Source organism: Alloprevotella sp. Lung230 (assembly GCF_014385435.1).
GTDB lineage: Bacteria > Bacteroidota > Bacteroidia > Bacteroidales > Bacteroidaceae > Alloprevotella.
Genome location: NZ_JACSUD010000002.1, coordinates 115344 through 173014 on the forward strand (window position 1 = coordinate 115344; position 57671 = coordinate 173014).

General features: G+C 54.6%; 42 protein-coding genes (1 of these 42 only partly in view). 28 read left to right on the plus strand and 14 right to left on the minus strand.

The features are described from left to right. The 15 genes from H8527_RS02600 to ispF all read left to right on the plus strand — a co-directional run. On the plus strand, positions 1-336 hold the 3' portion of the coding sequence (locus tag H8527_RS02600) for a hypothetical protein (protein WP_187545334.1). 66 nt of this gene lie to the left of the window's left edge; only the last 336 of its 402 coding nucleotides appear in the window; its start codon lies beyond the left edge, outside the window; the stop codon is at positions 334-336. Positions 337-371: 35 nt separating this feature from the next. Continuing rightward, entirely contained in the window at positions 372-1718 is a 1347-nt protein-coding gene (gene purB / locus H8527_RS02605) for an adenylosuccinate lyase (RefSeq protein ID WP_187545336.1), read from the plus strand. A gap of 66 nt (positions 1719-1784) precedes the next feature. Next, a complete protein-coding gene (locus tag H8527_RS02610; RefSeq protein ID WP_187545338.1) occupies positions 1785-2933 on the plus strand; it encodes a pseudouridine synthase in 1149 nt (382 codons plus the stop codon). A 30-nt stretch (positions 2934-2963) separates the two neighbouring features. After that, positions 2964-3566 (plus strand): DUF4199 domain-containing protein, encoded by a 603-nt coding sequence (locus H8527_RS02615; protein WP_187545339.1) that lies wholly within the window; start codon positions 2964-2966, stop codon positions 3564-3566. A 226-nt stretch (positions 3567-3792) separates the two neighbouring features. Continuing rightward, the gene (locus H8527_RS02620) at positions 3793-4746 is read left to right on the plus strand and encodes a glycosyltransferase family 2 protein (protein WP_187545457.1); all 954 of its coding nucleotides are present in this window, start codon (positions 3793-3795) and stop codon (positions 4744-4746) included. 17 nt (positions 4747-4763) lie between these two features. Continuing rightward, positions 4764-5273, plus strand: coding sequence for a DUF6452 family protein (locus H8527_RS02625; RefSeq protein ID WP_187545341.1), 510 nt, complete (start codon positions 4764-4766; stop codon positions 5271-5273). Then, positions 5221-5997 (plus strand): DUF6048 family protein, encoded by a 777-nt coding sequence (locus H8527_RS02630; RefSeq protein ID WP_187545342.1) that lies wholly within the window; start codon positions 5221-5223, stop codon positions 5995-5997. Before H8527_RS02625 ends, H8527_RS02630 begins: the two co-directional genes overlap by 53 nt. A gap of 15 nt (positions 5998-6012) precedes the next feature. Continuing rightward, positions 6013-7011 carry an FAD:protein FMN transferase gene (locus H8527_RS02635; RefSeq protein ID WP_187545344.1) on the plus strand — a complete coding sequence of 333 codons (999 nt, stop codon included), beginning with the start codon at positions 6013-6015 and terminating at the stop codon, positions 7009-7011. A 2-nt stretch (positions 7012-7013) separates the two neighbouring features. Continuing rightward, the gene (locus H8527_RS02640) at positions 7014-7691 is read left to right on the plus strand and encodes a Crp/Fnr family transcriptional regulator (protein ID WP_187545346.1); all 678 of its coding nucleotides are present in this window, start codon (positions 7014-7016) and stop codon (positions 7689-7691) included. 8 nt (positions 7692-7699) lie between these two features. Further along, positions 7700-8503, plus strand: coding sequence for a nucleoside triphosphate pyrophosphohydrolase (mazG, locus tag H8527_RS02645; RefSeq protein WP_187545349.1), 804 nt, complete (start codon positions 7700-7702; stop codon positions 8501-8503). Between the two features lie 9 nt (positions 8504-8512). Further along, entirely contained in the window at positions 8513-9544 is a 1032-nt protein-coding gene (locus H8527_RS02650) for a chorismate-binding protein (protein ID WP_187545351.1), read from the plus strand. Positions 9545-9555: 11 nt separating this feature from the next. After that, a complete protein-coding gene (locus H8527_RS02655) occupies positions 9556-10152 on the plus strand; it encodes a fumarylacetoacetate hydrolase family protein (RefSeq protein ID WP_187545353.1) in 597 nt (198 codons plus the stop codon). Positions 10153-10180: 28 nt separating this feature from the next. Next, positions 10181-14002, plus strand: a complete 3822-nt coding sequence (gene porU, locus H8527_RS02660; RefSeq protein WP_187545355.1) for a type IX secretion system sortase PorU — start codon at positions 10181-10183, stop codon at positions 14000-14002. A 15-nt stretch (positions 14003-14017) separates the two neighbouring features. Then, positions 14018-15169 (plus strand): type IX secretion system outer membrane channel protein PorV, encoded by a 1152-nt coding sequence (porV, locus tag H8527_RS02665; protein WP_187545357.1) that lies wholly within the window; start codon positions 14018-14020, stop codon positions 15167-15169. Between the two features lie 44 nt (positions 15170-15213). Next, positions 15214-15690, plus strand: coding sequence for a 2-C-methyl-D-erythritol 2,4-cyclodiphosphate synthase (gene ispF, locus H8527_RS02670; protein WP_187545359.1), 477 nt, complete (start codon positions 15214-15216; stop codon positions 15688-15690). A gap of 354 nt (positions 15691-16044) precedes the next feature. Here ispF and dnaB read toward each other — a convergent pair whose 3' ends face one another. Genes dnaB through H8527_RS02685 form a run of 3 tightly spaced genes read right to left on the minus strand, consistent with a single transcriptional unit; the run spans position 16045 to position 20566 of the window. Continuing rightward, positions 16045-17619: a replicative DNA helicase gene (gene dnaB, locus H8527_RS02675; protein ID WP_187545361.1), complete on the minus strand. Its 1575-nt coding sequence runs from the start codon at positions 17617-17619 to the stop codon at positions 16045-16047. A gap of 12 nt (positions 17620-17631) precedes the next feature. Beyond that, positions 17632-19098, minus strand: coding sequence for a right-handed parallel beta-helix repeat-containing protein (locus H8527_RS02680; protein ID WP_187545362.1), 1467 nt, complete (start codon positions 19096-19098; stop codon positions 17632-17634). 16 nt (positions 19099-19114) lie between these two features. Then, positions 19115-20566, minus strand: a complete 1452-nt coding sequence (locus H8527_RS02685) for an aminoacyl-histidine dipeptidase (protein WP_187545364.1) — start codon at positions 20564-20566, stop codon at positions 19115-19117. 145 nt (positions 20567-20711) lie between these two features. Between H8527_RS02685 and H8527_RS02690 the strand changes: the two genes are divergently transcribed. Together H8527_RS02690 and H8527_RS02695 are read left to right on the plus strand one after the other, a co-directional pair. Continuing rightward, positions 20712-20879: a hypothetical protein gene (locus H8527_RS02690; RefSeq protein WP_370539218.1), complete on the plus strand. Its 168-nt coding sequence runs from the start codon at positions 20712-20714 to the stop codon at positions 20877-20879. 25 nt (positions 20880-20904) lie between these two features. Then, positions 20905-21504 (plus strand): OmpH family outer membrane protein, encoded by a 600-nt coding sequence (locus tag H8527_RS02695; RefSeq protein ID WP_187545367.1) that lies wholly within the window; start codon positions 20905-20907, stop codon positions 21502-21504. A gap of 109 nt (positions 21505-21613) precedes the next feature. Here the strand turns inward: H8527_RS02695 and H8527_RS02700 are convergent, their stop codons facing one another. The 4 genes from H8527_RS02700 to H8527_RS02715 form a co-directional block, all read right to left on the minus strand. Next, positions 21614-22663, minus strand: coding sequence for a ribonucleotide-diphosphate reductase subunit beta (locus tag H8527_RS02700; RefSeq protein WP_187545369.1), 1050 nt, complete (start codon positions 22661-22663; stop codon positions 21614-21616). Positions 22664-23000: 337 nt separating this feature from the next. Then, positions 23001-25520 carry a ribonucleoside-diphosphate reductase subunit alpha gene (locus H8527_RS02705; protein ID WP_187545370.1) on the minus strand — a complete coding sequence of 840 codons (2520 nt, stop codon included), beginning with the start codon at positions 25518-25520 and terminating at the stop codon, positions 23001-23003. A 24-nt stretch (positions 25521-25544) separates the two neighbouring features. After that, positions 25545-26087 (minus strand): DJ-1 family glyoxalase III, encoded by a 543-nt coding sequence (locus tag H8527_RS02710; protein WP_187545372.1) that lies wholly within the window; start codon positions 26085-26087, stop codon positions 25545-25547. A 55-nt stretch (positions 26088-26142) separates the two neighbouring features. Then, a complete protein-coding gene (locus tag H8527_RS02715; RefSeq protein WP_187545373.1) occupies positions 26143-26865 on the minus strand; it encodes a pyridoxine 5'-phosphate synthase in 723 nt (240 codons plus the stop codon). A gap of 142 nt (positions 26866-27007) precedes the next feature. On the opposite strand from H8527_RS02715, the gene H8527_RS02720 reads away from it, so the two are divergent. From H8527_RS02720 to hemW, 7 genes are all read left to right on the plus strand, one after another. After that, on the plus strand, positions 27008-27904 hold the full coding sequence (locus H8527_RS02720; RefSeq protein ID WP_187545375.1) for an NAD kinase: 897 nt from the start codon (positions 27008-27010) through the stop codon (positions 27902-27904). 8 nt (positions 27905-27912) lie between these two features. Next, a complete protein-coding gene (locus H8527_RS02725; RefSeq protein ID WP_187545377.1) occupies positions 27913-29589 on the plus strand; it encodes an ABC transporter ATP-binding protein in 1677 nt (558 codons plus the stop codon). A gap of 597 nt (positions 29590-30186) precedes the next feature. After that, positions 30187-30978: a glucosamine-6-phosphate deaminase gene (nagB, locus tag H8527_RS02730; RefSeq protein WP_187545378.1), complete on the plus strand. Its 792-nt coding sequence runs from the start codon at positions 30187-30189 to the stop codon at positions 30976-30978. 196 nt (positions 30979-31174) lie between these two features. Next, on the plus strand, positions 31175-31876 hold the full coding sequence (locus tag H8527_RS02735) for a cell division ATP-binding protein FtsE (RefSeq protein WP_187545380.1): 702 nt from the start codon (positions 31175-31177) through the stop codon (positions 31874-31876). 38 nt (positions 31877-31914) lie between these two features. After that, a complete protein-coding gene (locus H8527_RS02740) occupies positions 31915-33240 on the plus strand; it encodes an aspartate kinase (protein WP_187545382.1) in 1326 nt (441 codons plus the stop codon). Between the two features lie 114 nt (positions 33241-33354). After that, positions 33355-34524 (plus strand): diaminopimelate decarboxylase, encoded by a 1170-nt coding sequence (lysA, locus tag H8527_RS02745; RefSeq protein WP_187545384.1) that lies wholly within the window; start codon positions 33355-33357, stop codon positions 34522-34524. Continuing rightward, a complete protein-coding gene (hemW, locus tag H8527_RS02750; RefSeq protein ID WP_187545386.1) occupies positions 34521-35648 on the plus strand; it encodes a radical SAM family heme chaperone HemW in 1128 nt (375 codons plus the stop codon). The genes lysA and hemW overlap by 4 nt, the downstream gene beginning before the upstream one ends. 342 nt (positions 35649-35990) lie before the next feature. Here hemW and lpxA read toward each other — a convergent pair whose 3' ends face one another. From lpxA to H8527_RS02785, 7 genes are all read right to left on the minus strand, one after another. After that, a complete protein-coding gene (gene lpxA / locus H8527_RS02755) occupies positions 35991-36785 on the minus strand; it encodes an acyl-ACP--UDP-N-acetylglucosamine O-acyltransferase (protein ID WP_187545388.1) in 795 nt (264 codons plus the stop codon). 22 nt (positions 36786-36807) lie between these two features. Further along, on the minus strand, positions 36808-38208 hold the full coding sequence (locus H8527_RS02760) for a TolC family protein (protein ID WP_187545390.1): 1401 nt from the start codon (positions 38206-38208) through the stop codon (positions 36808-36810). A gap of 68 nt (positions 38209-38276) precedes the next feature. After that, a complete protein-coding gene (locus H8527_RS02765; RefSeq protein ID WP_187545392.1) occupies positions 38277-41720 on the minus strand; it encodes an efflux RND transporter permease subunit in 3444 nt (1147 codons plus the stop codon). Positions 41721-41792: 72 nt separating this feature from the next. After that, positions 41793-42959 carry an efflux RND transporter periplasmic adaptor subunit gene (locus H8527_RS02770; RefSeq protein WP_187545394.1) on the minus strand — a complete coding sequence of 389 codons (1167 nt, stop codon included), beginning with the start codon at positions 42957-42959 and terminating at the stop codon, positions 41793-41795. Positions 42960-43258: 299 nt separating this feature from the next. Then, positions 43259-43654, minus strand: coding sequence for a hypothetical protein (locus tag H8527_RS02775; RefSeq protein WP_187545396.1), 396 nt, complete (start codon positions 43652-43654; stop codon positions 43259-43261). 189 nt (positions 43655-43843) lie between these two features. After that, positions 43844-45370, minus strand: coding sequence for a DUF4301 family protein (locus H8527_RS02780; RefSeq protein ID WP_187545398.1), 1527 nt, complete (start codon positions 45368-45370; stop codon positions 43844-43846). Between the two features lie 514 nt (positions 45371-45884). Continuing rightward, on the minus strand, positions 45885-52508 hold the full coding sequence (locus tag H8527_RS02785) for a hypothetical protein (protein WP_187545399.1): 6624 nt from the start codon (positions 52506-52508) through the stop codon (positions 45885-45887). A 650-nt stretch (positions 52509-53158) separates the two neighbouring features. On the opposite strand from H8527_RS02785, the gene fabD reads away from it, so the two are divergent. The 4 genes from fabD (at position 53159) to H8527_RS02805 (ending at position 57633) form a co-directional block, all read left to right on the plus strand. Beyond that, on the plus strand, positions 53159-54061 hold the full coding sequence (fabD, locus tag H8527_RS02790; protein WP_187545401.1) for an ACP S-malonyltransferase: 903 nt from the start codon (positions 53159-53161) through the stop codon (positions 54059-54061). 221 nt (positions 54062-54282) lie between these two features. Further along, entirely contained in the window at positions 54283-55989 is a 1707-nt protein-coding gene (locus H8527_RS02795; RefSeq protein WP_187545403.1) for an alpha-amylase family glycosyl hydrolase, read from the plus strand. Positions 55990-56005: 16 nt separating this feature from the next. After that, positions 56006-56848 carry a 4-(cytidine 5'-diphospho)-2-C-methyl-D-erythritol kinase gene (gene ispE, locus H8527_RS02800; RefSeq protein ID WP_187545405.1) on the plus strand — a complete coding sequence of 281 codons (843 nt, stop codon included), beginning with the start codon at positions 56006-56008 and terminating at the stop codon, positions 56846-56848. Beyond that, on the plus strand, positions 56845-57633 hold the full coding sequence (locus H8527_RS02805; RefSeq protein WP_187545407.1) for an EFR1 family ferrodoxin: 789 nt from the start codon (positions 56845-56847) through the stop codon (positions 57631-57633). Before ispE ends, H8527_RS02805 begins: the two co-directional genes overlap by 4 nt. The last annotated feature ends 38 nt before the right edge of the window (positions 57634-57671 follow it).

The window sequence follows — 57671 nt, forward strand, 5'->3', positions numbered from 1 at the left end:
TCGGCCTCTGCGCCCGAAGGACCAAAGGCAGAGGAGGTGGAGCGCATCTACAACTTGTTCTTGCAAGGGCAGTATGAGGCTTATGTGGCCGAAATGGCTTCGTGCGACAGTATGCCCGACTTCTACCGCCTCCAGATGGTGGACCTTTGCAAGCAGCACGCCTATCAGCAGAAAGAGCGCAACGGCGGTGCCGTGCAAGCCACCGTGGTCCGGATTGATCTCGCGGGCAATGGTCTTCAAGCCAACGTGTTTCTCCGCGTTTTGTACGAAGACCACAGCCACGAAGAAATTCTGATTTCGATGGTCAAGCAGAACGACCGCTGGCGCCTACAATAATCCTCAGCCCATCACTCCTATCCCCCCTCAACACTATGCAATTAGATTTCCTGACCGCCGTCTCGCCCATCGATGGCCGCTACCGCAGCAAAACCGAAGCTCTCGCCACCTACTTCTCTGAATATGCACTGATGAAGTATCGTGTCCGCGTGGAGATTGAGTATTTCATTGCCCTTTGCGAACTTCCCCTTCCCCAACTCCAAGGCTTCGATGCGACCTTGTTTCCACGGCTGCGTAGCCTCTACACCGAATTTTCGGAAGCCGACGCACAGCGCGTCAAGGACATCGAGAGTGTCACCAACCACGATGTCAAAGCCATTGAATACTTCATCAAGGAGCAGTTTGACACCATCGGCGGACTGGATGTCTACAAGGAGTTCGTGCATTTCGGGCTGACCTCGCAGGACATCAACAACACCTCCTTCCCCCTCATGCTCAAGGACAGCCTGACGGAAGTCTACATCCCGCAACTGCAAGCGGTGATCGATGCCCTCAACGCCCGTGCCGAAGAGTGGAAGGAGATCCCCATGCTGGCCAAGACCCACGGCCAGCCCGCCTCCCCCACCCGCTTGGGCAAGGAAGTGCGCGTGTTCAGCTACCGCCTCGAAGAGCAGCTGGCCCTGCTCAAAGCGGTGTCGCAAAGCGCCAAGTTCGGCGGTGCCACGGGCAACTACAATGCCCACCGTGTGGCCTACCCCGCCATCGACTGGAGGACGTTTGGTAACGACTTCGTGAGCCGAAAACTCGGTTTGCAGCGCGAAGCCTACACGACGCAAATCTCCAACTACGATAACATGGCGGCTGTGTTCGACGCCATGAAGCGCATCCACACCATCCTCATCGACCTGGACCGCGACTTCTGGCAATACGTCTCGATGGAGTACTTCAAGCAGAAGATTAAGGCCGGCGAAGTGGGTTCCAGCGCGATGCCCCACAAGGTCAACCCCATCGACTTTGAAAACTCCGAGGGCAACTTGGGCATGGCAAACGCCATCCTCGAACATCTGAGCCGCAAGCTCCCCATTAGTCGCTTGCAACGCGACCTGACGGACTCCACCGTCATCCGCAACATTGGCGTACCGATGGGACACGCCCTCATCGCCTTCGCCTCCACGCTCAAAGGGCTGGGCAAGCTCCTCCTCCGTGAAGAGACCTTGGCCGCCGACCTTGAGCAGAACTGGGCCGTGTGTGCGGAGGCCATCCAGACCATCCTCCGCCGCGAAGGCTACCCCAACCCCTACGAGGCGTTGAAAGCGCTCACCCGCACCAACGCCGCCATCACCCAGAGCAGCATCTCCGACTTCATCGACAAGCTCAACGTGAGCGAAACCCTCAAAGCCGAGCTGCACCAAATCACGCCCGCCAACTACACGGGCATCTAACCTCCCACCTGCCGTGAGGCAGATGTTTCTTATCATCTCTTTCAAACACCAATCATCCCATTCAGTATGAGCGATTTCAATCAGCACAAGCACGATGGAGCCCGCCGCGACGGTTTCACTCCATCCTACGGCCGCAAGTCAAACGGCTACAACCAACGTTCCAATTTCAGCCGCGACGGCCAAAATGGAGAACGTCCCTATGGGCGCGGCTATCAGAACAACAACCCTCGCAACGGCGGACAAGGCCGACAGGGCGAAGGCTATCAGCGCCAAGGCGGCTATGACCGTCAGGGCGGCTACCAGCAGCGCCCCCGCTATCATAATGAGGCCTCTTCTGACGGCTTCGCACCCCGCACCTACCAGCGAGACGGCAGCTACCAGCGCCAAAGCAACGGCTACGGACGGCCCCAGCAGGGCGGCTTCCGCAAGTTTGGCAACAAAAACTTCAATCCCGGTAAGCGCCGCATCGACTATAAAGAGGAGGCTTACGACCCCAACCAGCCCATCCGCCTGAACAAGTTTCTGGCCAACGCCGGTGTGTGCTCCCGCCGCGATGCCGATAAATACATCGCTGCCGGTGTCGTGACCGTCAACGGCGAAATCATCACCGAACTGGGCCACAAAGTCCTGCGCAGCGACGTGGTGCTCTTCCACGACCAGCAAATCAAGGCTGAGAAGAAAATCTACGTTCTCCTCAACAAACCGAAGGGCTATGTCACCACGAGCGAAGATCCGCAGAACCGCAAGACCGTGATGGACCTCGTGCGCAATGCCTGCATGGAGCGCATCTATCCCGTCGGCCGCCTCGACCGCAACACCACGGGGGTCCTCCTTCTGACCAACGACGGCGAAATGGCCTCGAAACTGACGCACCCCAAGTTCTTGAAGAAGAAGATTTACCACGTCTACCTCGACCGCAACGTCACGGCCGCCGACCTGCGACAGATTGCCGAGGGCGTCACCCTCGAAGACGGCGACATCCGTGCCGATGCCGTGGACTACGCCAGCGACACCGACCGCAAGCAGGTGGGCATCGAAATCCACTCCGGCAAAAATCGCATCGTGCGCCGCATCTTCGCCAGCCTGGGCTACAACGTCCTCAAACTCGACCGTGTCTACTTTGCCGGCTTGACCAAGAAGAACGTCAAGCGCGGCGACTGGCGCTACCTCACGGAAGACGAGGTGAGCATGTTGCGCATGGGCGCTTTCGAATAAGTCCGAGTCCTTACCCTCAACCTTCCGACTATGTCTCCCGAAGAAATCAAGCGAATGCGCCAAATCAACTTCAAGCAGACCAACGCCTTTGCGATGCAAAACGGCCTCATCCTGGGCGCGGTGGGCATCGCCACCCTCGCCGCCTTCATCGCCGGCCAGAGTCTCCCGCTCTTCGGCAGCCTGCACCTGCTCCTCCTGCTCTGCACCCCGCTGCTGGCCGTCTGGCTCACCGCGCGTTTCCGCCGACAGGTGGCTCCGGGCTTCCCCTTCTCCTTCAGCCGCGGTTTCGCCCACACGCTGCTCGCCTTTCTCTACGCCGGCATTTGGACCGGCGTAGGCACGTTCGTCTACTTCTACTTCCTCGACCAAGGCCACCTCTTCGACACCCTGCAAGCCCAACTTTCGCGGCCCGAACAGGTGGAAGCCATGCGTCAATCCGGGCTGGACGAGTGGATCAAGACGTCCACCGGCGGGCTGACCTTCACGCAGGTGATTGACGAACTGCGCAAAGTGAGCGCCGCCACCTATGCCGCGATGGTCATCTACAGTTACATCCTGACCGCTCCCCTCGTGGCCATCTTCGGCGGATTGTTCAACATTCGGCGCGCTTCCGTTCCCCCTCTTTCCAACTAAAAAAAGTCCGCGCCAGAGTGCTTGTCCGAAAGATGACGTCATATTCGACCAAATATGACGTCATCTCCGAGCAAATATGATATCATATTTTTGAGCACCTGCCGACACCCTCCGACAGACATGCCGGCATATTTTGGCAAATATGGCGGCATCTTCCCACAGCCCTGCCCTTCCTCCTCAACATCGTAACCCCTTTTCCTTATTCTCTATGACCACCGACCACCGCATTGACATCACCATCGTCATCCCCCTCTTCAACGAAGACGAAAGCATCCCTGAACTTTACGCTTGGATCAAACGCGTCATGGCCGACCACAACTTCAGCCATGAACTCATTTTTGTGGACGATGGGTCGACCGACCACTCGTGGACTCTCATCGAAGACCTCCGCGCCCAAGACTCCGCGGTGCACGGCATCAAGTTCCGCCGTAACTACGGGAAGAGCCCCGCCCTCTTCTGCGGTTTCCGCGCCGCACAAGGCGAAGTGGTCATCACCATGGACGCCGACCTCCAAGACAGCCCCGACGAAATCCCCGAGCTCTACCGCATGATTACGGAAGAAGGCTATGATCTGGTGAGTGGCTACAAGCAAAAACGCTACGACCCCATCTCCAAAACTCTTCCCACCAAACTCTTCAACGCCACGGCACGAAAGGTGAGCGGCATCCACAACCTCCACGACTTCAACTGCGGACTGAAAGCCTATCGCAAGGACGTGATCAAGAACATCGAAGTTTACGGCGAGATGCACCGTTACATCCCCTACCTGGCCAAGAACGCCGGCTTCGGCCGCATCGGCGAAAAAGTGGTGCAACACCAAGCCCGTAAGTTCGGAAAGTCGAAGTTCATGGGCCTCAACCGCTTCGTCAACGGCTATCTCGACCTCCTCTCGCTGTGGTTTCTCAACAGTTTCGGCTTCAAGCCCATGCACGTGTTCGGCTTCCTCGGCACGCTCATGTTCCTCTTCGGCCTGTTGGCCGTGCTCATCGTGGGCGGCTACAAACTCTACCACATCTGTACCGGCACCGCTGCCCCGCTCGTGACCGACACCCCCTACTTCTACATCTCCCTGACCATGATGGTGCTGGGCACACAACTCTTCGTGGCCGGTTTCCTGGGCGAACTCATCAGCCGCAATGCCGCCGGCCGCAACGACTACCACATCGCCAAGGAAATCTGACCCCATCTCCTTTCTCCATGATTAGACACCTTTTCCCGGGTTTGGCCTTCGCACTGGCCCTGTCGGCGTGCAGCAGCATCGATTGTCCTCTCGACAATCAGGTGGAGATGACCCTCGCCTTCTACGACGCCAACACCCTCAAATCTCTCGCCCTCCCCGACACGCTGAGCATCTATGGGCTCAACGCCGGAAGCGAGCAACTCCTCTACAACCGTGGCATCGCTGTCAAGAGGGTGAAACTCACCCTCCGCCCCCAACAGCCCACCGACACCTTCCTGCTCCGCTTCATCTCCCCCACACAGACCGCCACCGATACGCTCTGGGTCGCCCACGAAAGTCAGCCCCACTTTGAGGCCCTCGATTGCCCTGCCTCCACCTTCCACATCCTCCGTGCCCTTCGTTGGAAAGGTCACGACCTCAACCTCCTCCCCCTCACGGTGGACAGCGCTGCCATCACTCATTCCAATGTTCGATATGAAGATGTTGAAAACCTCAAAGTTTTTCTCCGCACTACTCCTCGCCAGTAGTGGTGCCGCAGCAACGACCCACGCTCTGCCCACTGCTCCGCCCGACAGCATTGCCCCACGCCCGGCAGTGCAAGGCGTGCAGTACACCGACTCCCGGCAGACAGAACAGCTTCGCCTGCTCGGCAATCGCAACCTACCCACCTGGACGGGCATCAGTGTGTCAGTCAATCTAGCAGGAGCTGTGCTCTCTCACGCCACCTCCTACGGCGAATATGAAGCCGCCCTCCGCCTTAACTTCAAGAACAAGTATTTCCCCCTGATAGAGCTTGGCCTGGGCAACGCCGACTGCGAAGGCGAGACCACCCACCTGCGCTACAAGGTCCACTCCCCCTTTGGTAGGCTCGGGTTGGACTACAACTTGAAGAAGGACAAGCGCTCTAAGAACCGCGTCTTCATCGGAGCGCGCTACGGTTTCTCTGCCTTCTCCTACGACCTCACCGGCCCCGACCTCCTCACTCCGCGGTGGAACACCACCACGCCCTTCCGCTACACCGGCATCAATAGTTCAGCCCACTGGGGAGAAGCCGTCTTCGGATTGGAAGCGCAGATTTGGAAGTTCGTCCATATGGGCTGGTCCGTGCGCTACCGCCTGCGCATCTACGAGCACCAACATGCCCTGGGCCACGCCTACTACGTGCCGGGATTTGGCAAAAACACTTCCGCCACCAACTTCGGCGGAACTTTCCACCTCATCTTCGACCTGACTCAACTGCGTAAACGTTAGTCCCCCTCCTCTTTTATGAAACGCATTCTCTCCTTCTGCTTTCTCATCGCCCTCATCACGGGAACCGTCTTCATCCTCTCCTCCTCGAAGTACTACACCAACGAGGGACGCATCTTCGGCACCAGCTATCATATCAAGTACGCCGGCACGAAGGACCTGGGTGCCGACATCGAAGCCGAGCTCCGACGCGTCAACCAAAGTATGTCGATGTTCGATGAAGGCAGCACCCTTTCCCGCTTCAACAACAACCGGCCTTTTCCCCAAGACGCGATGTTCACCGAAGTGCTCCACCTCTCGCAGCAGATTGCAGAGGAGACCCACGGCGCCTTCGACATCACCGTGGCGCCGTTGGTCAACATTTGGGGCTTCGGTTTTAAGAACAAGTCCAACGTCACTCCGCAAGTGATTGACTCCATCCTCACCTTCGTGGGCTACGAGAAGTTGCAGATCAAGGGTAGCACCTTCACCAAGCAAGACCCGCGCCTCGCCATCGACATGGGCGCTGTGGCCAAAGGTTATGGTGTCGACCGCATCGCCCGACTGCTGGAGTCGAAAGGCTGCAAGAACTACATGGTGGAAATCGGCGGCGAAGTTTTCGTCAAGGGCGAAAACCCGGAAGGCAAGCGCTGGAGCTTAGGCATCAACAAGCCCGTGGACGACTCTACCCACACCGCCAATGAAATCCAGACCGTCCTCCACATCACCAACCGCGGCATTGCCACCTCCGGCAACTACCGCAACTTCTACTATAAGGGCGGCAAGAAATATGCTCACACGATAGACCCAAAGACGGGCTACCCTGTGGAGCACTCCCTGCTCTCGGCCACCGTCATTGCTCCCACCTGTGCGCAAGCCGATGCCTACGCCACCTCTTTTATGGTCATGGGGCTCGAAGCTGCCCGGCAATTTGTCGGCCAACACAAAGACCTACAAACCTATCTCATCTATGCCGACTCACAAGGGCAGCTCCGCACCTGGATGTCAGCCGGGATGAGTAAGTATATTCAGCCATAGCCGTGGAACCTCGTTTCTTTCATCGCCTCGTCAGTATTCCGCTCTTCCAGGGGCTGAGCCAAGACGAATTCCTACGCATTGCCGAACGCGTCCACTTCGACTTCCGCACCCTTGCCGAAGGTGCCACCATCGTGGACGATGGCGAACTCTGTGACCACCTCATCTGCTCCACCAGCGGAACCATCTGCAAAGAAGAGCGTTCCGACAATGGAGCCTATTTCTTCCGCGAACTGACCACAACCCCTACCGTCATGCAGCCCGAACGTCTCTTCGGGCTGAGACAGAGGCACACGGCCTCCTTCACTGCTGTGACTGAAGCCCAGGTGCTCCGCATCCCCAAACACGAAGTGCGCGACATCCTCTTCGCTTACATGCCTTTCCACATCAACTACCTTAACCTCATCTGCTCCAACCAGCACCTTTGGGAGAGTCGTCTGTGGAAAGCCTACCCCGACAGCCTCGAAAAGCAATTTGTCCACTTCCTTTTGTTGCGCTCCACCCGCCCCGCCGGACAAAAGGAGCTCATCATTGATATGATTGCCTTGGCTGACGAACTCGTCACAACACGCCTCAGAGTGTCGCAAATGCTCAACCGCCTCAAAAGCGAAGGACTCATCGAACTCCGTCGACGCCACATCATCATCCCTTCTTTCGAAAAACTCCTTCAACACCTTCAATAACTCCCCTCATGCACAGCAAAGAAGAAAAACTCGCAGCGTTCGGGCGTATGCTTGATGTCCTCGACACCCTGCGCGAGAAGTGCCCCTGGGATCGCAAGCAAACCAACGAAAGTCTGCGCCCCAACACCATCGAAGAGACCTACGAACTCTCGGATGCCTTGATGAAAGGCGATTCGAACGAGATTATGAAAGAACTCGGCGACGTGCTCCTCCACGTCTGCTTCTACGCCAAAATTGGAGAAGAGCAGTCGGAGTTCGATATCGCCGAGGTCTGCAACAAACTTTGCGACAAACTCATCTTCCGTCATCCACACGTCTATCCTCCTGAAGGAAGCCAAGGCAGCAATGTGGAGACAGCCGCCCAAGTGAGCCAACAATGGGAGCAACTCAAACAGCAGGAGAAAGACGGCAACAAGACGGTCCTCAGCGGTGTCCCCTCGTCCCTCCCTACCCTCATCAAGGCCTATCGCATCCAGGACAAAGCGCGCAATGTGGGCTTCGACTGGGAAGAACGCAAGCAAGTGTGGGAGAAGGTCAAGGAAGAAATCGGAGAGTTTGAGACCGAACTCGAACACATGGACCACGACAAAGCCGAGGCCGAATTTGGTGATCTCCTCTTCTCACTCATCAATGCCGCGCGCCTCTACAAAATCAATCCCGACAACGCGCTCGAGCGCACCAACCAGAAGTTCATTCGCCGCTTCAACTATCTCGAAGCCAAAACCCTCAAACAAGGGCGAAAGCTCACCGACATGACCCTCGCCGAGATGGACGAAATCTGGACGGAAGCCAAGCGTCGGGAACAAGACTAATCCTTCCCTATGCCTCACATCCTCTATCGACTCCCTAACGAGGAAAACATACACGAACTTTCTTATCAGCATCCCCCGCACGCTCTCTCTTCCTTTGATCGCATCGGAGAGTGTGCGGGCTATGTGTTTGCCCCTTTTTCGCCTTCGGCAGAGCATCCCATCCTCTTTTTTCCCCTCGAAGATGAATGTTGCTTCCCCGAACCCGTTGATACACCTCCGCTCTCTCCTCTCTTTCTCGAAGTTGAGGAGTCGGCACGTACGGCCTACCACCACGAGTTTGACCGATGTCTCTCTGCCCTCCTGAGCGGTGTCGTAGAGAAGATTGTCCTCGCCCGAAGACAAACGCTACGCCTTCCTCACCCCCTCACCGACGATGAACAACGTCGCCTCTTCCTCATCGCCTGCCGGCGCTATCCCGAAAGTTATGTGGCTCTCGTCGATGCCCAGGAACAAGGTATCTGGCTTATCGCTTCCCCCGAGGTTCTGCTATCTGTCCAAGCTCACCGACTCCACACAATGGCCCTTGCCGGTACCCTTCCCCTCACTGCCGGAACGGCTCCTCCCCCAGACCGCTGGTCGGTGAAAAACCGCCGCGAGCAACAACTGGTCGTCTCCTATCTCATGGACCGACTCTCCGGCTTCGACCTCTCTCCCACCCTCTCTGCAACCTATATCCGGACGGCAGGCCACCTCGCTCATCTCTGCACCGATTTCCATGCCACAATTCCTTCCTCACTTTCGTTGGGTACGGTGGTGGCGGCACTACATCCCACTCCCGCAGTCTGCGGTCTACCTGCTCAACAAGCCGCTGCTCTCCTCCACGAGATTGAGCACCAACCACGCATCTATTATTCTGGTTTCTCAGGCCCTGTCCTCCCGAACGCCGATACCCATCTTTTCGTCACTCTGCGCTGCCTGCAATTCGCAGGCCGACAAGCCCATCTCTTCGCCGGCGGTGGCCTGCTTTCTGAAAGTCAAGAGGAAGCGGAATGGCAAGAGACACAACGCAAAATGGATACAATGTTCAACTTGTTGCAATAAATTCTATCACCATGAATATCCTCGCACTACACAATAATTATCCGGCAACCACGTTATCGAACATAGACACCTGTGTCTGCTACACCCTGCCCGAAACTGCAGTGCAGAAAAACGGCAAACCGGTGTTTCTCCCAGATTACGCCAACCCTGCGGCGCTGGAAGTCCATCTCGCCATCCGCATCTGCCGTCTCGGCCGAAGCATCAGTATGCGCTTTGCTCATCGCTATTACGATGCCATCACGGCACTCCCTCACTTCTTCTCGGTTGAACTGCTCAATGCAGCAAAAGCTCAAGGACAGCCTTGGTCAGTGGCTATGGGATTTGACAATGCGTTGCCGGTCGGGGATTTTCTTCCCTTTACGCCCGGCATAAACCCTCTGCCCAGCTTTCGTCTCACTGTCGATGGGGCAACTCGCATCGAAGGCGATGGCACGCAGATGCTCTCCAACATTGACGAGGTCATAGCTCGTCTGAGCCGATTCTACACCTTCCGTCGGGGCGATATTCTTCTCTTGGGAGCGCCGCAAGCGCCGATTTCAATAGACCCCGACCATCGTATTGAAACCTTTGTGGGCGAGGAACGTGTGACTGCTTTCAACGTGAAGTAGCGCTCCTCTCCCCTTCTTTCTTCCGCACATGAACATCCGCTTTCTCCTCTCTCTCTTCGCCTTTACCCTTACCCTTTTGGGAGTACAAGGCCAGAACAAAGAGTTCATTCATATTCAGGTGGGCGACTACGAAGTCGTCGATGGTCTCCCTCTCTATACCGAACAAATAGCGCTGGGGCATACTGCAGCTTCAGCATTCGATGTGCAGGTGGTTTACCCGGAATATGTTCCTCTCACCACAAGCGAACGCGCCCTCTTGAAGACAATGCCGGCAAAGTCCGATGACGAAGGCGACTATCGTCTCTCGCAGTATCTATCGACCAGTCGAAAGTCTCACTTCCTTACAGTGAGTTTCTGTCCTTTTGTGAAACGTTCGGGCAAATGGATGCGTTTGTCTTCTTGCAAACTACGGGTCACACCACGCTTCGCCAAGGTTGCGGCTCATCATGCCCCATCGTCGACGACGCGCTGGGCAAGCCAATCGGTATTAAATACAGGGAAATGGGTAAAAATCAGAGTATCACGCGAGGGCATCTATTCTCTGTCTGAAAATACGCTTAAGGGATTGGGCTTCAATCGTTTCGACCGCGTTAAAATCTACGGCTATGGTGGTCTGTTGCAGGACGAGACTTTCGAATTCTCCGCCACCTCCCCTTCTGTTCCGAACACGCAGACGCCCGACGACTTGGTGGAAGTGCCTACGTTACGGCACACCAACCACCTCCTCTTTTGGGCAGAAGGCACCACTCGCTGGGCTTATGAGCCGGTGTCGAGGAGGTGGACACATACACTAAACCACTATTCGCGCTTTTCCTACTATTTCATCACCGAGGGTGAACAGCCGTTGGCCGTTGCCGAACTGCCCTCTGTCCCTGCACAAAGCAGCACAACGACCGCCGTTCCCTACGGCTATGCGCTCGATGACGATGCCGTAGGCTGGTATGAAGGCGGACGACGCATGTTCGACCGCTACAACTTTGCCGACGGCAACAGCCACACCTACCGAGTTGTCCTTCCGGATTTCGCGGCCGATGTCGATGAAGGCAAAGTGCGGGGAGAGATAGCTTTCTCAGCCTCCTCGGCGCTATCCAACACCATCGTCGATATCAAGCTCAATGGCAACAAGGTTGGGGGAATGAATCTGGGCCGATACACTTCACTCATCGAGATTGCTCGCGCTGCGAATGCCAGTTTCTCACAGCGTGTTACTGCGCCCGAACTCAACTTTGACTTCACCACCACACAGGGCAATGCTGCCCGCTTGGACTACATTCGCCTCAGCTACATGCGGCGGTTGGCGGTGACAAAGCAGCCTTATAGTTTTTCGCCCCAAAGCACAGAACCAGTGACGTTGCGCTTCGACAAGGCGGACAGCAACACCCGACTTTGGCGCATCGGGCAGGCCGGCGACCCAACGGCACAAGTTTCGGCCACGATGGGGAGCGACGGCATTCAGAACTTTACGACCGATACACCGCAGCGGCGATTCGTGGCTTTCGATGCCTCTGCTGCCTATCCCGAACCCGAAGTGGTGGGAAGCATTGAGACGCAAAACCTCCATGCCGACTCCGACATTGACTACGTCATCATCGTTCCCGAAAGCAACAAACTGACTGCTCAGGCTGAGCGTCTGGCGGACGTTCATCGGCAACGCGAGGGGATGAAAGTAAAGGTGGTGCGTGCCGACCAACTCTACAACGAGTTTTCCTCGGGCACACCCGATGCCAACGCCTATCGCCGCTACCTAAAAATGCTCTACGACCGCGCGGCCACTGCGGAGAAAGCCCCGAAGTTTCTCTTACTCATGGGCAAAAGCCCTTGGGACAATCGTCTCATCACCGAGCACTGGGCGAAGTTCAAAGCCGAAGACTTCCTTTTGGCCTACGAGGTAGACCACTCCCAGCAAAGTATCGGTACGGTAAACAGTTATGTTACGGACGACTTCTTCACTCTCTTGGACGACAACGAAGGGCGCAACATCCGCCTCGAAAAGCCCGATGTCGCTGTGGGACGCATGGTCGTCACCAACGAAGCCGAAGCCCAACGTTTGGTGGACAAGGTCCTCACCTATCTCGACAACAAAGATGCCGGTGCGTGGAAGAACACCATCGCCATGCTGGGTGATGATGGCGATGCCAACGAGCACATGGACGATGCCGAGGGAGTGGCCGATGTACTCAAGACGGTGGGTGACAATCGTTTCACCCTGCAAAAAGTCTATTGGGATCGCTACTCCCGGCAGTCGGGTGCTACGGGCTTCACCTATCCTATGGTCACAGAACGTCTACACCAGCAGATGAAAGCCGGTGCCGTGATGTATAATTACAGCGGACACGGCTCTCCGTTCCAGATTTCTCACGAACGTTCGCTCACCACCGAAGACTTCAAAAAAGCGTTCTCACCGCATTTGTCCTTGTGGGTCTTGGCCTCTTGTGAGATTTTCCCCTTCGACTCCCACGAGGAGAACCTTGCCGAACCTTCGCTTTTCCTTCCCAATGGAGGCAGCATTGCCTTTATGTGCGCCACAAGAGCCGTATATGCTTCTCAAAACAGTGCGCTCAACCGCCTCTTCTCACAATATGTGGTGGGGCGCGACAGTAAAGGCCGACGCATCACGATGGGAGAAGCGTTGCGATTGGCCAAGGTCAACTTAGTGACCAGTTCGACAGACCCGACCATCAACAAGTTGAAGTACGTTTACTTCGGTGACCCTGCCCTTGCCCTCGCTATTCCTACCGAACAAGTGGTGCTGGACAGCATCGATGGTCAAGCCCTCATCACCGGCCGACACACCCAACTCAAAGCCGGCAGCGTGGTGCGTCTCAGTGGGCACATTGCTCCACACAGCCGGGCGGAACAAGTGTCGACCGACTTCGCCGGCGTCGTGACTACCGAAATCTTCGACCGCGCAGAAAGCATCACCTGCAAGGACAACGATGGGAGCGCGGCGAAAGCGCGGAAAAAGCCGCTGGTCTTCCAAGAACAGGTGAGGAACATCTTCCGCGGAACCAGCCTCGTCACAGAAGGACGCTTCAGCATCTCCTTTGTCGTCCCTCGCGACATCAGCTACTCCAACGACGATGCACGCATCAGCTTTTATGCCGTCAGCAACGACCGCAAAGTCGAAGGTAGCGGTGTATATGCCGACATCTTCTTGAACGGCACTTCATCCGATGCTATCCAAGACACCTTTCCCCCCAAGGTACTGGCCTATCTCAACAACGTGGATGCATCCGAATATGCAGTGGTCGGCAGTGCGCCCACTTTCATCGCACAAATCAGCGACGACAGCGGCATCAACGCCACGGGCACCAGTTTGGGGCACAACATGGAGCTGACCCTCGATGGTAAGACCAACGAAACGGTGAGCCTCTACAACTTCTTCACCTACGATCTCGGCTCATATCAAAAGGGGCAGGTGGTCTACCCCCTCACCGGGCTTTCCCAAGGTGAGCACACCCTCAACTTCCGCGTTTGGGATGTCAACAACAACGTGACGACCACCCAACTGCGATTTGTGGTGAAGAATATCGAAGCCTCCGGCACTTTTATTACTGCCACGCAAAACCCTGCGAGCACAGATACACACTTCATCGCCCACTTCCCCACGACCCAAGACGAAGCCACCGGCATCACTTTTGAAGTCTACGACACCGCCGGGCGTAAAGTATGGGCTGCCACCCGCACACTGCCCAAATCGGTCGGGAACTACCATCTACCATGGAATCTCCGTACCACAGAGGGCGCTCCCCTGCCCGATGGCATCTATCTCTTCCGAGCTGTCCTCAAAGGCAGCCAAGGGTTCACCAACATCCCGACACAAAAACTCATCATCACCCAACATCATTAGTCATCTCCTTTCACTATGAAGCGACTCCTGCTCTTGCTCCCCTATATCGGTGTCGGCCTCACCGCTGCCGCCCAAGAAAACATCAAGGACAAGTTCAACCCCATCCGCACAGCCGTGGTCTCGCAAACCATTGCCTCCGATGCACGCGCTGCAGCCATGGGCGACATCGGTGCTGCCACAGAGCCCGATGTCCACGCTCAGACGTGGAACCCCGCCAAGTATCCTTTCAACATCTCTCGTGCCGGATTTGCCATCAACTACACCCCTTGGCTGCGCCAGCTCACCGAAGGAATTGCGCTGGCCAACGCTGTGGGCTACATGCGATTGGGCGACTACCAAGCCGTCTCGGGCGGCATCAAATACTTCACCGTGGGCGAAGTTTCTGACAACAGTATCACCGTCAAGCCCTATGAATTTGCCGTCGATGTGGCCTACTCTCGCATGCTTTCCGAAAAGTTCTCGGCAGCCGTTGCGCTTCGCTACATGTACTCCGATCTCTCCGGCCACTACAAGGACAATGTTACGGCAGGTTCTGCCTTTGCTGCCGATGTCTCGATGTACTGGAATGACTATGTCACCCTCGGCAACAGAGAGTGCAACCTGGCATGGGGGCTCAATGTGAGCAACATTGGCTCGAAAATCAACTTCGGCTCGGACTATTCCTACTTCCTGCCCACCAATCTGCGCATGGGGCTCACCCTCACCCTCCCCGTCAACGAGTACAACCGCTTTGCCATCTCTGCAGAGGCCAACAAGCTCCTCGTCCCCTCCCTTCCCCTCCAACTCCCGGGCGAAACCAACGAGGACTACCAAGAGCGGGTGCGCCGCGACCATTATGACATCTCCCCCATCTCGGGCATGTTCAAAAGTTTCGGCGACAGCGAACGTGGGCTCAAAGGTGAACTCGAAGAGGTGCAATGGAGCTTGGGGGCAGAATACACCTACAACGACAAGTTTGCCCTGCGCGGAGGCTACCACCACGAAAGCGCCATGCAAGGCAACCGCAAATACTTCACCTTCGGCGCCGGTTTCAAAATGAACGTGCTCAGCATCGATGCCGGCTACGTAGTGGCCACAACGCCTTCCAATCCGCTCGACCAAACCCTCCGCGTTTCCCTCTCCTTCGACATGGACGGCATCAAAGAACTTATGGGTCGGCGCCGTTGAAGCTCGCCCTCCTTCATTCATCCCCCCCCTTCATCCCTTCCCTTATGAACATCAGAGTAGGCTTCGGTTATGACGTGCACCGCCTCGTCGAAGGTCGCCCCCTATGGTTGGGCGGCATCAAGATAGACCACCACCTAGGACTTCTCGGCCACAGCGATGCCGATGTCCTCATCCACGCCGTATGCGATGCCCTCCTCGGGGCCGCCAACCTCCGCGACATCGGTTTCCACTTTCCCGACACCGGTGCCGAGTATGAAAACATCGACAGCAAAATCCTCCTCACCCGTACCCTCTCCCTCCTTCAAGACAAAGGATGGCGCGTGGGCAACATCGACTGCACCCTTGTGGCCGAGCAACCCAAAATCAACCCACACGTAGAGGCGATGAAGCAGTGCATGGCGCCCCTCCTTCACATCACGACCGACGACATCTCCATCAAAGCCACCACCAACGAGCGTATGGGATTTGCCGGACGCGAAGAAGGCATCATCGCCTATGCCACCGCTCTCATTGAGAGATGACCATCCGTCTATCCTCTCCAGACTACCCTCTCTTCCGAAGAAACTTCTCGCTCCTACTCGCAAGGTGAGTCACTCCCTTTCGAGTAGGAGCGTTTTTATGTCACACTTTCCACCACTTTGCTGAACGAAAAGAGGCTTAAGGGTCAAACTCTCTTGTAAGACAATTCAAATTCTCTTATAAGACAATTTCAATTCTCTTATAAGACAATTTTCGGCTTAATGGTAAAATGTGCACTCACGGAGAAGTGCTTGGATTTTGTCGCCGATATGAGCCGTTTTTCCGTGAAACAACATCCCGTCCCGGTTCGCCAGTCGGAACCGAGACGGGATGTTGTGGAGGGAGGCGGCAGCGGGTCAGAAGGGGGCACTGCCTTGGGGCAGATAGCCGAACGGGTCGGCCATCGGGGGAGGGGTGTCCGGAAATCCGCCGTCGTCGGCCGTCGGGTCGGGTGCTGAGGGTCGGGCGATGGGGGTCGTTTCGCCGGGGAGAGGGATGCTGAATCCGGCATCGGGATTTTCGAAGCGCGTGTATTCGCCCTTGAAGGAGAGGAGTACATCGCCCACGGCGCCGTTACGGTGCTTGGCGATGATGATTTCGGCCATGCCGCGGAGATCGCGGTTCTGGCTGTCTTTGTAGATGCGATAGTACTCGGGGCGGTGGATGAAGAGCACCATGTCTGCGTCCTGCTCGATGGCTCCGGACTCGCGGAGGTCGGAGAGTTGGGGTCGTTTGGCCTCGTTGTCGGTGTTGCCGGGCTGTCCGGATCCGGTGCGCTTCTCGGTGTCGCGGTTGAGCTGGGAGAGGGCGAGGATGGGGATGTTGAGCTCTTTGGCCAGCCCTTTGAGCGAGCGACTGATGATGGAGACTTCTTCCTGACGGCCGACAAACTTCATGCCGGAGGCGTTCATGAGCTGGAGGTAGTCGATCATGATGATGCGCACACCGTGCTCGCGGACGAGGCGGCGGGCTTTGGTGCGGAGCTCGAAGACGGAGAGGGAGGGGGTGTCGTCGAGGTAGAGGGGCTTGCCGTAGACGTCTTTGATGCGGCTGTCGAGCTGTGCCCACTCGTAGTTGGCGAGGTCGCCGTTGCGGATTTTCTCACTTTTGATTTCGCAGATGTTGGAGATGAGACGGTTCATGAGCTGAACTTTCGACATTTCAAGCGAGAAGAAGGCGAGGGGAATGGACTGCTCGATGGCGATGTTGCGGGCCATGGAGAGGGCGAAGGCGGTTTTTCCCATCGCGGGGCGTGCGGCGAGGATGACGAGGTCGGAGTTTTGCCATCCGGCGGTCATCTTGTCGAGGTGGGTGTAGAGTGAGGGGATGCCCGACATGCCGTCGGGACGGGCCGCTGCCACGCGAATCATGGCGATGGAGTCGTTGATGACGGGATCGATTTGCGAATAGTCCTTCTTGAGGTTGTTTTGTGAGAGTTCGAACAGGCTGCCCTCGGCTTCCTGCATGAGCAGGTCGATGTCGCTGGTGGGGTCGAAGGCCAGGTCTTGGATGCGTCCGGTGTAGCCGATGAGTTCGCGGGCGGTGGCTTTTTGGGCGATGATGCGGGCGTGAAACTCGATGTGGGCCGAGGAGGACATGCCCATGGTGAGCTGGGCCAGATAGGCCGGTCCGCCCACTTCTTCGAGTTGCTGGGTGGCGGTGAGCTTCTCGGTGAGGGTGAGCAGGTCGGGTGGTGTTTGCTCGATGTTGAGCTGCTGTATGGCTTCGTAGATGATTTGGTGCTTGGGGTCGTAGAAGCTTTTGGGCTTGAGGATTTCGCTCACCACGTAGTAGGCGTCTTTCTCAAGGAGGAGGGCACCGAGCACGGCTTTTTCCAAATCGAGCGCCTGGGGTTGGAGGCGTCCGAAGGTGTCCTGCACGGGAGCAGCATCGATTTTGCGTTTGGGGGCGGTACGCTTGGTTTGCGGCATGAGTTGGGAGGATTAGGGGTTGGGGGTTGGGGCTTCGTAGCAGCCGATGTCGGCCTTTCCGTCGGTGAGACGCGGATGTCCGTTGCGGTCGTTGGGGTAGGTGGCGCGGGTAGCGGCGAAGTCAGCGCGCCCCACGGCCCGCGAGGAGGGCGAGAGGCTGAAGCGGTAGAGGAGATGGCGGTTGTCGAAGGGCGGGGCGAAGTTGCCGGCCTGCTGCGTTTTGTCGCTGCTGTCGTCTTCAAACAGACAGTCGACGAAGTGCGCATCGTCCGTCACCGCCGGTGTGTGGACGAGGCAGTTTCGGAAGTCGTAGTTGAAAGCATCCGCGGTGTAGCGCGCCGACCGGTGGGCCATGAGGTCGTCGCTGTTGTAGCCCGTGATGAGCGTGTTGAGGAAGGTGGCAGCGTGGAGCGGATGGCGCAGCATGCCTTCGGTGTTGGTAAATCGGAGGGCGACCCCGCGCTCCCCGACAAAGGGGTAAAACTGAGCGAGGGTGCAATGGACGAAACGATGTCGGCCGCCGATGAGATGGACGCAGTCGCCGGCAGCGTTGGAGATTTGGCTGTTGCCCACCTCGGTGTGGCAGTCCTTGGCATACAGCCCGTGCCCCCCGATGTTGTGGATGACGGAGTTTTCCAAAAGCAGTTTGCGCGTGTCCATTCCCGTCGAGTCGCAGCGGATGCCGTAGGTGCCGCTATGGATGTCGCAGAAGTTGAGCACATTGCCCACGCTCGTGCGGCTCAGCACCACCCCGCCCCACTGATTGGGGATGCGGTCGTAAGGTTGCCCGGAAAACATTTCTCCTAAACGTGCGCCTCGGAAGACGATGGGCTGCTCCAGTGTGCCGTGGGCTTGCAGTGTGCCGTGGACAATGAGCGACGCCCCGGCCTTGAAGAAGAGGCGGGTTCCGGCAGCCAACTGCAACGTTGCGCCCGCTGCCACCACCAGGCTGTCACTGATGAGGTAGGGGCGCTGATCCGAAAGCAGGGTGTCGCGCTCCAGCACCTTGATGGTCAAGGGGAGCACGTCCTGCCCGGCAGCGGTGAGCGTGATGTGCTGCGTGGCACCACCGGCCAGGTGAAAGCGCAGTTCGTCTTCCAGCGGCTGTGGAGCATCCTGTCCGGTGACGGGTGCGGTCAGTTCCACAAATCCTCTCAGACTGTCGCCTGCCGCGATTTCCCAGTCGCCAGCGGTAGCAGCGCCTACGAATGTGCCATCGAGATTTACCCGGAAGGGCGACTGTGCACCTTTGCCCAACGCCGCTTGCTCAATGCGGACGCCTCGGGAGGTGCGGTTGTAGATGAAGAAGGTGTAGGTGTTGGTCGGTTGCCCGGCAATGACCGTGTCGAATGCCACGGTGTCACGGCTGAACTCCAAGCGCAGATTGGGCGATACGCTAAAATCTTCCTCGCCCCAACAAGAGGTGAGGAAGATGGAACATAGCGCGATGAGCGTTGCAAAAAGGGGGAAATGCTTCACGAGGGCAAAACAGAAATTAAGCGTGACGAGGAATGTGCTTCAAGATGTCGAGCAGGTGATCCCAAACGAGCTGGACGGTGGGGATGAGCAGGCGTTCATCGGGCGAGTGCACACCGCGCAGTGTGGGGCCGAAGCTCACCATGTCGAGGTGGGGATACTTCTCGCTGAACAAGCCGCATTCCAAACCGGCATGGATGGCGAGCACGAGCGGCTCCTTGTTGAAGAGGCGCTTGTAGCTGTCGACCGCCACTTTGAGGATTTCGCTCTTGGGGTTCATCTTCCAGCCGGGATAGCCCTCGTTGGTGACGCACGTTCCACCTCCCAGTTCAAAGGCAGCACGCACCGTAGCAGCCATATTCTCCAGATTGCTGGCCACGCTCGAACGCTGCGAGGTGTTGACCACCACCTTGTTGCCTTCCTTGCGAATGCTGGCCAGATTGCTGGAAGTCTCCACAAAGTTTTCCAAATCTTGGCTCATGGCAAACACCCCATTGTGCACCACCACGAGGCTCTTGATGAGACGGGTTGCTGCTTCGCTTTCGAAACATTGAGTCGGCGTGGGGCAGCTGCCGAGGTCGATGAGCATATCGGGTTCGGTGGCCGAAAACTCGTCCCTCACGTTGGCGGCAAAGAGGTTCAAGTCCACACGAAGCTGTTCTTTATAAGCGGCAGGAACGGCGATGACGGCACGGGCTTCACGCGGGATGGCGTTGTGCAGGCCACCGGCTTGGATGTCGGCAATGCGGACATCGGTCTTGCCCATGAGTTCGTAGATGAAGCGCACCAAGATCTTGTTGGCATTGCCGCGCTTCTTGTTGATGTCGTCGCCGGAGTGGCCGCCGGTCAGCCCTTTGACGTGAAGTTCCACCGCAAAGTAGTCGGCAGGCATTGCCACTTCCGGAAGGGTGAACGTAGCTTCCGTGCGCACACCACCGGCACAGCTCACAAAGAGTTGGCCTTCGTCCTCGGAGTCGAGGTTGAGCAGATAGTCGCCCGTCATGAAGCCCGGTTGCAAGCCCATAGCGCCCGTAAGGCCGGTCTCTTCATCGCTGGTGAAGAGGCATTCGATGGGGCCGTGCTCAATATCAGTTGATTGAAGGATGGCCATCTGCATGGCCACACCGATGCCGTCGTCAGCACCGAGGGTTGTGCCTTTGGCTTTCATCCACTCGCCGTCCACGTAGGTTTGGATGGCATCGTTGTCGAAGTCAAACTCCACGTCCTTGTTCTTTTCGCACACCATGTCTTGATGGCTCTGCAACACCACGGTCTTGCAGTTTTCATAGCCGGGAGTAGCGGGTTTCTTGATGAGTACATTGCCCACAGCGTCTATCTGGGTATCCAAGCCGAGGTCTTGGCCGAACTTCACGAGGAAAGCATGGATTTTCTCTTCCCTTTTGGAGGGGCGGGGCACAGCGTTGATTTGTGCAAAGCAGTCGAAAACGACCTTCGGAGAGAGTTGCGTCATGATCTTGTTGTTTGAGTTAAAGACTTCAACCACCTTAAATAGTGCAAATTGCTTGCATCATTGCAGCGGTTGTACTATATTTGCACCGCAAATTTAGAAAATTCCTATGGATAAACTTCTCCTTCCAACCTTAATTATTGTTGGAATGTCCATCCTCCTCCTCTCGGTAGGTATCTTCATCAAAGGCAAATTCGTCAATACACACGTGAGCAGCAACAAGGCTCTGGCTCGAAAGGGCGTGCGCTGCGCCACGAGCCAAGACCGCGAGGCGCGCACGGAAAACCCACACCGAGTGAATGAATACTCCGCTTAAATTCCACCCGAAACCTCCCATCACAATGAAACCTATTTACTTTCTCTCCACCATCCTCTTGACCTCCGGCCTTCTCCTCACGGCTTGCGACAAACAGTCGGGCAAGCCCGCCACAACCAAAAAAGGAGTCGCAGTCACAGTTACTGCAAGCACAGACGCCCAACCTCGCATCGCCTATGTCGAAATCGACTCACTGATGACGCAATATCGCTTCTGCACGGAGCACAAGGCGATTTTAGAAGCCAAGAGCAAGCAGTTTGAATCCCAGCTTGCTGCCAAGCAAAGCCAGTTTCAGAAAGCCATGTTAGACTTCCAGCAAAAGATGCAGAAGGGCGCTTTCACCTCGCAGGACCAGGCTCAGACTGCACAGCAGCACCTCCAAAAGTTGCAGCAGGAAGGCGCACAGCTTGAGCAACAGCTCACCAAGCGGATGGCTGCTGAGCAGGAGAAGTTCAACAACACGCTCCGCGACAGCCTGCAAGCCTTCCTTAAAGACTACAACAAGGTAGCGGGCTACCAGCTCATTCTCTCCAAGCAGGGCGACAATGTCCTCTATGCCGACCAGCATTTGGATATCACCAAAGAGGTCATCGACGGCCTCAACAAGCGCTACAAGAAGAAGTAAACGCTCTCTTCGCTCATATCAACAAAAGAACACTCGCTCCCCTACCATTTGCTCAGCAGCAAAGGTGAGGGAGCGAGTCGTTTATCGAGGTGAAAAATAGGTGCAGTGTCTACAAGTCGTCTTCAATGGCGGTGCTCTTGGCGTAGGCGGTGCTCTTGGCCTCGAAGAAGTCGGTCTTCACCATGTTGGCGTTGGCATAGTGCGACACCCACTTCATGTTCTCTGGCTCTTGTCGATTGTCCTCATAGAGCGGGTCGAAACCGAGGCTCGTCCAGCGGAGGTTGCCGAGATAGCGGATATAGTCGTTCACCATCCGGCTGTTGAGTCCTTGCACCTCATCGCCGATGACATATTGCCCCCAGGCGATTTCCTGCGCCACGCCTTCGCGCATCATGGCTTCGTAGACGGCCACCTTTTCGGGGGTGAACATCTCGGGTTCTTCCTTCTTGAGTTCTTGGAGGATGTTGCGGAAAAGCCAGAGATGGGTGTTTTCGTCGCGGTTGATGTAGCGAATTTCCTGCGCCGAACCGGACATGCGTCCGTTGCGCGCCAGGTTGTAGAAAAACATGAAACCGCTGTAGAAGTAGATACCTTCGAGGATGAAATTGGCGATGCACGTCTTGACAAGCGAAAACTTGTCGCGCTTCTCCTGAAACTCGTTGTAGCAATCACCGATGAACTTGTTGCGGCGCAGGAGATGTTCGTCCGTCTTCCACTGATAGAGGATGTCGTTGCGTTCCTCGGGCGAGCAGATGGAGTCGAGCATGTAGCTGTAGCTTTGGCTGTGTACGCACTCTTGGAAGGCTTGGATGTGAAGACAGAGGTTCACCTCGTTGGCCGTGATGTACTCGCAGATGGAGGGGAGGTTGTTGCTTTGGAGAGAGTCAAGGAAGACGAGGAAAGAGAGGATTTTGTCGTAGGCCGTGCGTTCGGAGCGGTCGAGCAGCGGATAGTCCTTCGTGTCCTGAGTTAGGTTGATTTCTTCGGGAATCCAGAAGTTGTTCATTGCCTGCCGATACCAGTCGCTCACCCATGCGTAGCGCATGTTGTTGAAGTCGTTGAGGTTGGTGGTGTTGCCACCGATGAGTCGGCGGAAGCGGAGGTCGGTGTCGCCTTCGGGGTTGAAGAGGGCGTTGCGGCGGAGGGTGTCTTGTGCCATAGGGCTTTGAGGGTTAGGGGGTTAAAGGGATTTTAGTGGAGGATAGAAGCAGAGGAAAGCAGATAGGTTGCCCTTCCACGAGGTGGAGGTCAGCGCTCGCTTCAAGTGGAGGGCGGTGGCCGTTCTACATAGATGGTGGAGTTTTCAACATGTTGAAAAAGAACTTTCACCACGTTGAAAAGAAACTTTCAACATGTTGAAAACTCTATTACCTATGGTGAGCGACGACGCTCCTCCTACAATGAGCAAGCGGAAGCACTCTGCGTGATGAGGCATTAGGGGTGGGGCATATTAAAACCCCACGAGGTTTCGAGGGAAAGGTCGTGGGGTTTGCGGGTCAAGAGGAGCAGCTTTCGCACTCTTCCACTTCAAGCGACTTGGAACGGACGTAGTAGATGGTCTTCACGCCACACTGCCAAGCGAGGAGGTAGAGGTCGAGGATTTGGCGCATCGTATAGTCCTGCGTGATGTAGAGGTTCATGCTCTGCGCCTGGTCGATGTGGCGTTGACGGATGCCACCGGCACGCACGCTCCATTTCTGGTCGATGAGGTAGGCGCCCTTGTACATCCAGTAGGTTCGGTCGCTCAGTCCGGGGGCTACGCGGGGAAGCATGGCGCCCTTCTTTTCTTCGAGGAAGAAACGCTGCATCACGGGATCTACTCCGGCCGTCGTGCCGGCAATGATACTCGTGCTGCTGGTGGGAGCAATGGCCAGCAAGTAGGCGTTACGCATGCCTTCACGGGCTTTGGCGGCGATGCGTTGCCACTCGGGGGAGTGGTAGTCACGCTTGGTGAAGTAATCCCCCGTCTGCCAGTCGCTCCCGGCAAAGTGGGCGTAGCTTCCCTTTTCGCAGGCAATGTCGGCACTGGCTTCGACGGCGGCGCGGTTGATGCGGTCGAACACTTCGTCCATGAAAGCGAGGTGTCGCTCACTCTCCCACTTGATGCCCCGCACGGCCAGCGCATGGTGGTAGCCGCTCACACCCAGCCCGATGCTGCGGTAGGTGTGGTTGGTGATGCGGGCGAAGGGAAGGGGATAGAAGTTGAGATCGATGACGTTGTCGAGAGCGCGCACCACGGTGCCGACAATATGGTGCATCTGCTCGTCGTCTTCGAGGGGAAGGTGTCCCATGGAGAGGCTGGCGAGGTTGCACACCACGAAGTCACCGGGCTTGACGGTGTTGACCACCACGGTTTTACCCTCCTTGGTCTGCACTTCGGTGCTGACGGACTCTATTTCCGACATGTTCTGCGCGATTTCGGTGCAAAGGTTGGAGCAATAGATGATGCCGCGGTGACCGTTGGGGTTGGCGCGGTTGACGAGATCGCGGTTGAAGGCGAAAGGCGTGCCCGTCTCGACGGCCGAGCGGAGGATGAGGCGCACGATGTCCTTGATGGTCATCACGCGGCGAGAGATGCGCAGGTCGTCCACACACTCTTGGTAGCGGCGTTCCCACTCTTCGCCGTAGTAGTCTTCCAGACAATAACCCCGCACCGACATCACCTCGTTGGGGCAGAACATGGCCCACTGCTGATTGAGGTCTTCGGCCGCCATGCGCCAGAAGAGGTCGGGATAGCACACTGCGGGGAAGATGTCGTGCGCCTTCATGCGGTCGTCACCGTTGTTGGTGCGGAGTTGGAGGAACTCGGGAAGGTCACGGTGCCACACGTCGAGGTAGACCGCCACTGCCCCTTGCCGCATGCCGAGCTGGTCGACCGCCACGGCGGTGTCGTTGACGAGCTTCATCCAACGGATGACACCGCCGGCAGCCCCTTTGAAGCCACGGATTTTAGCTCCTGCGGCACGCACCTTGCCGAAGTACATACCCATGCCACCACCAAACTTGCTCACCTTGGCAAAGTTGTCTATGGAGCGGTAGATGCCGTCGAGACTGTCGGGCACGGTGTCGATGAAGCAGCTTGAGAGCTGGTGGAAGGGTTTGCGGGCGTTGGAGAGTGTGGGAGTGGCCATCGTCACGTGGAGTTGGCTCAGCATGTCGTAGAAACGCTGTACCCAGATGAGGCGGCGACTACGCTCCTCGTTCATGGCTAGGTGGAGGGCGATGCCGAGGTACATCTCCTGCACCGACTCGATGGGGCGCTGTGTGTAGGTGCGGATGAGGTAGCGCTTGCTGAGCAGGTCGAGCCCGGAGTAGTTGAGCAGATGGTTGCGCTCGGGCTGCATGAAGGCAGCGGCCGCTTCAATTTCGTCTTGGGAGTAGGCATCGAGGATGTATTCGCCAAAAAGTTTTTCGTCCACCAGATAGCGGAGCTTCTCAAAGTAGGTGCGCACGCCCACCAGTTCTTCCACCTCACGGATGTCCTTGTTGAGTTTGAAGGTGAGCAGTCGGGCAGCGATGAACTCCCAGTCGGGGGCGTCCTGTGTGGTCATCTCGACCGCAGCCTTGATGAGGGCGGTCAACTTTTCGCCTGCCTTCATCCCGGGCTTGGTGAAGCTGAAGAACTTCTCGCCCAGCAGCGGTAGGCTGTATTCGGGACGTTGGTAGGTTTGTGCGATGCCTCTGAGCGTGGTTTCCAAAGTCTCGTCGCCCACTTCCTCGGCGATATTGACCACCACCTTGCGCAGTTCGTTGCGCTGGTAGCGGAAGAGGATGTAGCTCTTGGCCACATTGAAAAAGCCGTTGCTCATGAGGGTGAGCTCGACCGCATCCTGGATACTTTCGACATTGCGCTTCTCGGGATGGTCGATGATGAAGCGTTCCACTGCATCGGCCATGGCCGAAATTTTTGCCTCGTCGATGGCTTCTTCGACGCCGGAAAAGCTCTTGCGCATGGCCCACTCTATTTTCTCTTTTTGATACTCGACGATAGTACCGTTTCGTTTGATGATTTCCATAAGTTAGAAGAGGAGTTGGGCAGATTAGATAAAGAGCATGCCGGATTTGACCTGCGCGATGGTGGAAGAATCGACGAAACGAGCGGCAATGGCAAAGGCAAATTCTACACTCGCCGCTGGGCCTTTGGCTGTGATGAGGTTGCCGTCTTCGACCAGCATCTCGTCTACTACTTCTGCCCCTCTCAGTTCTGTCTCCATGCCGGGATAGCAAGTGGCACGACGCTCGTTGAGGAGATTGTGCTTGCCCAGCACAGTGGGGGCGGCACAAATGGCGGCCACGAGCGTATGTTGTGCACACTGGCTGACCAAGAGTTTGCGCAAACCTTCGTGAAGAGAAAGGTTCTTTGCACCAGGCATTCCGCCGGGGAGAATCAGACCTTGCGTGCGTTCGAGTTCGCCCTTACGGAAAACGGTGTCGACCATGATGGGGATGCCGTGTGCACCGCGGATGAGGCGGGTGCCGGTGATGGAGACGGTGGCTACTTCGAGGCCACAACGGCGCAAAATATCGAGTGTGGTGAGGGCTTCGATTTCCTCAAAGCCGTCTGCAATAAAAAGATGGAGCATTTTTGTGTTAGCTATATAATAAAGAGAGGATAAACAAAGGAACGCGGGGAGAAGATTACCCCTTTTCCTTCAAACACTGACGATAGCGGGCAATGGTAGTTTCCAAGCCGAGATAGAGGGCATCGCAGATGAGCGCATGCCCGATGCTCACTTCTGCTAGATGGGGAATGCACTGAGAGAAATAGGCCAGGTTTTCCAAACTCAAATCATGGCCGGCATTGACGCCCAAGCCTAACTCGGCGCAATGAGCGGCACAGCGCACATAAGGGGCAACTGCCTCCTCGCGCTGGATAGCATATTGTGCGGCATAAGGCTCGGTGTACATCTCAATGCGGTCGGCGCCGACGGCCTTTGCAGCATCGGCCATAATAATCACAGGATCGATGAAGAGGGAGACTCGAATGTCGTGCTGATGGAACTGCGCAACCACCTCGCGCAAGAAGTCGCCATTTATCACGGTGTCCCAACCGGCGTTGGAGGTGAGCTGCGTGGGGGTATCGGGGACCAGCGTGACCTGCGTTGGGCACACCTCACACACCATGCGGATGAAATCTTCAGTGGGATAGCCTTCGATGTTGAACTCTGTCTCAATGTTTTGCGCGAGGTCATAGACATCGCTGCGGCGGATATGACGCTCATCGGGACGTGGGTGTACCGTGATGCCTTGTGCCCCGAAACGCTCGCAATCTTTGGCCACACGCAACACATCGGGATTGTTGCCCCCTCGTGCGTTGCGCAAGGTGGCTATTTTGTTGATGTTCACACTTAGTTTTGTCATAAATGCTTGGTTCAAAAGATAAAAAACAGTACTTTTGCTTCTACTTCTGCTCAAAGCACCATTTCATGAAGATGCAAAAGTACAAAATGTTTTGGAAAATTTACAGAGCAAGTTAGTTAAAGGTAATCAATCTTCTTTTGTTATGAACTTTCCGCCACGTCGCATTGCCATTTTCGGAAACACCTATCAAGAGGAAAAGTGCAAGTACGTTGAACGCGTTGTAAATGCCCTGCAGGTACAAGGGGCAGAAGTTGTTTTTGAGCAACAATTTCTCGACTTTATTCTCAGCATTCGCCCCAAGAATTGTTCCAAACCTTTCGACTTTGAAGGTTTCCGTGCCGAAGAGTGCAACGCTGATTTAGCCATTTCCTTAGGTGGAGACGGCACGCTTCTGAACACAGCCGAGAAGGTGGGACGCCGCCGCATCCCGATTTTGGGCGTCAATATGGGGCGCTTGGGCTTTTTGGCCGATGTGTTGCCGGCCGACATTGAGCAAGCCATGACCCGTGTGATGGAAGGGCGATTTTCCATCAAAGAAAGAAGTCTGATTGAGTCTGTGGTGGAAGGGCCGGAACTCGGTATTTACCCCTTTGCACTCAATGAGGTGGCGTTGCTCAAGCACGACAATTCTTCGCTCATTGAGATCGAAACCACCGTAGACGGCGAACTCCTCACCAACTATCTGGCCGATGGGCTGATTGTGTGCACCCCCACAGGGTCAACGGGCTATTCGCTTTCTGTGGGCGGCCCCATCCTCGAACCTCAGTCGGCCACATTCTGCCTTTCGCCCGTGGCCCCTCACAGCCTGACGATGCGCCCCGTTGTGCTTCGCGACGATGTGACCATCGACCTGCGTGTGAAGAGCCGAAGCGGTAGTTTCCTCATAGCTATTGATGGGAGGAGCAAAAGTCTGCCCGTCGACACGCAGTTACATCTGCGCAAGGCCGACTATACCCTCCCTATCGTCAAGATGCATCCGCAAGACTTCTTCTTTATGCTCCGTGAAAAAATGATGTGGGGCAAAGACCAACGTAATTGATGCAAGAAATGGCTCCTCTCTCTACTCTGCATTCGCTCGCACAACACACAGCGCACCATTGGCGCGCTTTTCGGCCACAAATCACCCTCAATCTCCTGTTGGGATTGCTGCAAGTGGGATGTGGCCTTGCTTTTGTCGGCATGACAAAGTTGGCCATTGACGTGGCAACAGGACGCGCCTTCATCATCAGCCTCAACACCGCCCTTTGGGCATTGGGTGCACTGATGCTCCTGCAAGTATTGATGGCCTTGACCGGCAAGTGGGTGAGAACGACTTTGACGATGAGCTTGCAAAATCGCATACAGTACCAACTCTTCTCGCAGTTGCAACAAAGTCAATGGCCGGCACTGCGCGACTTCCACAGTGGTGACATCCTCAACCGGCTGCAAAAGGACGTCGCGGTGCTGGTCACACTCATCAGCGAAGATTTCCCCACTTTCATCACCACCTGCCTGCAATTTGTCGGTGCTTTTGCTTTTCTCTTCTGGCTCGAACCGCGTTTGGCCCTGCTCATTGTCTTCATCGCTCCTTTCTTTCTGCTGGTGAGCAAGGTCTATTTCAAACGGCAGCGCCAACTCACCCAAACCATCCGCCGGACCGAAAGCGGCATCCAGAGTTTCATTCAAGAGAGTTTGCAACACATCCTCATCATCAAGACCTTGCAACGCGCAGAATATATGTGCAAAAAGCTGTCGGGACAACAAACGCATCTCTACAAGAAAACGATGGACAAGACCCTCTACAGCAGCCTCTCTTCCACCTTGATGAACATAGGTTTTGCACTGGGCTATCTCACCACCTTCGCTTGGGGCGTTGTCCACTTGCAGCAAGGACTCATTTCTTATGGTGCTCTCTTGGCTTTCATTCAGCTCGTTGGTCAAATACAAGGCCCCGTGCGCACCCTCTCCAAATATGTCCCCGTGTTCATCAATGCCTCGACTGCTGCCGAACGCCTTCATGAGTTGGAGCAACTTCCCAGCGAGCCAAGCCCCTCCCCTACCCTTTCCTCCGAAGAACTCCGTGCTCCTTTTACACTGACCCTGCGCAATGTTGGGTTCAGTTATGCTCCCGATGCCCGCCCCATCCTCGACCACCTTTCCTTCCAATTTCCTGCGGGAAGTGTCACGGCCATTCAAGGCGAAACCGGCAGTGGAAAAACCACCCTTATCCGCTTGATGTTGGCTTTAATTCCTCCCACAGAAGGAGAAGTCGGACTTCTATTTCCTTCCGAAAAATGGTGTCCCGTCAGTGCCTCTCTCCGTCAAACTTTCACCTACGTGCCACAAGGCAATACACTCTTGTCGGGCAGCATCCGCGACAATCTGCTGCTGGGATGTCCCGCTGCCAACGACGCGCAAATGTGGGAGGTGCTCCATTGTGCAGCAGCCGACTTTGTCAAAAAACTCCCCAACGGGCTGGACACCCTTTGCAGCGAACTCGGTGGGGGGCTATCGGAAGGGCAGGCACAGCGCATCTGCATCGCCCGCGCCTTGCTTCGCGAAGCCCCCATTATGATTTTCGACGAAAGCACTTCTGCTTTGGATGCGCAAACCGAAGCCTTGGTCACAGAGCGCATCGTGCACACCTACACCGGTCGTGGTCGTACCCTCATCTTCATCACCCACCGCACAGCCATCCTTCCCCACTGCACACAACAGCTCCATCTCAAACGCAAAATCTCATAAGTATTCCCTATCTAAAAGTCTTTGATTGCAAAGTGTAGTTTTCATAGAATTTTAATAGATGATAAATTCGTGTAGTTTTTGCACTCATCCCATGGTAGTTTCGCCAAAGACCTGTACCTTTGCATTGTTTTCATGGTATTAGATTTAAGGTTAATTGAAGATTGGTTGTCGGGAGACAATCAATTTTTTTTTGCTGCCTACCCCAAATCTGCCAAAGTGATCTCCCCTCCCAACCTGCTGATAGAGCCGTCTCTTATCCATATTTCCTATGACAGCTGAAAATTGTCTTATAGGAGAATCTAAATTGTCTTATAAGAGAATTCAAATTATCTTATAAGACAATTTTGAACACCTACTTACAATCTGATGCACTCCTAAACATTGGATATTCCCTATGGGGCGTATTTTCAAGAATATCCGTAAAAGAAGAGCAGTAATGAGCGCGAAAATCAAGAAAAAAGACGTAAGGCTTGCCTTAAAGCGAAATAATCGTTAACTTTGTGTCGCAAAGGGGGAGTGCCTTTTCAGAAACCTTTTGCCATTCGTCAATTCGACATACATCATACATACATTCATTCTTAAAAACCTGTTCCAACCATGAGAGTTATCATCGAACCGGACTACGCAAAACTTTCTCAGTGGGCTGCCGATTACGTTGTAGCCAAAATCAATGCCGCTCAGCCTACGGCCGAAAAGCCTTTTGTGCTCGGTCTGCCCACGGGGTCAAGCCCGCTTGGCATGTACAAAGCCCTCATCAAGGCTTACGAAGACGGACGTGTCAGTTTCAAGCACGTTGTGACCTTCAATATGGACGAATATGTGGGCCTGCCCGAAGAGCACCCCGAAAGCTACCACTCGTTCATGGCCACCAACTTCTTCAATCACATCGACTGCCCCAAAGAAAACATCCATCTCCTCAACGGAAACGCCAAGGATTTGGCAGCAGAGTGTGCACACTACGAGCAGATGATTGAAGCGGCAGGCGGTATCGACCTCTTCTTGGGAGGTATCGGCCCTGACGGACACATCGCTTTCAACGAACCCTTCTCGGCCCTCAGCAGCAAAACGCGCCAGAAGACCCTCACCACCGACACGCGCATCGCCAACAGCCGTTTCTTCGGCGGCGACCCCAATGCAGTGCCCGCGACTGCACTCACCGTGGGTGTGGGCACAGTGATGGCGGCCAAGGAGGTGCTCATCCTCTGCAACGGCCACAACAAAGCACGTGCGCTTCAAGCGGCCATCGAAGGCCCCGTTTGCCAAGCCTGGACCATCTCCGCTCTGCAAAACCATCCTCACGGCATCATCGTTTGTGATGAAGCAGCGTGCGAAGAACTCAAAGTGGGCACTTACAAGTACTTCAAAGACATCGAGAAGGACAATCTCTAAACGAAGTTGCCCCCTGCTTTTTAAGTGTAAGCCTACGTCCGAGAGACAATGGATTAGGGAAGCCTTGCCCCACATCCTCACGCCTCTGGAACGTAGGCTTACTTTCCGTCTCTCCTTACATTTCAAATCGTCAAACAAGTGGGTTTGAAAAAAAAACGCTATCTTTGCACGCGTTTACTAATCGTTCTTCCGGCTTATGCTTATCGATTTCAAGGGTCTCAACATCAAGATAGAAGAGGCCACGATTTTAGAGAATGTCGACTTTCGCGTTGACAACAATGAGTTTGTCTACATCATCGGTCGCGTGGGCAGCGGCAAGAGTTCGCTGCTCCGCACCATCTATGGCGAACAGGAGTTTGAAGGGCAGTCGGCCATGGTGCTCGACCATGACCTCACCCGGTTGCGCACCAAGCATCTGCCCGGCCTTCGGCGTCAGATGGGCATCGTGTTTCAAGACTTTTCCCTCCTCCCTCAGCACACTGTGGAGGAAAATCTCGACTTCGTGTTGCGCGCCACAGGTTGGAAGCACAAGAAGGAACGTGCCGCCCGCGTGGAGGAAGTGTTGAACCAGGTGGAATTGTACGACAAACACGGACGCTATCCGCACGAACTCTCCGGCGGCGAACAGCAGCGTGTGGCCATTGCCCGCGCTTTGCTCAACAACCCTCGCCTCCTTTTGGCCGACGAGCCTACGGGCAACCTCGACCACGAGACGGGACGCAACATCCTCCGTCTCCTGCGCTCGCTTACCGAGCAGGGCACTGCTGTGGTCATCGTGACCCACAATCGCCACTATTTGCAGGAGTTTCCCGGCATCGTCTATCGTTGCGCCGACCATAAGATGAGCGAAGTCACCGCAGAGTTTGCCTCCAAAGCCTCTCCCGAAGGCAATCCCTAAGTTCAGAACAGGTTTTACCATTGAAAATACATAAGAACATGAAAGTCTATAAGTTTGGTGGCACCTCGGTGGGCACGCCCGACCGGATGAAGGAAGTGTGCCGCCTCATCACAGAAGATGGCGAACAGAAAGTCGTGGTGCTTTCGGCTATGAGCGGAACCACCAATAGTTTGGTAGAGATTGCCGACTATTTCCGCAAGGGCAACCCCGAAGGCGCAAGCAATATGGTCAACGCCCTGCGCCGGCAGTATCACCAGCACGTACCGCAGTTGCACGACACAGAAGAGATGCGCGAGAGGACCATCAAAATGCTCGACGACATCTTCCTGCAACTGCACGACTTCCGCGGACGAGAGTTTTCCGATGCCGATGAGAAGGTCATCCTCTCCAAGGGTGAAATCATGAGCACCAACATGGTGACCAACTACCTCAAAGAAATCGGTGTGAAAGCTTGCCTGCTCCCTGCGCTCGAATACATGCGATTGGACTACAACGGCGAACCTGATGTAGCTTTCATCCGAGAGCGACTGAACGATCTGTTGGAAAGCAACCCCGGCTATGACATCTACATCACCCAGGGCTTCATCTGCCGCAATGCTGATGGCGCCATCGACAACCTGCAACGCGGAGGGTCGGACTACACCGCCTCTCTCATTGGCGCGGCCATACGGGCCGACGAAATCCAGATTTGGACGGACATCGACGGTATGCACAACAACGACCCACGATTTGTGGAAGGCACAACCCCCGTGCGCCAATTGAACTTTGAGGAGGCGGCCGAACTGGCCTATTTCGGTGCCAAGATTCTGCACCCCACCTGTGTGCAGCCCGCACGCTATGCCGGAGTGCCGGTGCGCCTCAAGAACACAATGGAGCCTTCTGCTCCCGGCACCCTCATCAACAACGACCTGCAAGAAGGCTGCATTAAGGCCGTGGCCGCGAAGGACAACATCACGTCCATCAAAATTGTGAGTTCGCGCATGTTTTTGGCCAGCGGCTTCATGTGCAAGGTGTTCAACGTGTTCGACAAGTACAAGACGTCCATCGACATGATCACCACCAGCGAAGTGGGCGTGTCGCTCAGCATCGACAACACCTCTCATCTGGCCACCATCGTCGATGAGCTCAAAGAGCTGGGCACGGTGCTGGTCGATGAAAAGATGTGCATCATCTGCGTGGTGGGCGACCTGCGTTGGAGCAACAAGGGGTTCAAAAGCCTGGCCACAGCCGCGCTGCGCGACATCCCCGTTCGCATGATCAGCTACGGTGGTTCGGACCACAATATCTCCTTCCTCGTGAGCATGAGCGACAAGAAGAGAGCCCTACGAGCCTTGCAAACCCAGTTGTTCAGCAAACCCTCCTGACCTAAACGCTCCCTCCTTCCATCGACAACCTACACAGCTGCTCGCAGATGTGTAGGTTGCTTTGAGTTCAGACGACATCCTCCCCTCCACACAGCACAACACACTAAACTGACAATGAACACTTCCCTCCTTCAAGAACGCGAAACCCCGTTCTACCACTATGACCTCAGCCTACTGCAATCCACACTTGACCACCTCCTCGCTGCGGCCCGCGACCTCCCCAACTGCCACATCCACTATGCCGTCAAGGCTTGTGCCACGCCTGCCGTCCTGCGCACCATCGCCCAAGCCGGGCTCGGGGCCGACTGCGTGAGCGGCGGCGAAGTGCGCGCTGCTTTTGCCCAGGGCTTCCCGGCCGACAAGATTGTGTTTGCCGGTGTGGGCAAAGCCGATTGGGAGATAAGGCTCGCCCTCGAAATAGGCATCTCCTGCTTCAATGTGGAGAGTCTGCCGGAATTGGAAAACATCAACGCCATTGCCCGAGAGATGGGGAAGACGGCACGTGTGGCTTTCCGCATCAATCCCAACGTGGATGCCCACACCCACGCGAAAATCACCACGGGGCTGAACGAAAACAAGTTTGGCCTGGCGATGGACGACATGCTCCCCACCATCCGCCACGCCTGGAGTCTCTCTCACGTCGAATATGTGGGGCTGCACTTCCACATCGGCAGCCAAATCACCGACATGCTGCCTTTCGTCCACCTCGCCGAGCGCATCAACACGCTCCAAGACCAACTGGAACAAGCTGGTATCACGACCGCAAGCATCAACGTGGGCGGCGGACTGGGGGTGGACTACGACCATCCCGATGCTCACCCTATCCCCGACTTCGAGGCCTACTTCGACGTGTTCCGCCGCTACTTGTGCCTGCGTCCGCTGCAGTCCCTCCACTTCGAGTTGGGGCGTTCCGTTGTGGCACAGTGCGGCAGCCTCATCAGCCGGGTGCTCTATGTGAAGCAAGGCCACGAGAAGCAGTTTGTCATTGTCGACGCCGGCATGACCGACCTCCTCCGCCCCGCCCTCTACGGTAGCCGTCATCAGGCCGTCAATCTTTCGGCCGAGGGAGAAAAGGCCGAGGCCCTCTACGACATCGTCGGCCCAATCTGCGAAAGCAGCGATGTTTTCCTCACTGACTACCGCCTCCCCACCACCCACCGCGGTGATCTCATCGCCTTCCGCACTGCCGGGGCTTATGGCGAAATCATGGCTTCGCAATACAACTGCCGCCGACTGCCCGGCCACCTCATCGAACCGGCCGACAGCAACGCCCTCGCACAATGACCGGTATCTACATCCACGTTCCCTTCTGCGAAAAGCGCTGCATCTACTGCAACTTCTACAGCACCACCCGCGGCAAGGCCGACCGCGAAGCCTACGTCCAAGCCCTCATTCACGAGATGGAACTGCGCCGAACGACCGACTGCATTTCGTCCATTTACCTCGGGGGAGGAACGCCCTCACAACTCGATGCCGAAGAACTGGCGCAGGTGTTTGAAGCCCTCCACCGCCTCTTTGCCATCGACCCTAACGCTGAAATCACCTTCGAAGCCAACCCCGACGACATCCATCCCGACAAAGTCCGGCAATTGGTTGCCCTCGGGGTGAACCGCGTGAGCCTCGGGGTGCAAAGTTTCGACGACACACGGCTGCAATTTCTCAACCGCCGCCACAGCGCACAGCAAGCCCACGAGACCGTGCTGCAGCTCGCAGCTGCAGGCATCGACAACCTCAGCCTCGATCTCATCTATGGCCAACCCGGGCAACAGCTCAGCGATTGGGAGCAGGAGGTCGAAACGGCTTTGGCCCTCCCCGTCTGCCACCTCTCGGCCTACGCCCTCACCTACGAACCTGCGACCCCGCTCCACCGCGCTTGGCAGCGGGGAGAAGTCCAAGCGTGCGACGAAGAACTCTCGCTCGCCATGTTCCAATCCCTCCTCCGACTGACGGAAGCCGAAGGGTTCGAACACTACGAAATCTCCAACTTTGCCCGCCCTGGACGCCGTTCGCGCCACAACTCCGCCTACTGGCAGGGAGTGCCCTATCTGGGTTTCGGTCCCGGCGCACACTCCTTTGACGGTGCACGCCGGCGCCGGCAAAACCTCCCTCAACTTCGGGCCTATCAGCAAACCGACTTCGGCCATGCCGATGTGCCGCACACCATCGAGGTGCTCAGCGATGCCGAGCACTACGACGAAGTGATGATGACCCGCCTGCGCACTGCCGAAGGCATAGACCTCGCCTGCTTGAGTCAAGACTGTGGCCTCGACTATTCCGACTATCTCCTGCGCACCGCCATCCCTTTTCTCCAAAGCGGCATGCTGAAAATCTGCCGCGGCCACCTGCGCTTCACGCGGCAGGGCATCTTCATCTCCGACCACATCATGGCCGAACTCATTTGGGCATAGCCCGCGCTCCTCTCTCCCGAAAGGATGCACTTCTCCCGAGGAAGTGCATCCTTTTTTTGCAGACATCGCGGTGTCCAAATCAGCAAACAGACAGAGGTTGGCAAGCCCGCGAAAGTAGGGAGTCTACCCATATGACACCATATTTAGAGGAGCATGCCGACCTGTTGAAAGAAGATGACGTCGTCTTCAGCGGCCCCCTGCGCATGCGCCCTTCCGAAAGGGTGAAAGTGAGCCGGAGGAAAGACGTGATGTTCCCTCTCCGAAGACGCTCTTTGACGAGAAAAAAAGCCCCTGCACCTCATCGGGTGCAGGGGAATGAGAGAGGGCGCGCGGCCGAGAGGACTAATCTTCGTCCTCCACGTAGCGGATGATACCGCGCTCGGCCGTGGCGATGAAGTCGGTGATGTCACGGATTTCCGGTGAAAGTTCGATTTGCTCATGGATTTTGATGACGGCATCTTCGAGCGAGAAGTTGCCCGCCGTGATGAGGCGGAAGGCATTGGCCAGGTGGCGGAGCAGACGCTCATCGGCATGAGGCAGATGCTGCTGGATGACCACCGTGTTCACCCCATGATAGGCCGGAGGATTTCCACCGAAGATGGCGTAGGGCAGTACGTCTTTCGACACGCGGCAACCGCTCTGCAAGAGGGCAAACTTGCCCACGCGCACCTTGCGCTGGACCATGGCGGCCGAGGAGAGGATGACGTAGTCGTGGATTTGACACGCCCCGGCCACGCTCACCGAGATGCCCAGCACGCAGTGGTTGCCGATGTGCACGTCGTGACAAATGTGCACCTTGTTCATCAGGAAGTTGTTGTTGCCGATGGTGGTGGCATCTTCGTGGCGGTTGCTGCCGGCGATGAGCACATTTTCGCGGATGACGTTGTCGTTACCGATGACCACGCGAGGGCGTTCGGCCTTGTCGTAGTGGAACGACTGGGGTTGGGCACAGACGACAACGTTTTGATAGACGACGTTGCCAGAGCCCATGGTGGTGCCGTTGAGGATGCTGGCGTGCGACTTGATGACGCAGTTGTCGCCGATGGTGACATCGCCTTCGATGTAGGCAAAGGGATGAATCTCTACGTTTTTCCCGATTTTGGCAGCGGGATCGACGAAAGCAAGAGGACTAATCATAGCTGTTTTGGGGTTATAGGTTTTACTGACGGCCTCCTCCGAGCGCTTGATAGAGCTTGATGACGGCCTGCACCTTGTCATAGCGGTTGTTGATGAGCGAGAGGCGGCCGTTGAGCAGGTTCATCTGCGCGGTGAGGGTTTCAAGGTAGGAGGTGGTGTTGCCGTTGCGGAAGAGGAATTCCGTGTCGTCGTTGGCCTTTTGAAGCTCTCTCAACCGCAGTTGGGCGATGTCGGTGGTCGTACAGGCGGTGTGGTAGGCCGCCAAGGCGTTGCTCACTTCTTGTCCGGCGGTGAGCAGGGCTTGTTGAAAGTCGATCTGCGCAGCTTCTTGTTGGAGTTTGGCCACCTCGTAGCCGGCTTTGATTTTGCCTTGGGCAAAGAGCGGCTGCGTGAGCGAGGCGATGCCCGAAGCGAGGAACTTGCCGGGGTTCATGATCATCCCGCCGAGGGAGTTAGTGAAAGCGCCCTGTCCGCTGATGGTGATTTGGGGGAAGAACTGGCCGCGGGCGGCTTGTACACCGTAGAAAGTGCTCGCGAGTTTGGCTTCGGCAATGGCCACATCGGGGCGGTTGGCCAAAAGCGAGAGGGGCACTCCCGTGGAGAAAGTCGTGGGGAAGCCGTCGGCGGTGAAGGGGTTGCGGTCAATGGCGTGGGGCACTTCGTGGAGCAACACAGCGAGCGAGTTTTCGAGTTGGCGAATGTTGTCCTCCAAGGTCGGGACGGTGCTTTCGATTTGAAGCACCTGTGCCTTGGCGCTGGCCAGGGCGGCCGCGTTAGTCATGCCGGCCTCCTTCATGGCTTCCATGGCCGTGATGTTCTTGTGCCAGAGCACGAGGGTGGAGCGCGTGGTGGCTAGTTGCTCATCGAGCATCTGGAGACTGTAATAGAGGTTGGCTACTCCCGTTACGATGGCCGTTTGCGTGGCTTGGCGCGCCACCTTGGCCTGCACGAGGCTGAGTTCGCCTTGCTTCTTGGCATTATAGAGTGTGCCGAAAGCGTCGATTTGCCAGGATGCCTGCACGGGGAAGCTGTAGGTCTTGGTCAGGCTGGAGCCGTCGATGAAAGCCTTGGAGAGTGTGCCCGAAGGCGAGAAGGCGATTTGAGGCAGATAGGCGAGCTTGTTGACCCGCAGCCCGATTTCTGCCTGTTTGATGGTGAGGGCCGTCTTGCGCAAGTCGGTGTTTTGTACCAAAGCTTTTCGGATGAGGGCTTGAAGTTTGGCATCGGTGAACACCTGCTGCCAAGGCATGTTGCCGAAAGAGGCAGTGTCGGTAGTCGTCAGTGAAGCATCCACTTGCGCCGGATCGCGATAGAGCTTTTGCGTGAGGCTGTCCACGCCTTTTGTATCGCGCTCGTAATGGCCGAAGAGTCCGCAGCTGGTGAGCAGCAAGGTGCCGGCCAATAGGGGAAGTATTTTGTGCATGGTGGTTCTATTTGAAACAGAGAGAGGGAGAGTCTTTCGGCTCTACCCTACTCTCTTTGTGAAAAGATTTACTTCGTGTATTGTTCGAGGTCGGCCGTAGCGTCTGCGTTGTGGATGTCGCTGAAGTCAAGGGGCTTGACACGCTCCTGCAAAGCTTGGAAGATGCGGAAGAGGGCGGGCACCACATAAATTTGGCAAATCATACCGATGAGCATACCTCCGATGGCGGTCATACCGAGCGAACGGTTGCCATTGGCGCCAACACCAAAGGCGAACATCAGCGGCAACAGACCGATAATCATGGCGAAGGAGGTCATTAAGATGGGACGCAGACGAGCGGCAGCACCATGGAGGGCAGCAGCCGTGATGCTCATTCCCATCTTGCGGCGATCAAGGGCGAACTCTACAATCAGGATGGCATTCTTGGCCAGCAAGCCAATCAACATGATGAGGGCAATCTGCACGTAGATGTTGTTTTGCGCGCTCCCGAAGATGGCGCCGAAGAGTTGGCCGGCCATACCGGGGAGACCACTCAGACTGCCGAAACCTTGGATGAACAAGAACGAACCCAACAGACCGAAAGGCACCGAGAGCAACACGGCAAAGGGAAGGAGGTAGCTCTCATATTGGGCAGACAACAGCAGATAGATGAACACGAAGCAGAGGACAAACACGATGCCCGTCGTACTGCCGGCGCTGTTTTGCTCTTCACGCGTCAGACCGGAGTACTCGTAGGAGTAGCCCACCGGCAACGTAGACTTGGACACTTCTTCAATCGCCTTAATGGCCTGGCCGGAGGTGTAGCCGTTGGCCGGATTACCATTGATGGCGATGGAGGTGAACATGTTGAAGCGCGTGATGTTGTCAGGCCCCATCGTGGGGGTGAGTGTCATGAACTGCGTGATGGGAGCCATCTCACCGCGGTTGTTGCGCACCTTAATCTTATTGAGAGACTCGTAGTTGGCACGCTGGCTGCGCTCGGCCTGCACCATGACGCGGTAGATTTTACCAAAGCGGTTGAAGTTGGAGGTGTAGAGACCGCCATAATAGCCTTGGAGCGTCATGAGCACATCGGAAGGCGAAATGCCGGCACGCTTACACTGCGCGGCATCGATGTCGATGATGTACTGCGGGAAGCGGGTGTCGAAGTTGGTCTGTGCCGACTGGATTTCGGGGCGCTTCTCGAGTTCTGTAGTGAAGTCGGTGGCCACTTGCTTGAACTTGGTGAGGTCGCCACCGGTACGGTCTTGGAGGTTCAGGGTGAAACCATTGGTCACACCATAGCCCATAATCATGGGCGGTGTGAAGAAGAGTACCTGAGCGTCCTTAAATGCCTTTTGCGACTCGAGGTAGAGGTTCGCGAAGACGATGGTCGAACTTTCCGTAAGGGCATTGCGCTCTTCCCAGTTCTTCAGTTTGATGATGAACGAACCATAAGAAGAACCTTGTCCACCGATGAAGGAGAAACCCGAAATCACCATCGTGTTCTCAACGAGCGGAGAGGCCATCACCAACTTTTCGACACGTTTGAGCATCGCCTCGGTGCGGTCTTGCGAGGTGCCGGGAGGCATCGTCACAGCGCCCATCACCGTGCCGGTGTCTTCGGAGGGTACAAGTGTGGTGGGAGTGATGTTCATGAAGAAAAGGAGCAGGGCAATACCGCCGGCCACCAATCCCATGGAGAGATAAGGGCGAACGATGAAGCGGTTCACACCTTTCTTATATTTCTCCAGCAAGTTGTCGTAGAACTTATTGAAAGCTTCGATGAAGCGGTCGGAGAAGAGGCCCAACACCGCTGCAACAGCGACAATCCAAGCAATGATGGAAAGGAAGATGTTTTCGAAGGTAAACCAGCCCAAAATCATCATCACAATGGTTGCAATGAGCAAAATCGTTGTCACCAGCGGTGGGAAGGGGATGGCAAAGCCACGCTTCTTGATGCTGTACTTTTCCTTCATCAAGTGGAGTGCCTCTTTCTGGGCCACCTTCACGCGTTCGCCCAGACTCTTGTCGTCACCGTGGGCTTTGAGGATGATGGCACAAAGAGCCGGAGAAAGGGTCAAAGCGTTGAGGGCCGAGAAGCCAATGGCCACTGCCATGGTGATACCAAACTGCCGATAGAACGTACCGCTGGTACCTCCCATAAAGGATACGGGCACAAACACAGCCATCATCACGAGGGTAATCGAGATGATAGCCCCTCCGAGTTCGCTCATCGCGTCAAGTGAGGCTTTCCGCGCAGAAGAATAGCCCATGTCCAGCTTAGCATGGACACCTTCCACGACGACAATGGCGTCATCGACCACAATGGCAATCGCCAGTACGAGGGCCGAGAGGGTGAGGAGGTTGAGGGAGAACCCAATCAGATAAAGCACAAAGAAAGTGCCGACCAGTGCCACAGGGATGGCCACTGTGGGAATGATGGTTGAGCGCATGTCTTGTAGGAAGAGAAACACCACCAGGAACACCAAGACGAAGGCTTCGATAAGCGTCTTGACCACTTCGTGGATAGAGGCAAACAGGAAGTCGTTGGCATTGAGCGAAATGCGTACTTCAAGGCCGGAAGGCATGTCGGCTTCGGCTTTTTTGAGGGTGGCTTGCAGGTCCTTGATAATCTGCGTGGCGTTCGATCCCGCAATCTGAGACACCATACAAGACACGGCCTTATGCCCGTTCATTCGGCTACCAAAAGAGTAGGTTTCACTGCCCAATTCCACACGAGCTACGTCCTTGATGCGCAACACGGTGCCATCGGCCAGCGACTTGATGACCATGTTTTCAAACTCGGGCACTTCTTGCAGACGGCCGCGATAGCGCAACGTGTACTGAAAGGTATTGTTCTCGCGCTCACCGATACTACCGGGAGCGGCTTCGATGTTCTGCTCGGCCAATACGCCGGTCACGTCGGTAGGAACGAGGCCATAAGAGGCCATTTTCTCAGGGTCGAGCCAAATGCGCATAGCATAGGCGCCGGAGAAAACTTGCGCTTCACCCACACCATTCACACGCTGTATCTGGGGGACAATGTTGATGTTGGCATAGTTGGAGATAAATTCGTCCGTGTAGCGATCTTCAGTGTCGACGATGGAGAACACCATCAACATCGAACTTTGGCGCTTGGAGGTGATTACACCCACACGCGTCACTTCGGCCGGCAGATAACCCGTGGCTTTGGCCACACGGTTTTGCACGTTGACGGCCGCCATGTCGGGGTCGGTGCCCTGCTTGAAGACAATCTGTATCGTGGCTTGTCCGGTATTGGTGGCCGTAGACGCCATGTAGTCCATGCCTTCTACACCGTTGATTTGCTCTTCGAGCGGTGTCACCACGGAGTTCAACACCGTTTGTGCATTAGCGCCTTGATAGACCGTCTGCACTTGGATGGTGGGCGGAGCAATGTCGGGATACTGCGTGATGGGGAGCGAAATGAGTCCCAGCGTACCGAGCATGACGATGAAGATGGAAATCACCGTCGAGAGCACCGGTCGGTTGATAAAGGTATCTAATTTCATTGTTGTTGTTCGTATTTCAGGAGTTGTGCAGCACACACTTCTCTCTTGTCCTTTATGATTGTGGGCACTCGTTTACTGGCCGGGCATCTTCTTTTCAGCCATGTGCTGCTCCGACTTCTTGAGCTGGGCATCGCTTTGTGCCGTGGTGATAGGCGTAATCTGCATGTCGTTCTTGAGTTTATTGATGCCCTCTACCACGAGACGGTCGCCCACCTTCAGACCCTTTGTCACGACATAGTTCGTGGCATCACTCTGAGCAAGCACTTCTATCTCAGTGGAGTGCACTTTATTGTTTTTGTCCACGACATAGACAAACTTCTTGTCCTGAATCTCATAAGTGGCCTTCTGAGGAACGAGGATGGCGTTGGGGCGGTTCACGGGGAAACGAACCACACCGGTCGCACCGGAACGGAGCACACGGTGGGGATTGTCAAAAGTGGCACGCATTTGCACGGAACCGGTTGTCCCTTCCACAACGCCCGACATGGTCGAAACACGGCCCGTCTGTTCATAAGTAGAGCCATCGGCCAGCAGCAAGTTTACATCGGGCATCTCCTTGATTGCAGCATCTGTGCCACCGTGGGTGCGCGTCATCTCGAGCAGTTGCTTTTCAGTCATGGAGAAGTAAACGTACATCTTCGAGAGGTTCGACACCACCGTGAGAGGCTGAGCCGAAGCACTGCTCACTAGCGATCCAACGCGATAGGGGATGGTGCCTATCACTCCGGCGCTCGTCGCACGAATGGTGCAGTAGGAGAGCTGGTCCTTGGCGTTGGTCAAGCTTGCTTGGGCTTGAGCCAACTGAGCCTTCAGTTGTGCCAACTGGTTTTGTGCCACATCGAGGTCATATTGCGACACGATGTCCTTCTCGCGCAACATTTTCTTGTTCTGCACCGTGAGTTCTTGCGTGGCAATGCTTGCCTTGGCCACATTGACCGCAGCTTGTGCCTGCTCCACAGCCGCACGATACTGTGTGGGGTCAATCACAAAGAGCACTTGGCCAGCGCTCACAAAATCGCCCTCATCGACGAGTTGTTTTGTGATATGCCCGGCCACCTTAGCGCGGATTTCAATGTCCTGCACGCCTTTGATGGTGGCGGGATAAGAGACACTAAGATGGGCATCTGAGGCAGCTACCGTCTCAACAGCAAATTTGGTGTCTTCCGGGGGCATTTGTTGCTTGTTGCCCGAACAAGCTACCAGTGCCAAACCGAGCACGAAGTAAGCGATTTTTTTCATAAAAAGGAGATTGATTGTTTATTTTATTGTGCCAATGATGAAGTCTGTAAAGAAGATGATGCTCGAACTTGGCGGGGGCGCAACATCATTATATAAAAGGTGTTTTGTGTTCAATTCACGACTGCAAAGATACGCCGAAAAAAACAAACACGCACAAAGGGTTTTCTAAGATTTCGGCCGGCTACACAATTTTTTAGGCTTTATTAGAGTTGAGTGCTTGCGTTTTACACTCTATTTTGCAAATCGCAGATTCTCTGTCACGACTTCTCTCGCAGTAGCAAAAACTCGTATCGTGAAGTTCAAAAAAGCAGCGGGGCGGACAAGAAAGAGAGAAGGAAAAGCAGAAAACCGGTGACACGGAAGCGCCAAAGGCCGAGGGCACTACCTACGCCCAGCACGCTGCACACCACCCACTGCCACAACGTCCCCTCAAAGTGAAGTAAAGTGACCACACTACAGCTCAACAGCAGTCCCAAACGCAGCAGGTCCGCCCATTCACGCCGAGGAGTGCGCCAATGTCGGAGGGCAAAGTTCACCGTTATGACCGACAAGGCCGGCCAGATGCCTATATATAAAAGGTGCAATCCGCTCCTTAAGGCAGGAACAACGGCATAGAGCAGAAAACTGCCTCCCATCAGGAAAAGGATGGCGGCAACTTGCCAACGAAGAGGGCGTGAGAGGGGAGAAGGAGACATCGGCAGGAAGAGAGAAAGGAGGAGAAAAAAAGAAGGGAAAGAAAAAACGGCCTTTCACCCAGCAAGCGCTATGTTGCCGAGTGAAAGGTCTTTTCTGAAAATAAGTAGGTCTTCAAAATGAATCGTAGCCATCTTAGTCGTAGGATGTTCTCTACTTTGAGATTCTACTTAAGCAACGAGGACGAAGCCTCACTGGTGCTGTTCGCGATAGAGGTCGTTGACCGTCTTAACAGGATTGAACGTGGAGAGCGGCACTTCCACAAAGATGGTGTTCCAATCGCTCATCGCTCCGTTCCACAGGCCGGGCAGCTCCAAAGCTTTCAGTTCACGGCCGTCCTTCGACTTGTGAGAAATAAATCCCGTGGCGGGGTCAACATACTCACGCAGGTCAAACGGTGTGCCTTCATAGTTGCGCACAGCACAAACCAAGTCAACGGGGTTGAAGTGAGTACCCTGCTCAAACATGGCTTTCTTCTTCGCGTCTGTCATGTCGATTTGGCTGCTTTCGAGGATTTGGAGCGACACCGTGCCGTCTGGATTGTAGGCCCAGAAGGGACCGCCACCAGGCTCACCGACGTTCCGAACCATTCCACACACGCGCATCGGGCGGTTGAGTTTGCAGTAGAGATAGTCCATCAGTTCCAGACCTTCCAGTGCACGTGCTGCTGTGCTCTTGCAGTGGAGTTGTTCTTCCACGAAGCGCAGCATCTCCTGCAAGCGATCTTCGCCCACGTTGCCCTCGTCGAGTTCGTCGAGGTAGGCAAACGCCTGTGCCTGCAATCCCACCAGCACACCGGCCAGCAACTTCTTGTAGGTCACGGTGTCGGCCTTCAGGCGGTCAGGCACCACATTGTCGATGTTCTTGATGAACACCACATCGGCTTCGATGTCGTTCAGGTTTTCGATGAGTGCTCCGTGTCCTCCGGGGCGGAAAAGGAGCGTCCCGTCGGCATTGCGGAAGGGCGTGTTGTCGGCGTTGACCGCGATGGTGTCGGTCGAGGGCTTCTGTTCGGAGAAGGAAATATTAAATTCTGCTTCCAGTTCTCTGCCCAGGTCCGCTTTCTTCTCCTGAGCCAGAACTTCGAAGAGTGCACGGTGTTCGGGCGAGACCGTGAAATGCACCAGAACGCGTCCCTTGCCATCCTTGGCATAGCGTGCCCCCTCCACAAGGTGTTCTTCAAAGGGTGTGCGAGCACCGCTTTCGTAACGGTGGAACTTCAGCAGCCCCTTGGGCAGCCGGCCATAGTTGAGCCCATCGCTCCCGAGGAGGCCTTCGACCACAGCCTTATACATCCCTTCAGCCACGAGTGCAGCCGTATCTTTGCCATAGTGGGCGATCAGCACTCGGTCGAGGTCATCGAGGAAAGCCGCATCCTCCAGGCGATCGAAAAATGTCCGCTCAAACTCCGTGGTCGGCATTTCATAGTCGGCCTCCAAGAAGGCAAACAAATCCTTGAACATACGGCTCGCCGCACCCGAAGCCGGCACAAATTTCACCACACGATGGTCGGCATCGGCAGTGTAGGCTTCCCAGTCGGACAAGTGGCGGGCGGCCGCTGCTGCATCCGGCGCATAGATACCGCCGTTGGCCAAATCAGCCGCGCCCTCCAACTGCAAAAAGGGAAATCCCGTTTGAAACGCGCTCAACTGAGCGTTAAGTTGTTCTTCACTGATGCCCTTCTTGGCCAAAAGGGCACAATCTTGTTCTGTCATCATAGTGATTCGCGTTTGTCAGTTTTCGTTGAGGCAAAGATACGACTTTTTAGTACAACGAGAGGGAGAAATATAGAAAAAAATGCATACCTCCTCAAATGTTCTCCTTCCCCGTCAACATTTCTTCGACTTAGATTCCGTTCAGTCCTCAATGACGTTCATTATCCCCCTCTAAAAAAAGAAAACCGAGGCCGCTCCTTTCCGTAACGATGTACTCTCACACATATTGCTATAACTCATAATAGCTATACATCGTTCGGGGCAGGAGGGCCTCGGCCAAATAACCACGTACACTTACGCAGTTGTAAGTAGGTGTTCGAAATGAATTGATACTAGATTTGTTTCAATTTTTCGTCAGGTCGTCTTTGTGAGGAAGGAGTGTAGCGAGCTACACGACTGATGAACAAAGGCGAGATGGCGGAAAAGGGAAACAAAGATGGTGTCAAAGTAGAGAATACCCTACGCAGAAGATCGTTACGATTAATTTTGAACACCTACTTAGAGAAAAGTAAGTTGATCATTCCGTCAGCACACGCTGGCGCAGGTGGGGATTCACCATAGCGGGATAGCGCTTCTTGAAGCGTACCGTGATGATGGGGCTTTCCACAACACAGGTGCCTGAGGTGGTCACGCGCTTGTAATAAACCGTAGAGCCGTAACGCTGCGTTTCGGTAAAAGTCTCGTTCGTCGCACTGGCTATGTTTGTCCACGATGTTTTGTCCAAACTGCGCTGCCACTGATAGCTCCGGGTGGGGCTGCCCGAAAGCAGACCGGCCGTGAGGGTGAAGGGGTTCTTGTGGTCGATGGTCACGTTGAGTTCTTCATTAGAGACTGTCTGTGTCATGCCCGGGTCTACCGTAATGGTCGACACACCACTGATGCCGGAGCAGTTGCCCAACACCGTCACACGCCGCACATGGTACGTACCGGTATAGGGCGGAGCATAGGTGAGTTGTTCACTCGTGGCTCCTGCAATCCCTTTCCAACCATTTGCATTGCTGAGGTCGTCGTTAATCTGCCACTGATACTTATGAAGCGTAGAAGGCAGACCGTCACTCACAACAGTGGGTGCCCCGATATTTATGGTAGCGGTTTGTCCGGCACATACGCGAGCACTGGTAGTCGTGGGCACTTCCTGCACTTTCACCACATGCACCTTGATCGTAGCGTCAATGGTTGTGGTGCAAGAGCTGGGCAACACTTTCAGCAGATACGTACCGGCACGTGCTGCCGTCGCGGTAAAACTCAGTTGTGGATTGGTCGAAGAGAATCCATTCGGCCCTGTCCAGCTGTAGGTCGCTCCTACCAGATTAATGGGGGTATAGGTTAGTTGCTCTCCTTCACAAAAATAGACTTCTCGACTCATGGCTAGTCCTATTTTTGCAGGAGCTTGCAACTGCACGTCTTGATGAATATAGGTCAAGCCACAATTATCGGTGGCATCAATACGATAGGTTTCGCCCAACTGCCCTGTATAGAAGGTTGTTGCTCCGTTCACATTGGCATGCGTATCCACCACCGTACCATCGGACTTCTTCAGGATATAAGTATAAGGGGGATGCCCGGCTTTCAGCCCAATCGTGATAACTCCCTGATTACTACTCGGACAGAAGAAACTCAACGATTGAGCTCCATCGAAGTTGAGGAAATAGCGAGAGAGATCTAATTTATACTCTTGAGAGGAACAAGTACTACCATCCTGGAATTTGGCTGTAAGGTATACGCTAGGATAAGCATTATAAGTGGAGAAGGATTGCCCCCAGTTGTAGGAGCCTTCTCGGCAAGACCATCCCACACAGTATCCAGACATGGACACAGGTTCTTTTCCACTTGGGAAATAGGCACGCCCCTGCGGAGTTACATGTAACTTACCATCACAATCCATCGTCACGATAGGATCGTGCATTTCAAACTTAATGCTCTCCTCTGTTGTTACCTTAAAAGTTCCAGTCTTTGGTCCACAATCTTCAGTAACGGTAAAGACATAGTTACCCGCCGTAAGTTGATAGGCAGGTTTTACCACACCTCCCGATTGCACCATCCATTTTCCTGAAGGTCCCCAGATTCGTAGATAATGATAGGTGTCGCGAGCCTGGTTCCAAAGCGGCTCATCACAGTAAAACACTTCACCGGTTGTAGTGTTACGAAACTCAATGCGAAGAATCTTGGGAATACGTTTATCTCTATCTTGTGTACCTGATGGATATTGAGGGAAGAGGGCGGTGTAGTCCTCGCCCAGATAAGGATAATTAGATCCATATCCTGGGCATTTATTCCCTACAACGTAGTCACCTATATGATAGCTTGTAGGAAGAGCGTAACTAACAACATGCTGATGGATGGCAGAAAAGTAGGATGTGCCGTCCTCTTTCACAAAATCGATGTAGTAGCGCTGATTTCTTGCATAGAATGTATTGCTTTTCCAGCTTGCACTATAAGTGATGTCCATCAAAGGACTTCGCTCAATTTCAGTCATCCCTGAATTCCGTACGATAAAGCGCCCACGTCCCATACAAGGCAGGTTGCCTACATTCCAAGTATAATACTCTCCTGTACAAGTCGTGGTCCGATTATAAATAATGGCCTCCATATAAGGTGTATATGTGTATGGCGCGATTTGCTTCTGCCACAACTGGGTGGAAGTACCAGCCAAATTGATTTGATAGAAGTAAGTGTCGTCATTGGGTACTTGCAAGTCTTCAAAGTTATGCTTTTCCCAACCATAGTTGGTTATGGTCTTCTGCTTAACAATACTACCTGTCGCCGAGCCTTTTCTCACAATGATATCATAAGATTGGCATGATGTTGCCGCAAAACGCGTCAAATTCAAGGTGCCCATACAACGGTCTTCATACAAGTCCGCTCCAGCTGCGATATTACAGAGATTGATTCCAGACAAAGACACGCGCTTTACGATTGAAGGGCATGATTTCAGACGCAAGAGTACATCGACCCCTGCTGAGACATTAAAGCTGGGAAAAGTATCTGTCACCAACATATAACGATCAGAAGTGCTACCATAGGAGAACCTAGACGACCAAGGCTGAGTGGTTCTATTTCCACCGGGTGGAACAACGGCGATTTCATATGGAGATTTACCATAATAATAGGTCTCCACAAACTTCTGCATCTCCGTTTGTGACAATGCTGAGAGGTCTATTTTGACGCTAGCCCGCAAACTACAAGAATTAGGGAGAACTTCGACACACTGATAGAGTCCTGTCACTTTCGCAACTTCCGGAATGGCAGGCACAACCACATTAGGCACCGTCACATCCATACAGCCATCGGTAACCCAAAGCTTATAAGTTCCAGGAATTAGATCGCCGCCCCATCTTTCGTAAGAATAGTCACTAATTGGCTTAAGTTCCTTTTTAGGAGATACAGGCCCATTAGGGTCTTCGATGACATAAACGTGAACAAGTCTGTTCCAATAATTACTATTACTTCCTCCGATTGAAAGTCCTATTACTCCTTGGGCTGGACAGACATAGGTTGCTTTATGTTTGTCCGGATCTTGTACAACCGTCAATGGTGCTGTGTAACTTGTAGGAAGAGTTATATCCTGCTCTTTGGTATACGTCTGCAAATTTCCTTCACTATCTATGCATGTTCCCTTGGCTGTCAGTTTGTAAGTACCGGGAGGAAGGCCGATGAATTTCTTCACTTCCGTTGGGTCGGTAGTTTCTGCAGTTTGTGGGGTACCACCGGAAGAGTTTTGCAAAATGTACTCCATCTTACTCAACCTTCCTTTACTCTGCTCATAAACGTAGGCTTCAATTATACCGTTCGAGTGGCAAGTCAAATTGTGGCTGCTATAACCAATGTTAAGGGAAGATTCTGGAACAGTAGCCGTAAGCATCTTTTCAGCAGCAATGCAAGCACTCGAATAGGTTACTTTAATATCATACGTACCCCCGGGAAGTCTAAGGGTAGTATTGATGCCGGGATGAGTTTCATCCAGAGCCAAAACTCCCGTCGTATGATTTGTCACCTCATAGTGTACGCTCAAATTTGGATCTTCTGGAGAGAGGCGAATATTCACCTTGCCCAATTCACAAGGATTGGTTTGGGGTTCTACCCATGCTGTCACATCCATTGCTGTAGCTGCAGTGATATAGACGGTTTTGTCAAGATTGGCTCCACAATAGACATAACGAATTTTATAATACAACCCTGGAGTTAAATTTGTAAATTCTGCTCGTTCAATCACCGAACTTGATGAGATAGAATCATAAGCAACATCTCCCGTACGGTCATAAAGATACACTTTCGTGGGCATTTGGGCATAACCTTTCGTCAAGAGGTCAGAAGTCATAACCACTCCGGCAGCTTGGCAGCCTGGGTAGTAGGGGACAACTTTTACATCAATGGCATCTTCAGGATATTTTTTAGCGTGCTGCCAATCGTCTCGTCCAATTTGTACATAAACTTCTCCGCAACCCACCTCGGCCACAATTTTTACTCCTGCTTCTGGAAGATTGTTGAAGGTAATCTTTTCATCGGGAGATGCTGCCACTTTGGTTTCCAACAGATGTCCATTGGTATCATACGCCTTATAGGTTACACTGCCTGAAATGGATAATGGATTTCCTAGGCGATCTGACAAATGTACTTCAATACTCTGATTGTTAGTACAGAAGTCCCCTCTATCCAGTATACTGTATAATATAGTCACGTTACCTTGTGAGCTCCGTCCCCAACCTTCTGGAACGATAGTAGGAGGAAGTGAGCCGGAGGTTGAACATGTTCCGCTACCAGATAGGAGATAAGAGAGAGTATAGGTGCCGGCAGGAAGTCCCTCATAAGTGATATAAGCAGTTGACTTGCGTGTATAAGCGTATGTAGTACCGTTTTGATCGCGTAGAGTGAACTTAACTTTCGAGATATCGTTAAAGAAATAATAATTGATGGCACCACTTCTTCCACAACTTGCTGGAGTTACAGAATATGCTTTATTAACTATTTTTTCTGATAACTTCGCTTCAATTTTAAAAGTGCCCGAAGATACTTTTCTGTTACCACACACCATCAATTCGTAGGTATAATCTCCCGTAGCAAGGTTGCGCAATGTGATGTTGGGAACTGAACTCGACACCTCATCGTCATAAATAGGTGTAGTCGTGCCCACCTTATGGACAAGGAGCTTAGCAGAAAGGTTAGCAAAAACAGATTGCGAAAGCGTTGTATTGATTGTTACGCTACCCAAGGCTTCACAGTCAGGAGAAGGAACCATTGTCTCTGCAGCTATGCTTGCAGAAGGCAATGTATAATAAGAAGTGATACTATCATTAAACACCATGACGGGTGTACCACAAGCAGGAATAATTTTAAACTTAACATAAGAGTTGTCCTTACCAAGATCTTCAATGTCACTCGCAGCTACTGGAACAGTCCACTTGTCATCTTTCAGTGCCGGAAGCAGACCGCTACCCAGCAGTTTATCTTTGTAGTAAAGTTCATAAGTTGCTCCATCTACGAATCGCTTAGCTGCAGCAGAACTCAATTGAGCGGCAGAATAATCTTTAGCATATTGGAGAGGTAAACCTTCGGAACAGGTGCCAAGGAGGAAACGTCCGGTTGTAGGTGGAGTGCTCCAACCATTGTCTTCCCCTGCCACAGTTATCCCTGTACTATTGTTCGAAGATATCGTAGAAGTAGCATTCAACTCTTCTCCACAAGTTGTTCTAAATTTAAGGGTATAAGCTCCCGGCACCAGCCCCGACAATGTTTTGGTACGGTCGGTTTTGGAGAGAGAGAGAGTACGCACCGGCGTGCCCTCGTTGTAGAGGATGAGCGTGGAGTTGTCTAAGTAGACGCCATTCTCCAGCTCCACTTTGAGCGTTCCGGTAGGGTCGCAGAAGTAATCGGCGCGCGTGGCCGTGACCTTCAAATCGCCCAAACTGACGATGGGCACAGCTGCCGTTGCGGATTGCGTTTGTCCCGCCCATGTGGCTGAAATCGTGTAGTTGCCGGGGGCGAGCCCTTCGAAGACAGCGCTCTCTTCCGTCACACCGAGTTGAGTCGTCGGTGCACCGCCGCCATTGGGTGTGAGCGTATAGTCCACAGGGCAGGCCTCACTCGTGCCCGGCACCGTGGCCGAAATCTTACCGATGGAGCAATGAGCGTACGTGCCTTGCAGAGCACTCGCTGAGAGCGTGCCGGCGCTACCGATGGGGACGGTGAAAGGCACCGTCTCCACCGTACCGCAGTCGCTCGTGGCGCGGAGTTCATAGTTGCCACTGGGCAGATTGAGGAACGTATGTGTAAAGTTCGGATAGACAAGCTGTTCGGTTTGCAAGGCAGCACCGCCACCGGAGGGAAGCACTTCGTACTTCAAGCCGTTCACGCCCATCACGCGGGCCACGGCCACGCGAACACCTCCGGCACAAGCTGTGCCGCGCGTGGGAATGGGCGTGGGCAGGATGGAGAAGTAGCCCACTTTGACCGTCTCTTCTACTTCATAAGCACCGTTCTTAAATGCAGCGGTGGGCGAAGCAGGCGTGCACGCCGGAGTGGCGCGCATCACCACCTTGTACGTGCCCGAGGGGAGGTTGTAGAATGTGCTCTCGGCATAAGGCGTGTTGGAAGTCATCGAATTCAAAAGCGTCGTACCTTGATAAAGGAAATATTCCGCTTTGGTGAAGCCCGTTACGGCTCCGACTGACACATCGATAGAACCGGCCGTGGCCGAGCATCCACCCGCAGGTGTGGTTTCAAACACCGGCGCCACCGCGTGGGGCTGTTCGGAGCGGTGCGTGAGTGGGGAGAACACCACTTCCTGCGTGCCGGAGGGACAAGTGCCGGTGACGCGCAGGTGGATGGTTTGCCCCGCTGCCCAACTGGTGAGGGGAATGGTGGTGGGTACGGACAGATTGGTCTGCTCCACGGGATTGGCCCATGTTGCGCCATCGGTCGAGGTTTCGTAGGTGAGCTTCGAGAAGCCCGCCACGTTGTTGCGATAGGTCACGATGATTTGGCCGGCCGTGCCACAATCAGCATTGGCGGCGTAATAGTTGACCTTGAAATCGCTCACTTTCAGTTCCGGACAAGTGCTTTGTGCAACAGCCAGAATGCTCCACAGTCCGGTGACGAGCAGGAGTGCCCAACGGATTGGAAGCGCAGAGAGAAATCTTTGCATGGTGTGAGAAATTATAATGTTTCGTGTTTATATTTTATGCAGAAAGGAGAATGGGGTTTCCACAAAGGTAATGCGCATAAAAAATATAAACAAAAGAAACGGCGAAAAAGTGAATAAATCAAATTACCCCCCCCCCCCCCGATTTTGAAAGCTATAGTTTACAAAACAGACTAAAATCAAAGAAGGAGACGCTCAAAAGGGAGATGCCGGACGCTCTGTCCGATGGATATTTATTGCGCTGCCGTTGCAACTTACTTGTCTCCTTTGGAAAGTTATTTCTCTCCCTTGCAAAGTTGCGCAGATGGGAGAAAAACTATAAACCAAACTTTGAATTATATAAACCAAGGTTTGAATTACATAAACCAAACCTTGAATTACATAAACCAAAGTTTGGTTTATAGATTATCTTTGAGAAAAAGACTTTTTCTCCTTTTCCCTCAACATGGGTTGTGCTTCCGGTGAAAGAGAAAGAGAGGCAGCATCGTTTCAAAAACAAGGGCAAAAACTGCTTTTCTTCTCAAAAAGCACGTTCAAACAAAGATAAATTCTTATTTTTGCTCCTGCAATGAAGTGGACGGTGGCTTTTCTGCCGTGTCCATATCATCCAACAAAAAGCAACATCATCCATTAAACTCAACAAACAAGAAAGTATGAAAGCATACGTTTTCCCCGGTCAGGGCGCACAATTCGTAGGTATGGGCAAAGATCTTTATGAAAATCACCCCATTGCCAAAGAGTATTTTGGAAAGGCCAATGAAATCTTGGGCTTCCGCATCACCGACATCATGTTTGCAGGCACGGACGAAGAACTCAAGCAGACGAAAGTGACGCAACCGGCCGTGTTCCTCCACAGCGTCATCAGCGCACTCTGCCTCGGCGATGCCTTCCAACCGGAGATGGTGGCCGGACACTCCCTCGGCGAACTTTCGGCCCTCACGGCTGCCGGTTGTCTGACCTTCGAAGATGGTCTGCGCCTTGTGGCCAAGCGTGCTTTGGCCATGCAGGCAGCTTGCGAAGCATGCCCCGGCACGATGGCTGCGGTGATTGGCTTGGAAGATGCTCAGATTGAATCCATCTGCCGCGAGGTGAGCGAAGAGACGGGCAAGGTGGTCATCTGTGCCAACTACAACTGCCCCGGACAGCTCGTCATCTCCGGCGAACGCGAAGGCGTGGAAGTGGCGTGCAATCGTCTCAAAGAAGCCGGTGCGAAGCGGGCTTTGGTGCTCCCCGTGGGCGGTGCTTTCCACTCCCCCATCATGCAGCCTGCCAAGGAGGAACTGGAAGCGGCCATCGCCGCCACTACCTTCCACACACCGCGTTGTCCCGTTTATCAGAACGTGGACGGCGAAGCGCACACTGCTCCCGAGGAAATCAAGGCCAACCTGATTGCCCAACTGACGGCTTCGGTGTTGTGGACCAAGGAAGTGAACAACATGGTGGCAGCCGGTGCCACGGAGTTTACGGAGTGTGGTCCCGGCAAGGCGCTGCAAGGCATGATTTCGAAAATCTGCAAGGGCAATGATGCCGTGAGCGTGCAGGGCACCCATATGTAAGAACAACGCTCTTTACGAGAGAGAAGGAAGTTTGCTTGTCGAGACCAACTTTCTTCCCTCTTCTCTTTTGGGTAGGTTCGTTTCACAGACATGTTCTCCCCACGGCAGTGCTCAAAACTCATCCTTCGTTTTGCCACTGCTCATCCGGCTGAACGAAAATGTTCATCCTCTTTCTTTTCTGCCGAAACTTGCAGCCGGACCACCGACAGACTTTTTCTACTATGATTATCTATCAAATTTTCACCCGACTTTATGGCAACCCCACGACAAGCAATGTCCCCAATGGCACGCTCGAAGAGAATGGGGCGGCCAAGATGAACGGATTTACGACCGACGTGTTGAAGCGCATCAAAGACTTTGGTTTCTCTCACGTTTGGTTCACAGGACTTATTGAACACGCTACTCAAACCGACTATTCGCGCTATGGTATTGCGCAAGATCATCCTTGGGTGGTCAAGGGGAAGGCCGGTTCGCCCTACGCCATCAAAGACTATTACGACATAGATCCCGATTTGGCAGAGCGCGTGGAGGATCGCATGCAGGAGTTTGAAGAACTCGTGGTGCGCACCCACAAGGCCGGGCTCAAGATGATTATCGACTTTGTGCCCAACCACGTGGCACGACAATACCACTCGGACGCTGCACCCAAGGGCACGGAAGACTTGGGGATGGGCGATGACAGCGAGCTACACTTCTCGACGGACAACAACTTCTACTACTGCTGGGGTGAGCCGCTGCACACGGACAACTTCGCCTCGAAAGGAGTGGAGTTCCCCTACTTGGAGCATCCCGCCAAAGCCACCGGCAACGACCAGTTTGCCGCCTGGCCGGGACGCAACGACTGGTATGAGACCATCAAACTGAACTATGGCATCGACTATTGCGGCGGAGGCAGCAAGCACTTTGCCCCCACGCCCAGCACTTGGCACAAGATGGTGAACATCCTGCTCTTCTGGGCTTCGAAAGGCGTGGATGCCTTCCGCTGCGACATGGTCGAGATGGTGCCGGTGGAGTTTTGGCACTATGCCATTGCCAAGGTCAAGCGCGCCTATCCGCACATCGACTTCATTGCTGAGGTCTACAATCCCGACCTCTATCGCAGCTACATTCACGAAGGAGGGTTCGACTATCTTTATGACAAGGTGGGACTTTACGACACCTTACGGGCTGTGGTGTGCCGGCAGTCGGCGGCGGCCTCCATCACCCACGCTTGGCAGGCCACGGACGACATCAAGAACCACATGCTCTACTTCCTCGAAAATCACGACGAACAGCGCATTGCTTCCGACTTCTTCTGCGGCAACCCCACGGAAGCCCTGCCGGCATTGGTCACTGCCACCTTTATGGGCACGAACCCTGTGATGATTTATGCCGGGCAAGAGCTGGGCGAGCGCGGTATGGACGAAGAGGGCTTCTCCGGCCGCGATGGACGCACCACCATCTTCGACTATTGGAGCCCCGAGAGCCTGCGCAAACTGGCCCAACTGCCCTCTCCCAAAGCGCGGTCGAAGAAACTGGCCACGGAAGAAATCCTCACGCCGACAGAGCGCGAATTGTACGACTACTATCACCACATCTTGACACTCCGCACCACGCATCCGGCTTTCATCTACGGACTATTCTACGACCTGATGTACGTTAACTACGATGGCAGCGAGGGCTTCAATCCCGGTCGTCACTACGCTTTTCTGCGTCGTTCAGAAGACGAAATCATCTTGGTCGTGGCCAATTTCAGCGACCAAGAAGCCGCGATGGGCGTGCGTATTCCGGCTCATGCCTACGATTTCTTGTCACTGCCCGAAGGCACTTTCCCCGTGAAAGACGTCATCAGCAAAGAACGCCTCAAACTCACCTTTGTGCGCGATGGTTACAGCAAGGTGCACGTTCCGGCCAATGGTACTGTTGCCCTTTCTTATCGTTTGAAATAAAAAATGAGTGTAGATTATGGTAGTTTTCCCCTGCTGTAAAATCAACTTGGGTCTCAACATCGTGGAACGGCGGCCGGATGGGTACCACAACATCGAGACGGTGTTCTACCCCATTCCACTGCACGACAACCTGGAAGTGGAGAGCGTGAAAAACGCTTCGCAGCCCTATCTTCTGCATCTGTCGGGTCTCCATCTCGACAGCGAGGATGCCGACAACAATCTCGTGGTCAAGGTCTTCAACTCGCTGCGTTCCGACTATCCCCAAATCCCTCCCGTAGAGATTTGGTTGCACAAGCGCATTCCTTCTGGCGCAGGCTTGGGCGGCGGCAGCAGCGACGCGGCGTTTATGATGCGTCTGCTCAACGAAAAGTATGAGTTGCAGATGACCGATGAGGACATCACCTATCGGCTCTCTCGCCTGGGAGCCGACTGTCCATTCTTCTACCAACCCACTCCTACGTTTGCCACCGGAATCGGCGACCAACTGATGCCCATCGACTTCGACCTGGGCGGATATGTTCTGCTGCTGGTCAAGCCCGACGTCCACGTCTCCACCCGTGAGGCTTACGCGATGGTACGTCCCAAGCCTTCGAGTGTGAGTCTGCTACAAGCCCTCTCCCGTCCGGTCGAAACTTGGCGCGAAACAGTGAAAAATGATTTTGAATACAGTGTTTTCCGACAGTATCCCGAGATTGCCGCCATCAAGCAAACGCTTTACGATATGGGCGCCGTCTACGCTTCAATGTCCGGCAGCGGATCAAGCGTGTTCGGCCTTTTCACCCGCAGCCAGATTGAAGCCGAAGAGGTGTTCCGCGATTGCTTTGTCTACGAAACCCGCCTTCGTTTCCACCCGATATGATTTACTACTTTTCAGGCACCGGCAACACCCGCCGCTTAGCCACACTCTTAGCTCGACAACTCGACACAGAAGCCATTGATATTCGTCAGTGGCTTCTGAGCGTTGAGCCCCTTCCTCTCTCCTTTGCCGCCGACACTTCGGTGGGTTTTGCTTTCCCCGTCTATGGTTGGGGGCTTCCTCTTGCCGTCGAGGCTTTTTTGAAACGTTTGCCCGATTGTGCGGAAGGGGCATCCCCCCATGTCTTTGCCCTCCTCTCTTGTGGCGACGACATCGGGCACACCCATCACCAACTGCGACGATTGCTCGCCGCAAAAGGCTATCGGTTGGCTGCCGTTTGGTCGCTGCAAATGCCCAACACCTACATTGCCCTGCCTTTTTTCAATACCGATGCTGAGGAGGTGGCACGAAAGAAAATCGAAACTTCAGAACGCGCCCTGCCTCGCATCGCCCGTCAAGTCATTGAGCGGCAAACAGGCGTTGTCGAAGTCGTTGAAGGCGGAATGCCAGGATTGAAAAGCGGGATGATTCGCCGCTTCTTCAATCGCTTTCTGATTTCACCACGGCTGTTTCACACCGACCATCGCTGCATCGCCTGCCACCGCTGTGTGCGTGTCTGCCCGCTGCACAATGTCAGCGTGCCCGATGCCCAGAGGGGTCCGCAGTGGGGGAACACCTGCACGTTTTGCTTAGCGTGCTATCACGTTTGCCCGGAGCACAACATTCTGGTACGTCCCAGCGGTACTCTCGCGAAAGGTCGAAGCGCCCGTTTCTTGTCTTCAAAATAGGTTGTCTGCATATTGCAGTACAACCTTTTCAAGCAATT

Bases quoted from the DNA above. Each gene is read 5' to 3' on its own strand.
- H8527_RS02720 (WP_187545375.1), top strand. From the start codon at position 27,008: ATGAACTTTCCGCCACGTCGCATTGCCATTTTCGGAAACACCTATCAA.
- H8527_RS02630 (WP_187545342.1), top strand. From the start codon at position 5,221: ATGAAGATGTTGAAAACCTCAAAGTTTTTCTCCGCACTACTCCTCGCC.
- H8527_RS02725 (WP_187545377.1), top strand. From the start codon at position 27,913: ATGGCTCCTCTCTCTACTCTGCATTCGCTCGCACAACACACAGCGCAC.
- H8527_RS02610 (WP_187545338.1), top strand. From the start codon at position 1,785: ATGAGCGATTTCAATCAGCACAAGCACGATGGAGCCCGCCGCGACGGT.
- nagB (WP_187545378.1), top strand. From the start codon at position 30,187: ATGAGAGTTATCATCGAACCGGACTACGCAAAACTTTCTCAGTGGGCT.
- H8527_RS02710 (WP_187545372.1), bottom strand. From the start codon at position 26,087: ATGCTCCATCTTTTTATTGCAGACGGCTTTGAGGAAATCGAAGCCCTC.
- H8527_RS02715 (WP_187545373.1), bottom strand. From the start codon at position 26,865: ATGACAAAACTAAGTGTGAACATCAACAAAATAGCCACCTTGCGCAAC.
- fabD (WP_187545401.1), top strand. From the start codon at position 53,159: ATGAAAGCATACGTTTTCCCCGGTCAGGGCGCACAATTCGTAGGTATG.
- H8527_RS02695 (WP_187545367.1), top strand. From the start codon at position 20,905: ATGAAACCTATTTACTTTCTCTCCACCATCCTCTTGACCTCCGGCCTT.
- H8527_RS02635 (WP_187545344.1), top strand. From the start codon at position 6,013: ATGAAACGCATTCTCTCCTTCTGCTTTCTCATCGCCCTCATCACGGGA.
- H8527_RS02785 (WP_187545399.1), bottom strand. From the start codon at position 52,508: ATGCAAAGATTTCTCTCTGCGCTTCCAATCCGTTGGGCACTCCTGCTC.
- H8527_RS02615 (WP_187545339.1), top strand. From the start codon at position 2,964: ATGTCTCCCGAAGAAATCAAGCGAATGCGCCAAATCAACTTCAAGCAG.
- H8527_RS02770 (WP_187545394.1), bottom strand. From the start codon at position 42,959: ATGAAAAAAATCGCTTACTTCGTGCTCGGTTTGGCACTGGTAGCTTGT.
- H8527_RS02705 (WP_187545370.1), bottom strand. From the start codon at position 25,520: ATGGAAATCATCAAACGAAACGGTACTATCGTCGAGTATCAAAAAGAG.
- hemW (WP_187545386.1), top strand. From the start codon at position 34,521: ATGACCGGTATCTACATCCACGTTCCCTTCTGCGAAAAGCGCTGCATC.
- porU (WP_187545355.1), top strand. From the start codon at position 10,181: ATGAACATCCGCTTTCTCCTCTCTCTCTTCGCCTTTACCCTTACCCTT.
- H8527_RS02805 (WP_187545407.1), top strand. From the start codon at position 56,845: ATGATTTACTACTTTTCAGGCACCGGCAACACCCGCCGCTTAGCCACA.
- H8527_RS02690 (WP_370539218.1), top strand. From the start codon at position 20,712: ATGTCCATCCTCCTCCTCTCGGTAGGTATCTTCATCAAAGGCAAATTC.
- H8527_RS02650 (WP_187545351.1), top strand. From the start codon at position 8,513: ATGCCTCACATCCTCTATCGACTCCCTAACGAGGAAAACATACACGAA.
- purB (WP_187545336.1), top strand. From the start codon at position 372: ATGCAATTAGATTTCCTGACCGCCGTCTCGCCCATCGATGGCCGCTAC.
- H8527_RS02685 (WP_187545364.1), bottom strand. From the start codon at position 20,566: ATGACGCAACTCTCTCCGAAGGTCGTTTTCGACTGCTTTGCACAAATC.
- H8527_RS02775 (WP_187545396.1), bottom strand. From the start codon at position 43,654: ATGTCTCCTTCTCCCCTCTCACGCCCTCTTCGTTGGCAAGTTGCCGCC.
- H8527_RS02760 (WP_187545390.1), bottom strand. From the start codon at position 38,208: ATGCACAAAATACTTCCCCTATTGGCCGGCACCTTGCTGCTCACCAGC.
- H8527_RS02740 (WP_187545382.1), top strand. From the start codon at position 31,915: ATGAAAGTCTATAAGTTTGGTGGCACCTCGGTGGGCACGCCCGACCGG.
- H8527_RS02780 (WP_187545398.1), bottom strand. From the start codon at position 45,370: ATGATGACAGAACAAGATTGTGCCCTTTTGGCCAAGAAGGGCATCAGT.
- H8527_RS02700 (WP_187545369.1), bottom strand. From the start codon at position 22,663: ATGGCACAAGACACCCTCCGCCGCAACGCCCTCTTCAACCCCGAAGGC.
- H8527_RS02795 (WP_187545403.1), top strand. From the start codon at position 54,283: ATGATTATCTATCAAATTTTCACCCGACTTTATGGCAACCCCACGACA.
- porV (WP_187545357.1), top strand. From the start codon at position 14,018: ATGAAGCGACTCCTGCTCTTGCTCCCCTATATCGGTGTCGGCCTCACC.
- H8527_RS02625 (WP_187545341.1), top strand. From the start codon at position 4,764: ATGATTAGACACCTTTTCCCGGGTTTGGCCTTCGCACTGGCCCTGTCG.
- dnaB (WP_187545361.1), bottom strand. From the start codon at position 17,619: ATGCCGCAAACCAAGCGTACCGCCCCCAAACGCAAAATCGATGCTGCT.
- ispF (WP_187545359.1), top strand. From the start codon at position 15,214: ATGAACATCAGAGTAGGCTTCGGTTATGACGTGCACCGCCTCGTCGAA.
- mazG (WP_187545349.1), top strand. From the start codon at position 7,700: ATGCACAGCAAAGAAGAAAAACTCGCAGCGTTCGGGCGTATGCTTGAT.
- lysA (WP_187545384.1), top strand. From the start codon at position 33,355: ATGAACACTTCCCTCCTTCAAGAACGCGAAACCCCGTTCTACCACTAT.
- lpxA (WP_187545388.1), bottom strand. From the start codon at position 36,785: ATGATTAGTCCTCTTGCTTTCGTCGATCCCGCTGCCAAAATCGGGAAA.
- ispE (WP_187545405.1), top strand. From the start codon at position 56,006: ATGGTAGTTTTCCCCTGCTGTAAAATCAACTTGGGTCTCAACATCGTG.
- H8527_RS02735 (WP_187545380.1), top strand. From the start codon at position 31,175: ATGCTTATCGATTTCAAGGGTCTCAACATCAAGATAGAAGAGGCCACG.
- H8527_RS02655 (WP_187545353.1), top strand. From the start codon at position 9,556: ATGAATATCCTCGCACTACACAATAATTATCCGGCAACCACGTTATCG.
- H8527_RS02765 (WP_187545392.1), bottom strand. From the start codon at position 41,720: ATGAAATTAGATACCTTTATCAACCGACCGGTGCTCTCGACGGTGATT.